We start from the raw sequence: 57,671 nt of genomic DNA on the forward strand, positions 1-57,671 counted from the left end.
TCGACGGCAACGGCAACGGCCAGCACTTCAACCACGCGCGCACGCCCGAGCTGCAGACCTCGACCTGCGTGCTCGCCGCCGAGGACGTCTACATCGGCGCCGACGACAACTTCACGACGCTGAAGAAGAATGCGGCCGGCGAGTTCGAGCGCACCCTGCAGGACGGCACGGTCTACACCTACACCACGCCCACCCAGGACGCCGCCACCGGCAAGACGCAGCCCGGCCACCTCGTCAAGGTGACCGACCGCTACGGCAACGCCACCCAATACGACTACGACAGCCAGGGCAACCTGGTGAAGATCACCGATCCGGTCGGCCTGGCCACCCAGTTCGGCTACAGCGGCAAGCACGTCACCAGCATCACCGACCCCGCCGGCCGCGTGACCAAGCTGATCTACAGCGGCAACGACCTCGTCAAGGTCGTCGACCCCGACGCCTCCTTCAACAGCTACGGCTACGACGCCCAGGGCCACCTGACCACGTCCACCAGCAAGCTGGGGGCGACCGACGTGCACGTCTACGACACGGTCAGCGGCCGCCTCGTGGAGGTGGACCGCGCCGACGGCACGGTCACCCACGTCAAGCCCTGGCAGCTCAACGGCCTGACCGACCCGGCGCTGACGCTGGACAAGGCCCACACCGTGCAGGCCTCGACCGCCAGGATCGAGACCTTCAAGGCCACGCTGGAGATGCCCAACGGCAACGTGCGCACCCAGACCATGGACGAGCACGGCCGGGTGCTGAAGGAAGAGGACTCGCTCGGCGCGCGCGAGACCTTCGTCCGCGACGAGCACGGCAACGTCACCAAGACCATCGACGACGACGGCGGCGAGGTGACCTCGACCTACGACGCCCAGGGCAACCGCCTGACGATGACCGACGCCATCGGCACGACGAGCTTCACCTACGACGGCAAGTTCCACCGGGTGACCAGCACGACCGACGCCCTCGGCCACAGCACCCACTACCAGATCGACGCCAAGGGCAACAACCTCGGCACCACCAACGCCGACGGCACCCAGACCCTCTACGCCTACCTGCCGCAGGGCATGCTGCGCACCTCCACCGATGCGATGGGGCGGCAGACGGCCTACTTCTACGACAACTTCGGCCGCCTGGCCAAGGTGCGCAACCCCGACACCTCCTTCCGCACCTACGAGTACGACCTGGCCGGCAACGTGACGGCCATGACCGACGAGAACGGCCACCGCACCGAGTACAGCTACGACGCGATGAACCGCGTCGTCGCGACCAAGACGGCCGACCCCGACGGCGGCGGGCCGCTGGAAGCCGGCGAGCGCAGCAGCACCTACGACGCGGCGGGCAACATGCTCACGCAGACGGACGAGCTCGGCCAGGTCACGACGATGACCTACGACACGCTCGGCCGGCTGACCAGCACGAAGGACCGCAACGGCAACACCACCAAGCGCGAATACGACGCCAGCGGCAATCTCAAGACCCTGACCGACGGCCGCGGCAACAAGACCGAGTACGAATACGACCTGCGCAACCGCATCGTCAAGCAGACCGACGCGCTCGACGGCGAGAAGACCTACGCCTACGACGACGGCGGCAACCTGCCCAGCGACGTCACCGACGAGGCGGGCCACACCACCCACTTCGAGTACGACGCGCGCGGCCGCCTGCTCAGCCAGACCAACGCCAACGGAGAGACCACCAGCTACACCTACGACGCCGCCAACAACCGCACGAGCATCACCGACGCCAACAACCATGTGACGACGTTCACCTACGACTCGATGAACCGCGTCATCGCCGTCGAGGATGCGCTGCACGGCGTCAGCACGGTGGAGTACGACCCGGTCGGCAACGTCATCGCCCGCACGGACGCCCTGCACCACACCACCAAGACCGAGTTCGACCTGCGCGACCGCCCCGTGCGCCAGACCGACGCCCTCGGCGGCGTGACCCAGTGGGCCTACGACGACGTCGGCAACCTGATCTCGTCGACCGACGCGCTCGGCCGCGTGACGAAGTACGGCTACGACGCGCTCAACCGCCGCGTCAGCATCACCCGGCCCGATCCGGACGGCAACGGGCCGCTGCTGGCCTCCGTCACGACGATGGCCTACGACGCCGCGAACCGCCTGGTCGCGACGACGGATGCCAATGGCCACACGACGACCTATGCCTACGACGCCATGGGCCGCCTCGTCTCGACGACGGACGCGCTCAACCACACGACGACCCGCAGCTACGACGCCAACGGCAACGTCGTGAAGCTCGTCGACGCCCTGGGCGCCACGACGGTCAACGAGTACGACGAACTCAACCGCCTGGTCACGACGACGCTGCCCGACCCGGACGGCACGACCGGCGCCTCCGTGTCGCCGGTGCGGCACTTCAAGTACGACGCCGTCGGCAACCTCATCGAGGTGACTGACGCCAACAGCCACAAGACGACCTACGAGTACGACAAGGTCGGCCGCCAGGTCAAGATGACCGACGCCGAGAACGGCGTGACCCGGCGCGAGTACGACAAGGTCGGCAACCTCAAGGCCATCGTCAACCCGCTGGGCTACCGCACCGAGTACCTCTACGACGCGCTCGACCGGCGCGTCAGCGAGAAGCGGCCCGGCTCGGGCGGCTCGCCCGCCTCGGTGACCGAGACCGGCTACGACGCGGTCGGCAACGTGGTGACCATCGTCGACGCCGAGGGCCACGCCACCGGCTACGGCTATGACGCGCTGAACCGCCAGATCTCCCGCACCGATGCCCTGCACGGCGTGGCCAGCATGGCCTACGACAAGGTCGGCAACCTCATCGCCTCCACCGACGAGGAAGGCCGCACGACCCGCTACGTCTACGACGAGCAGGACCGCCGCGTCCAGGTCATCCAGCCCGACCCCAGCGGTGGCAGCGGCGACGGCCCCAAGACCCACTTCGCCTACGACGCCGGCGGCAACCTGCTGTCCGTCACCGACGCCCTCGGCCACGAGACCCGCTACACCTACGACGCCCTCAACCGCCTCACCAAGACCACCTACGCCGACGACACCAGCACGACGCAGAGCTACGACGAGGTCGGCCGCCTGCTGACGACGACCGACGAGACCGGCGCCACGACGACGCGCGCCTACGACTTCCTCGGCCGCCTGACCCGGCTCACCGAGCCCGACCCCGACGGCGGCGGCCCGCTGACCGCGCCCGTCACGCTGATGAGCTACGACGCCGAGGGCAACCTCGTCCAGGTCAAGGATGCGCGTGGCAACGTCACCAAGTTCACCTACGACGGCCTGAACCGCCGCGTCGACAAGATCGATGCGCTGAACCACACCTCCAGCCTGCACTACGACGCCGCCGGCCACGTCATCGAGACCATCGACGCCACGGGCCGCCGCACGCGCTACGACGTCGACGCCCAGGGCCGCACGCTCAAGATCACCGAGGACGACCCCGACGGCCAGGCCGGCCCGCAGGCCGCACCCGTCACCACCTACACCTACAACGCCCTGGGCCAGGTGCTGACCGTCAAGGACGCCAACGGCCACGTCACCCGGCACGAGTACGACAAGCTCAACCGCGAGGTGAAGCTGGTCGACGCGCTCAACGGCACGTCCACGCTGGAATACGACAAGGTCGGCAACATCGTGGCCTCGACCGACGCCCTGGGCCGCCGCACCGTGACGACCTACGACGCCCTCGACCGCGCCATCCGCGTCGAGCAGCCGGACCCGGACGGCAGCGGCGCCCAGCAGGCGCCCGTCTCGACGATGACCTACGACGACGTCGGCAACCTGCTGACGATGACCGACGCCGTCGGCGCCGTCACGACCTACGCCTACGACGAGCGCAACCGTGCCGTGAAGATGGTCGACGCCCTGAACGGCGTGATGAAGACGGGCTATGACGCCGCCGGCCGCGTGACCTCCGTCACCGACGCCCTCGGCCGCGTGACGACGACGGCCTACGACGCCCTCGGCCGCGTCACCAGCATCACCGCGCCCGACCCCGACGGCGCCGGCAGCCAGGCCGCGTCCGTCACGCGCTTCGACTACGACGCCATGGGCAACCTGCTGCGCCGCACCGATGCCCTCGGCCGCGTGACCCAGTACGGCTACGACGAGCTCAACCGCCGCATCGAGACCATCGACGCGGACGGCCACTCGGCCACCCTGGCCTACGACGAAGTCGGCCGCCTGACCGTCTCGACCGACGTGCTCGGCAACGCCACGCACTACGCCTACGACAGGCTCGGCCGCCTGGTGTCCACCACCCGGCCCGACCCCGACGGCGCCGGCCCGCTGGCCGCACCGGTCACGCGCTACAGCTACGACGCCGTCGGCAACCTGCTGACCGTGACCGATCCAGCCGGCGGCGTGGCCACCTTCGGCTACGACGAACTCAACCGCCGCGTCACCACCAAGGATGCGCTCAACCAGACGAGCAGCGTCGGCTACGACGCCGTGGGCAACATCGTGCGCATCACCGATGCCGCCGGCCAGACGACGCTGCGGGAGTTCGATGCGCTCGACCGCCTGGTCAGCCAGACCGGCCCCGACCCGGACGGCGCCGCCGGCCCGCTCGCCGCGCCGGTGACGCAGTACCGCTACGACGCCAATGGCCGCGAGATCGAGCGCATCGACGCCAACGGCCACGGCACGAAGACGACCTACGACAAGCTCGGCCGCACGCTCACCGTGACCGATGCGCTCGACGGCGTGTCCAGCTTCGCCTACGACGCCGTCGGCAACCTCGTCACGGCCACCGACGCCCTCGGCCGCGCCACGCACTACGCCTACGACGGCATGAACCGCCGCGTCGGCGTGCTGCAGCCCGACCCGGACGGCAACGGCCCCGATGCCGCGCCGGCCACCGCCATGGTGTACGACGCCGTCGGCAACCTGGTCGCCGTCAGCGACCCGCTCGGCCACGTGACCGAGTACGGCTACGACGCCCTCAACCGCAACGTCAGCATGAAGGACGCCCTGGGCCAGACCAGCCGGCGCGTCTACGACGCCGCGGGCAACCTGGTGGCCAGCGTCGACGCGGCCGGCCAGGCGACGACCTACGCCTACGACAACCTCTACCGCCTCACCCGCGTGACCCAGCCCGACCCGGACGGCGCGGCCGGCCCGCAGGCGGCTCCCGTCACCCGCTACGGCTACGACATCAAGGGCAACCGCACGAGCGTCACCGACGCGCTCGGTCGCACGACGCTGACCGAGTACGACGCGCTCGACCGCGTGGTCAAGGTGACCGACGCTCTCAATGGCGTCTCGACCCTCGAGCGCGACGCCTCCGGCAACATCGTCAAGGCCACGGATGCGCTCAACCGCGTCACCCGCTACGGCTACGACAACCTCAACCGCCTCACCAGCGTCACGGACCCGATGGGCTTCGTGACCCGGACCGCCTACGACGCGGTGGGCAACGTGGTGTCCAAGACCGACGCGCTGGGCAAGGAGACCCGCTACGAGCAGGATGCGCTCAACCGCACCGTCAAGGTGACCGACGCCCTCGGCGGCGTCACGCGCATGGCCTACGACGCCGTGGGCAACCTGGTGCAGACGACCGACGCCCTCGGCCACGTGCGCACCGATGCCTACGACGGCCTGAACCGCCGCGTGCAGCACACCGAGCCCGACCCCGACGGCAGCGGCCCGCAGGCGGCCGCCGTGACGCGCTGGAGCTACGACCTCGACGGCAACCTCGTCGCCACGACCGACCCGCTCGGCAAGGTGACGACCCGGACCTACGACGCGCTGAACCGACTGCTGACCAGCACCGACCCGCTCGGCGGCAAGACGCAGTACGGCTACGACGCCCTCGGCAACCTGAAGTTCCTCGTCGATGCCGACGGCTACCGCACCGACTACGCCTACGACACGCTGTCGCGCCGCGTCGCCGAGATGGACCCCTACGGCGCGGTGACGACCTTCGGCTTCGACGCCGTCGGCAACCTGCTGAGCCAGAAGGACCGCCTCGGCCGCACCACCACCTACACCTACGACGCGCTGAACCGCCAGACGCAGGAGCAGTGGCAGGACGCCCAGGGCCAGACGACGCGCACCACCACGCGTGGCTACGACGCCGCCGGCCAGCTGCTGACGGTCACCGACCCCGACGCCAGCTACGCCTACACCTACGACGACGATGGCCGCCTGGTCAGCCAGGACAACGCCGGCAGCCCCGGCCAGCCGCACGAGGTGACGCTGTACGCCTACGACAAGGCGGGCCGCCAGACCAGCGCCACCCAGCAGGTCAACGGCCAGGCCGTGCTCACCACCACGCGCAGCTACGACGCCCTCGGCCGCCTCACCGACGTGGCCCAGGCCGGCAGCGCCGCCGGCGCGGGCGCGCACGTGGCCATGGGCTACGACGCCGTAGGCCAGATACTGAGCATCGACCGCTACACCGCAGGCGGCGCCACCGCGGCCGTGACGACCCGCTACACCTGGGACGACGCCGGCCGGGTGCTGGAGATCAAGCACGCCAACGCCGGCGGCACGGTCAACGACATCGTCCACCAGTGGGACGTGGCCAGCCGCCTGGTGGCCACCACCAGCAGTGACGGCAGCACGGCCTACAGCTACGACGCCCGCGGCCAGCTGACTGGCGTGGACTTCAGCTTCCAGGCCGACGAGTCCTTCGGCTACGACGCCAACGGCAACCCGACCGGCCCGGGCACGACGACGGGCAAGGCCAACCGCGTGCTGAGCGATGCGCGCTACAGCTACACCTACGACGCGGAAGGCAACCTGCTCACGCGCACCGAGACGGCCTCCGGCACCGTCACCCGCTACACCTGGGACCAGCGCAACCGCCTCGTCGCCACGACGATCACCAATGCGCAGGGCCAGCTGACCGACAGCCAGAGCTTCAAGTACGACGCCTTCGGCCGCCGCATCGAGCAGACCGAGGATGCCGACGGCGCCGGCGCGGGGGCGGCCGTCACGCAGCACCTGCTGAACGACGGCGCCCAGATCGCCCTCGCGCTGGACGGCGCGGGCGCGGTGCAGCAATCCTTCATGTACGGCGACCGCGTCGACCAGGTGCTGATGGAGCGCCACGGCGCGAGCCAGACCTGGTCGCTGGCCGACCACCTGGGCACGGTGCGCGACGTCGTCGACGCCAGCGGCAACCTCGTCGACCACCTGCGCTACAACGCCTTCGGCCTCGTCACGGGCCAGACCCAGGCCGCCGCAGCGCCGCGCTTCAGCTACACCGGCCGCGAGTACAACGCCGCCCTCGGCCTGTACGACCTGCGCGCGCGCTGGTACGACCCCGCCTCGGGCCGCTTCATCAGCGAGGACCCGAGCGGCTTTGCCGGCGGCGACGCCAACCTCTACCGCTATGCCGCGAACGACCCCGTCACGCGCATGGACCCGTGGGGCCTGTCCAGCGAATTCTGGGACGGCGCCAAGGGCGTGGGTGGCGCCGTGGTCGACACCGTCGGACAGGGGCTGGTGGGCGGCGGCGTGGCCGTGGGCCACTTCCTGACCTCCTTCGTCACCGGCATCGCCGACCTGGCCTGGGGCGCGGCCGACGTCGCCTACTTCGGCCTCAAGGTGGTGGGCGGCGAGATCAACGCGGGCCTGTACGCCGCCACCGGCAACGAGACCTTCCGGCAGAACGCCGAGCTGCTCTACAACAACTCCATCGGCCCCATCGTCGACAAGTTCAACGACCCCTGCGGCGACTTCCTGCATTCGCTGGCCAGCATCCCCAGCATGATCTCGCCGGACAAGGGCCTGACCACGCGTCTGCACGAATGGGAGGACGGCGTCTTCGACAAGTGGTCGCCGGGCTACCGCGACGCCGCCAAGGCCTCGCGCGACGTGACCGACATCGCCAGCATCTTCCTGGACCCGCTGGCCGCCGAAGGCATCGTCAGCAAGGCCAAGGGCGTGGGCTCGCTGGGATCGAGCATCGAGAAGCTCGGCTCCGCCAGCCGCGCGGAGATGGCCGAGCTGCGCCTGCAGCGCGAGGCGTCCAAGTTCGGCCGCGCCGCGACCGAGGCCGAGCTGGCCGCCGTGCGGGCGGCCGAGCAGTCGGGCCACTCGATGAGCGAGATCGACAAGCTCAGCCACGGCCTGGTGCGCCAGACCCAGGCCGACGCGGCCCTGGGCCGCGCCGAGGCCACGGCCAACAACGCGATCCGTGCGGCCGACGAGGCGGTGCAGTCGGCCAGGCAGGCCGCCACGACGGTCTCGGCCGACCAGGCCCGTGCCCGCGCCCTCATCAACAATCTCCAGGAAACTCGCAAGGCCGCCGAGATGGAGCGGGAGGCCGCCGCGGCGCGCCGCGCAGCCGGCATCGTCGAGAAGGTCGAGAAGGGCAAGGATGACAAGACCTGGATCGACACGACCGTCGCCGCGACCAAGAAGTTCCTGAAGCAGTTCGGCTCGGTCAGCGCCGCCTCCGCCAGCGAGAAGGCCGCCATCGCGGCCGAGATCGAGCGCGCGGCCCGCGACGGCATGTCCATCGCCAACGAGGTGGGCATGGTGCAGGGCAAGCTGCGCGTGGAGGTGCGCTCGGCCGACATCCTCACGGCCGCGGGCAACCGCTTCGGTTTCCGCATGGGCCTCGAGGCCAAGCCCGAGGCGCTGAAGGCCAAGTCCTATTTCGGCCTCGTGCCGATGAAGGACAAGATCGCCAAGGAAGGCGGCTACATCAAGTCCTTCCTCGGCACCGAGGGCGGTTCGCTGGGCGAGAAGTTCCAGAACTGGATGCGCGGCAACTTCTACCGCGGCGACCAGGACATCGCCCGCGCCACGCTGACCTACGTCACGGCGGACAACCGCGTCGTCACCTACACGCTGAACAACAGCGAGATCCTGGCGATGGGCGACCGCATGAACGAGACCCTGGCCCTGCAAGGCCACACGCCCTCCTTCCTGCACGGCGCGCACACGACCATGGATCCCGTCCATGGCGGCTACGTCGACGCGGCGCTCATCACCAAGATCGACGCGCCGGGATCGGTCACGCAGTTCCGCATGGACTACGGCACCGGCGAGCTGCTGCAGCGCGAGCGCAACGCCTCGCAGTACTACCACCTCCTCGACAGCACCAACGGCGCCAGCCTCTGGGACAACACCTGGACCCTCGAGAAGGGCGTCTGGAACCCGCGCAACGAGGCGATGAAGTGGAGCAATGTCTCCTACGACGGCCGCTCGGCGCTGACCTACCGCGACGCCGTGCAGAACCCGCTGACGGCGACGCGCCTGGCCGAGATCGACCAGGTGATGGCGAACGCGGACCGCATGCAGAGCGACCGCTTCTTCAGGGCGCTCGACCGGCAGACCGCCGGCGCGGGCTCGCCCATGCTGGATCGCACGGGTGCCCATTTCTACGACCCCGGCTGGGTGCAGCAGCGCTTCCCCGAGCTGGCCGCCGCCCGCCCCGATCTCGTCACGCCCGCCATGCCGGCCGTGCCGCGCACCGAGGCCCAGATGGACGCCCTCTTCGAGGAATTCCGCCGCGCCGGCGTCGTCACCGACGAGATGATCCGCAAGGGCGTGCCGTTCGTTGGCCTGCAGGGTTCCACGACCCAGCAGTTCGCCGCGCCCGACATGGGCGCCGTGCTCAAGCTGGCCGACGTGGCCCAGTCGCTGTGGCGACTGGCCGGTGCCGGCGCGGGCATGCAGCTGCGCGTGTCGTTCGCCGACCTGCCCACCGGAGAACTGGGCGAGGCCTATGTCACCCAGCTCGACGCCAACGGCCTGCCGTCCGAGGGGCGCATCGTGCTGGACATCGACGCCGACGGCCACGGCTGGTTCGTCGACGCGACGCCGCTGGACGCCAGCGAGTTCAACGGCAGCGCGACCTCCCCGGCCGCCGGCCGCTACGACCTCGTCACGGTGCTGGCCCACGAGATCGGCCACACCCTGGGCTTCCTGCGCGGCTTCTCCGGCTTCGACCGCAGCCTCGTCGCCCAGCCCGACGGCTCCATCCGCCTGCGCACCAACACCTTCAGCGCCGCCCTCAGCGCCGACGGCGAGCACCTCGCCGGCAACGCCACCGCGGGCGACCTGATGAGCGCGGGCCTGGGCCTGGGCCAGCGCCGCCTGCCCTCGGTGCTGGACGCGCAGATCGTCGCCGCCGCCCGCAGCGGCGCCACGGCCCTGGGTTCGGTGCAGCAGGTGAGCCTCGGTGGCTCGCGCGACCTCGCCAACTCGGGCCTGCTGCCCAACGGCGACTTCGGCAACGCGGTCCCCGGCTCGGCCGGCTTCGGCTGGAGCGTCAGCGGCGCGGCCTCGGTGCAGAACGGCCAGGCCGTGCTCGCCGAGACTTCGACCATCGCCTCGCGCTTCACGCAGACCGTCTCGGCCGTGCCTGCCGGCGCCACCGTGCTGACCTTCACCGTCGTGCAGACCCACTTCGACCTGCCGGCCGGCGGCCCGCAGGACGCCTTCGAGGTGGCGCTGATCGACCCGGTCACGCACGCCTCGCTGCAGGGCGGCATCGGCCTGTCCAACACCGACGCGGCCCTCAACCTGCAGGCCGACGGCTCGGTCTACCGCGCCGCCGGCGTGCGCTTCAGCACCCTGGATGGCACCCTGCTGGCCGCGCCGCCGGCCAACGGCCCCTTCCAGGTCAGCATCGCCCTGGGCAATGCCGACCTGTCGCACGGCGTGTCGGTCTATTTCGACCTGCTGGGCTTCGGCGCCCAGGGCAGCCGCGTCGTCGTCGACAACGTGCGCTTCGACGACAAGATGCCGGCGAATGCCGCGCCGGTGGCCCAGGCCGACGCCGTCGTCACCGCCCAGGACACGCCGCTGACCTTCGACCCCCGCGCCAACGACAGCGACGCCAACGGCGACGCCCTCGTCATCGACATCACCGGCCAGCCGGCCCACGGCACGGTGACGCTGCTGCCCGACGGCCGCGTCACCTACACGCCGGCCGCCGGCTTCAGCGGCACCGACGTGTTCGGCTACCGCGTGGGCGACGGCCTGGCCTGGTCCGAGCCCACGACGGTCAGCATCACCGTCACGCCGGCCGGCGGCCCGGCCAACACGGCGCCGGTGGCCAACCCCGACAGCGTCACGACGGGCGCCGGCCAGCCGGTGCAATTCGACGTGCGCGCCAACGACACCGACGCCGAAGGCGACCCGCTGCAGGTGACGGTGCTGACGGCGCCCCGGCACGGCAGCGTGGCCCTGCAGCCGGACGGCACGCTGCGCTACACGCCGGCAGCCGGCTACGCCGGCAGCGACAGCTTCACCTACCAGGTCAACGACGGCCGGGCCAGCTCCCAGCCGGCCCTCGTCAGCATCACGGTGACACCCGCGGCCAACCACGCTCCGCAGGCGGCGGACGACACCGCCACGACGCTGCAGGGACAGCCGGTCGCCATCGACGTGCTGGCCAACGACAGCGACGAAGACGGCAACGCGCTGACGGCCACCGTCGCCACCGGCCCGGCCCACGGGACGGTGACGGTGGGGGCGGACGGCCGCCTGGTCTACACACCCGAGGCGGGCTTTGCCGGCAGCGACAGCTTCACCTACGTCGCCGGCGACGGCCAGGCCGCCTCGGCACCCGCGACGGTGCGCATCACCGTGACGCCCACCACCCCGGCCCCGGCGCCCGCGCCGGTGGCCGTGGACGATACCCTCACGCTGGCCGAGGACGGCAGCCTGCGTTTCGACGTGCGGGCCAACGACCAGGCCGCCCCCGGCCGCAGCCTGAGCGTGGAGGTGCTGACGCCGCCGGCCCACGGCGTGCTGGTGGCCCTGCCCGACGGCAGCTTCAGCTACACCCCGGCGGCCGACTTCTTCGGCAGCGACGGCTTCAGCTACCGCGTCAACGACGGCAGCGCCAACAGCGGCATCGCCCACGTGGCCATCACCGTCACGCCGGTGGACGATGCCCCGGTCGTGCAGCCGGTGGCCGACGTGAGCGTGCTCGAAGGCGGCCAGGTCGTCGTCGACCTGCAGGCCAGCGACATCGACTCCACCGGCCCGCTGACCTACACCCTGCGCGACGCCCCGGCCGGCGCCACCATCGACGCCAACGGCCGCATCCGCTGGCGCGCCGCCGATGGCCCGGCCGACGTGGCCTTCACCGCCGAGGTGTCGGACGCCCAGGGCGCGAAGACCCAGGCCCGCTTCGTCGTGCACGTCGGCAACGTCGTGCCGACCGTGAGCTTCGACGGGGCCGCCACCGTGCAGGCCGGCCAGGCCTACACCCTGGGCTTCACCCTGGCCGATCCCGGCCAGGACACGGTCTCCCAACTGGTGGTGGACTGGGGCGACGGCCAGCTCGAGGCCATCAGCCCGACAGCCACCCAGGCCAGCCACGTCTACCGCACGGCCCAGGCCGGCGTGCAGATCCGCCTGCTCGTCACCGACGAGGACGGCAGTTATGCCTACGCCGCGCCGCTGCTGACGGTGCTGGCCCAGCCGGCGCCCACCCCGACGCCGGCCCCGGCGCCTCAACCCCAGCCCGCCACCGGCGTGCCGGGCGGCGTGGCAGGCGGCGGCACGAGCCGGGCACAGCCGGGCAGCCTCGACGGGCTGCGCGTCGGCCTGCCGCAGGGCGGCACGGCGGCGGCGGACTTCGGCGTGACCAGCTTCGGCCAGTCGGCCCACTGGAACGTGCAGCCGCTGGCGCGGGCCTCGCAGGAGAGCCTGTCGCCGGCGCTGCAGAACCTGCCGCAGCCGCTGACGCCGGAGGCCATCGCCCAGCTGATCGAGAGCCAGCCGACCTCGGCCGGCCAGCGCCCGGCGCTTTACGTGAGCGAGCTCTTCGCCACGGCCGGCGGCATCCACCTGCGCTTCAACAAGGCGCTGGACCTGCGCGCCCTGGCGCACGGCGCCCCGCTGGCGGCCGGCCTCGCCAACCGCGACCTCGTCGTGCTGGTGAACGGCCGCCCCCTGGCCGGCCACCTCGTCGTCGACCTCGACGGCGCGGGCTTCCTCTTCGTGCCCGAGGGCGGCGTGCTGCCGGACGGCGAGTTCGAGATCCTGATCCGCACCGACGGTGGCAGCTTCGTCAGCGTGGACGGCGAGATCCTCGACGGCAACGACGACGGCCAGCCCGGCAGCCCCTTCAAGGCGCGCATGACGGTCAAGCGCCCGGCCCTGCTCGGCCAGGCCGAGGTGGCCACCGAGCCCGACGTGCTGGAGGCCGGCTGGTCCGCCACCGGCGGCCTGGGCGGCGCGGCCGTGCTGGCCTTCGGCCACTGGCGCCGCCGCGCCGAAGACGAGGAGGAAGCCGCGGCCGACGCCATCCGCGTGCGGCTGGAGCGCGGCACGGTCGGCAACGCCGGCCATGCGGCCTCCGGCTGGCTGGCCGGCTGGCTCGACCGTCCGGCCGCCGCCGTCAACCGCTGGCGCATCAAGCCATGACGCCGCTCCACCCCATTCCGACGACAAGAAATCCCGAGGACCCCACCATGTTCATTCCCGCCCTGCCCGCCGCCCGCCACCCGTCGCGCGCCTGCGCCGCCCTGCTGGCCCTGGCCAGCGCCGCGGCTGGCGCAGACACGCTCAGCGAGATCTACCTGCAGGCGCGCGCCAACGACCCCATCTTCGGCGCCGCCACGGCCACGGCCGCGGCGGGCCGCGAGAAGGAGTTCCAGGCACGCGCCGGGCTGCTGCCCACGGTGACCGCCAGCGCCACCATCCAGCGCGACCTGGAGCACTCCAACTACATCGACGGCAAGCGCCGCATCTACAGCAACCGGCCGTGGAACGTGACGCTCAACCAGCCCCTCTTCCGCCTGGCCAACATGCGCGGCTACGAGCAGGGCGTGCTGCAGTCGCAGCTGGCCGACCAGCAACTGCGCCTGGCCGAGCAGGACCTGCTGCTGCGCGTGGCCAAGGCCTATTTCGACGTGCTGCAGGCCCAGGACGCCCTGGCCGCCATGACGGCCCAGCGCGACGCCTTCGCCCAGCAGCTGGCCCAGTCCAAGCGCAGCTTCGACGTCGGCCTGTCCAGCATCACCGACCTGAACGAGGCCCAGGCCCGCAACGACCTCGGCGTGGCCCAGGAGATCGGGGCGCGCAACGACCTGGAGGTCAAGCGCCGCACGCTCGAGAAGCTCATCGGCCGCGAGCTGCCGCCTCTCGCCACCGTCGCCCCCGAGGCCGGCGTCAACGTGCTGACCGCGGAACAGGCCGAACGCCTGGTGGAGCGCGCCCCGAGCGACTCGTTGCAGGTGGCCGCGGGCGAGACCGCCGAGCAGGTCGCCAAGCTGGAAATCGACCGCCAGCACGCCTCGCGCGCGCCCACCATCGACCTCGTGCTCAACGCCAACGAGCGCAATTCGACGGCCTACGTCTCGCCCGGCAACTCGCGCAACTACACGGCGGGGCTGGAGATCCAGATCCCGGTCTTCCAGGGCGGCGCCGTCGACTCGCGCACCCGCGAAGCCGTGGCCAACCTCGAGCGCACCCGCCAGGAGCTGCTCAACGCCCGGGCGCAGGCCCGGCTCGACGCCCGCCAGGCCTACCTCGGCGTGCAGTCGGGCTCGGCCCTGTACACCTCGCTGCGCCAGGCTCTGGTCTCGGGCGAGACCCAGGTCAAGTCGACGACTCGGGGGCTGGAGGTCGGCACGCGCACGCGGGTGGACGTGCTCAATGCCGAGCAGCAGCTCTTCGCCACTCGCAAGGACCTGGCCGCCGCCCGCTACCAGACGCTGATGGCCGGCCTGCAGCTCAAGGCCGCCGCCGGCGCGCTGAGTGAAGAGGACTTCCGCGGCCTGGACGCCCTCATGGTGAACCCCAAGCCCTGACGCCTTCCTCGCGCGCCATCTCGGTTATCCAATCCGCGTTCGCGGCATTCCGCGACTCAACGAATGCGGAAATGGGTGTCACTTCCGCGCCCACCGGGCGAGCCGCTAACGTGCGGGTCGCCCTTTTGCTGATTCCATGTCCACGCTGACCTCCCCGACCGCCACCGAAGCCAGCCCCCCGGCCGGCGCGACGCTCCAGGCGCCCCCCGCGCCGGACACGCCGCTGGACGCCTGGCAGGCGCTGGCCCTCGCCCGCACCGGCGACCAGCTCGCCCAGGCCTGGCTGGGCGTGCTCTGCCATGCGCTGCTGCGGGCGCGTGCCGGCCTGGTGCTGATGGCCCAGCCCGACGGCGCCTTCGCGCCCGTGGCGGCCGTGCCGCCTGGCAAGGAGCTGGGCCACCTGGCCGAGGTCGCCACCGAGGCGCTGCGCCAGCGCGCCGGCGTGCTGCGCCACAACGCCGCCGGCGAGGCCCTGCTGGCCTACCCGCTCAGCCAGGCTGACAGCCTCTCGGGCGTGATCGTCCTCGACCTGGGTCCGGCCGACGCGGCCGACGCCGAGCGCGCCCGCCAGCTGACCCACTGGGGCGCCGGCTGGCTGCTGGACCTGATGCGCCAGCTCGACCAGGCCCGCATCCACGCCGGCGCCCGCCAGGCGCGGGTGCTGCTGGACACCGTGCTGGCCCTGCAGAACGAGCCGGGCCTGCGCGAAGCCGGCATCGCCCTCGTCCACGCCGTGGGCCGCGAGTTCGGCTGCCACCAGGTGCAGCTGGCCCTGGCCGAAGGCCGGACGCTGCGCCGCCAGGCCGTCTCGCATGCCGCCGTGTCCGACGACCGCAGCCAGCAGGCCGCGCTGGCCCTGCAGGCCATGCACGAGGCCTTCGACCAGGAGCAGCGCCTGCTCTGGCCCGAGCCGCCGCCGGCAGAAGGCGAGGTGGCCGTGCGCATCACCGCCGGCCACGCCCGCTATGCCCACGAGGCCGGCGCCAAGGCCCTGTGCAGCCTGCCCCTGGTGGCCGGGCATCAGGCCGTCGGCGTGCTGCTGCTGGAACGCGACACGCCCTTCAGCACCGGCGAGGCCGAGCTGCTCGACGCCCTCGGTCCCGCCGTGGGGCCGCTGCTGGTGCTGCAGCGCGAGGCGGGCCAGGGCGCCGTGGCGCGGCTCGGCCGCTCCCTGCGCTCGGCCCTGGGCGCAGCCACCGACGGCTCGCGGCCGGCCCTCAAGCTGGGCCTCGCCGTGGCGGCCGTCGTGCTGCTGCTGCTCGCGGTGGTGCCGGTGCCGTATCACGTCAGCGCCTCGGCCCTCGTCGAGGGGGCCCAGCAGCGCGCCGCGGTCGCGCCCTTCGAGGGCTATGTGCGCGAGGCGCCGGCCCGCGCCGGCGACGCGGTCAAGACCGGCCAGCTGCTGGCCCGGCTGGAGGACAAGGACCTGCTGCTGGAGAAGACCCGCTGGGAGTCCGAGCTGGACGTGGCCCAGCGCAAGGAGCGCGAGGCCATGGCCCGCGGCAACCGCGTCGACCAGCGCCTGGCCGCCGCCCAGGCCAACCAGGCCCGCGCCCAGCTCGACCTGGCCACGTCCAAGCTGGAGCGGGTGGCCATCACGGCGCCCTTCGACGGCATCGTGGTCAAGGGCGACCTGTCGCAGCAGCTCGGCTCGCCGGTCGAGCAGGGCAAGGTGCTGTTCGAGATCGCGCCCATGAACGCCTGGCGCGTCATCCTGAAGGTCGACGAGCGCGACATCGCCGACGTGCGGCCGGGCGCCGGCGGCAGCCTGGTGCTGGCCAGCCTGCCGGGCCAGAGCTGGCCCTTCACGGTCAAGAAGATCACGCCGGTGTCGGTGCCCGAGGAGGGGCGCAACCAGTTCCGGGTCGAGGCCGAGCTGGCCGGCGCTGCGCCCAAGCTCAGCCCCAACATGGAGGGCGTGGGCAAGATCGACGCCGGCTCGGCCAGCCTGCTGTGGGCGTGGACGCACCCGCTGCTGGACTGGCTGCGCCTGGCCTGGTGGAAGCTGCTGCCGTGAGGGCCCGCCCGTGACCGCCCGCGCCTTGCTGGCCCCGTACTGGTACCGCGTCGCGGCCCTGCGCCCGCGGCTGCGCAGCCATGTGCGCCTGCATCGCCACGAGTACCGCGGCGAGGTCTGGCATGTGTTCGAGGACCGCGCCAGCGGACGCCACCACCGCTTCAACGCCCAGGCCTGGCGCGTCATCGGCCTCTTCGACGGCCGGCGCAGCCTGGAGGAGATCTGGGCCCTGCTCTCGCACGAGGTGACGGACGAGACGCCCACGCAGGCCGACATCGTCAAGCTGCTGGGCCAGCTGCACGCGGCCGACCTGCTGCTGGCCGACGTGACGCCCGACACCGCCGAGCTGTTCGAGCGGCGCGGCAAGCACGAGCGCCGCCAGCGCCTGGGCCGCTTCGCCAACCCGATGTCGATGCGCTTCCCCCTCATCGACCCCGACCGCCTGCTGGCTCGCCTGGCCGCGGCGCTGCGCCCCGCCGGTGGCCGCTGGATGCTGCTGGCCTGGCTGGCCGTCGTGCTGCCGGCCGTGCTGATGCTGCCCTCGCATTGGCGCGAGCTGACGCACAACTTCAGCGACCAGTGGCTGGCCTCGGGCCACCTGCTGATGCTGGCGGTGCTGTTCCCGCTGGTGAAGATCGCCCACGAGCTGGGCCACGGCCTGGCCTGCAAATGGCACGGCGGAGAGGTGCACGAGGCCGGCGTGCTGATGCTGGCCTTCTACCCCGTGCCCTACGTGGACGTGAGCAACTCCTCGGCTTTCGCCGGCAAGTGGCAGCGCGCCCTGGTCGGCGCGGCGGGCATGCTGACCGAGCTCTTCATCGCCGCGCTGGCCTTCTACGCCTGGCTGGCCCTGGAGCCCGGCATGGCGCGCGGCATCGCCCACGGCGTGGCGGTGCTGGCCAGCGTGACGACGCTGTTCTTCAACGCCAACCCGCTGCTGCGCTACGACGGCTACTACATCCTCAGCGACCTGGTCGAGATCCCCAACCTCGGCCCGCGCGCCCAGAAGTACACGCTGGAGCGGCTGGAGCGACGCCTCTTCGGCGTGGTGCCCGACGACCCCATGCCCGTGACGCCCGGCGAGCGGCGCTGGTTCCTGGCCTATGCGCCGCTGGCGGCGGTGTACCGGCTGACGGTGTCGTTCGGCATCGCCCTCTTCGTGGCGCAGCGCTTCTTCTTCATCGGCATCGCCCTGGCGGTGGCCAGCCTGGCGCAGGGCCTGGCCTGGCCGTTCGCCAAGGCCCTGCACGCGCTGCTGACGGCGCCGCGCTTCGCCGCCCGCGGCGCGCGGGTGCGCGGCGTGCTGGCCGGCACGGCGGCCGCGGCCCTGCTGCTGCTCTTCGTGGTGCCCCTGCCCTACCACACCCAGGCCGAGGGCGTGCTCTGGCTGCCCGAGCGCGCCATCGTGCGCGCCTCGACGGCGGGCTTCGTGCAGGGCGTGCTGGCCCAGCCCGGCCAGGTGCTGCTGGCCGGCCAGCCGGTCGTGCAGACGGTGGAGCCGGCGCTGGACGCGCGGCTGCAGGCCCAGGCCGCCAAGGTCGAGGAGGCGCAGGCGCAGGTGGATGCGGCCTGGATGGTCTCGCAGGCCCGCGCCCAGCAGCTGCTCAAGGACCTGGAGCGCGAGCAGGCGGCCCTGTCCCGGCTGCAGGACGAGGCCGACCAGCTGACGCTGCGCGCCGGCACCGCCGGCATCCTGCTGATGGACAAGGCCGCCGACCTGCCCGGCCGCTGGCTGCGCAAGGGCGAGGTGGTGGGCTATCTGCGCACCACCGACAAGCCGCTGGTGCGCGTCGTCGTGCCGCAGTCCGACGTCGACACCGTCAAGCTGGGCCACGAGGCGGTCGAGCTGCGCCTGCCGCAGTACATGGGCGCGGTCTGGCCGGCCACGCTGGTGCGCGGCGTGCCCGCCGCCAGCCGCCAGCTGCCCAGCGCCGTGCTCGGCAGCCACGGCGGCGGTCAGCTCGTCACCGACCCGCAGGACGACCAGGGCCTGCGCACGGTGGAATCGGTGTTCGAGTTCGAGCTGCAGCTGGCCTACGACGTGCCGCACGACTTCCTCGGCAGCCGTGTCTACGTGCGCTTCGAGCACCCGGCCGAGCCCATCGGCCTGCGGGGCTGGCGGGCGCTGCGCCGGGCCTTCCTGTCGACCCTGCATGTCTAGCGCCGCCATGACCAGCCTGCACCTGGCCCGCACGCCCTTCCCCGAACGCGAGGACCGCCCGCCCTCGGCGGCTGACGCCTGGGCGCTGCGGCTGCTGAGCCGGGTGCGGCGCCGCCTCGCGCCGCCGGCCGCCCGCGAGGTGGCGCGGCTGGGCGAGCTGCTGAAGCAGCGCCAGCCCGAGCTGAAGGCGCTGGACGACGCCGGCCTGCTGGCCCACCTGCGCGCCATCGCCCGCCCGGCCGTGCGCGAGCTGCAGGCGGGGCCGCTGCGCGAGGCCCTGGTCGCCACGGCGGAACTGGCCCGCCGCGCCCTGGGCATGACGCCCTACCCGACCCAGCTCTTCGGCGCGATGACGCTGATCCGCGGCCAGCTCGCCGAGATGCAGACTGGCGAGGGCAAGACGCTGACCGCCGGCATCGCCGCCTGCCTGGCCGCCGTGGCGGGGCTGCCGGTGCACGTGGTGACCTGCAACGACTACCTCGCCGGCCGCGATGCGGAGAAGAACCGCGCCCTGTTCCGCGCCGCGGGCCTGTCGGTCGGCGTCGTGGCCCATGGCGTGGAGCGTGACGAGCGCATCCGCGCCTATGCCTGCGACATCGCCTACTGCACGAACAAGGAGCTGGTGTTCGACTACCTGCGCGACCGCGTGGCCCTGGGCGGCCGGGCCAGCGCCGCCCAGGTGCGCTCGCGCCGCCTCGTGGGCGGCCCGCAGGGCGCGCCGGCCGAGCCGGTGCTGCGCGGCCTGCACTTCGCCATCGTCGACGAGGCCGACAGCATCTTCATCGACGAGGCGCGCACGCCGCTGATCCTGGCCGTGCAGGCCGGCGACATCCCGCATGCCGAAGCCCACGTGCAGGCTCTGAGCCTGGTGGCCGGCTTCGAGCGCGACCTGCATTTCCGCATCGACGAGGCGCGCCGCGAGCTGCACCTGACCGACGCCGGCGTGAAGGCGCTGGCCGAGGCCACCGCCGGCCTCGGCGGGCCGTGGACGGCAGCCCACCAGCGCGGCCACCTCGGCACCCAGGCCCTGCGCGCCCTGCACCTCTTCCAGCGCGACGAGCAATACCTCATCGATGCCGAGGGCAAGGTGCAGATCATCGACGAGTACACCGGCCGCGTGCTGCCCGGGCGCACCTGGGAGCAGGGGCTGCACCAGATGATCGAGGCCAAGGAGGGCGTGGAGTTCAGCCCGCAGACGACGACCCAGGCCCGCATCACCTACCAGCGCTTCTTCTGCCGCTACCTGCGCCTGTCGGGCATGAGCGGTACGGCGCGGGAGATGGCCGCGGAGTTCGCCGCCGTCTTCGGCCTGGCCACCGTCACCATCCCCACCCACCGGCCCAGCGCCCGCGTCAGCCTGCCGCCCCGCCTGTGCCGCGACGAGGCGGCCAAGTGGGCGGCCGTGGCCGACTTCGTCGCCGAGCGCCACCGCGCCGGCCAGCCGGTGCTGGTGGGCACGCGCTCGGTGCTGTCCTCCGAGCGCCTCGGCGCCCTGCTGCAGGCGCGCGGGCTGGCGCACCGCGTGCTCAACGCCCGCCAGGACGCCGAGGAGGCCGCCATCGTCGGCGAGGCCGGCCGGCGCGGCGCCATCACCGTGGCCACCAACATGGCCGGCCGGGGCACCGACATCTCGCTGGGCGAAGGCGTGCACGAGCTGGGCGGGCTGTGCGTGGTGCTGACCGAATACCACGAGTCGCCCCGCATCGACCGCCAGCTCGTCGGCCGCAGCGGCCGGCAGGGCGACCCCGGCACGGCCATCGCCATCGTCGCGCTCGACGACGAACTGCTGCGCCAGCACGGCGGCCACGAGGCCCGGCTGCTCGCCTGGGCCCACGCGGCCGGCGCGCCGAGCGTGGGCCGGCTGCTGCAGCGCGCCCGCGTGGCCGCCCAGAACCGCGCCGAGCGCATGCATGAGCGCACCCGCCGCGAAACCATGCGCCAGGATCACCAACTCGACCGAATGACCGCCTTCTCAGGTCCGCAATGAAGCCCCTCGTCCAAGGCGTACCTTGGCCGGTCCCCCGCGGGGACGGCGATGCTTGCGGCATCAAGCCGCAAGCACATCGCCCGCGGGCCGGCTAGGGAGCGGCCCGTCGCTCGGCCCGCGAACCGTCTACGGCCCTGCTCCAGTCACCGAATGAACCCCATGAACGCAAAAATCTTCCTCCCGCCCCTTCTCTGCGCCGCCGCCCTGCCCGCCTCTGCCGCCGACCCCGGCTTCACCTGCCTGATCGAGCCCATGCAGCGTGTCGAGCTGCGCAGCCCCGTCGAAGGCCGCATCGACGCCATCCACGTCGAGCGCGGCATGGAGGTGCGCAAGGGCCAGGTGCTGGTGGAACTGGACACCGCCGTCGAACGCGCGGCCCTGGATGCCGCCAAGTTCCGCTCGGTGATGCAGGGCCAGATCAAGAGCGCCGACAGCCGGCTGGCCGCCGCCAAGGACAAGTTCCAGCGCCGCGACGCCCTCGTCAAGGAGCGCTACATCGCCACCCAGGACCGCGACGACTCCCTGGCCGAGATGCGCGTGGCCGAGGCCAACCTCGTCGAGGCCCAGGACAACCAGCGCCTGGCCGCGCTGGAGCAGCGCCGCCTCAACGAGACCGTGGAGCAGCGCCGCCTGCGCAGCCCCATCACCGGCGTCGTGACCGAGCGGCTGCAGGCCATCGGCGAGGTGGCCCAGGCCGGCGAGAGCGCCAAGCCCGTGCTGCGCCTGGCCCAGACCGACCCGCTGCGCGTGGAGGTGGTGCTGCCGGTGGGCATGTACGGCAAGGTCAGGCGCGGCGACAAGGCGAGCGTCGACGCCGAGGCGCCGCTCACGGGCCGCTACACCGCCACCGTCACCATCGTCGACCGCGTCGTCGACGCCGCCAGCGGCACCTTCGGCGTGCGCCTGGAGCTGCCCAACCCCAAGGGTGAGATCCCGGCGGGGATCAAGTGCCGGGCGAGGTTCTAGCCTCCTCGCTCGGCGAAGCTTCTTGACCGAGCGCAACACCCCGGCCCCGCGCCCGCACTACCCTGGCCGCCACTGTCTTCAGGAGGTTGCCATGGCGATGAACGTCGGAACTGCCGAGCGCACGCTGCGCGTGCTTGTCGGCCTCAGCCTCGTGGCTGCGGCGGTGCTCGGCTTCATCAGCCCGCTGGGCTATGTCGGCCTCGTGCCGCTGGTCACCGGCCTGGCCGGCTTCTGCCCGGTCTACCGGCTGTTCGGCCGCCGCTCCTGAGCCTCCATCCGCCATCAGGGAGCCGCCATGCCCACCATGAAAGCCGCCGTCGTCCGTGCCTACGGAGAGCCGCTCAACCTTGAGGAGGTGCCCATCCCCGAGGTGACTCCGGGGCAGATCCTCGTCAAGGTGGCCGCCTGCGGCGTCTGCCACACCGACCTCCACGCCGCCGACGGCGACTGGCCCGTCAAGCCGCCCCTGCCCTTCATCCCCGGCCACGAGGGCGTCGGCCACGTGGTGGCCGTGGGCGCCGGGGTGAAGGGCATCCGCGAGGGCGACCGCGTCGGCGTGCCCTGGCTGCACACGGCCTGCGGCCATTGCGAGCACTGCATGACCGGCTGGGAGACGCTGTGCGACAGCCAGCAGATGACGGGCTACACCGTCAACGGCGGCTTCGCCGAATACGTGCTGGCCGACCCCGGCTACGTCGGCCACCTGCCCGCCGGCACCTCCTTCGAGGCCATGGCGCCCATCCTGTGTGCCGGCGTGACGGTCTACAAGGGCCTGAAGGTGCTGGACGCCCGCCCCGGCCAGTGGGTCGCCATCGTCGGCGTGGGCGGCCTGGGCCACTTGGCGGTGCAGTACGCCCGGGCCATGGGCTTTCACGTCGCCGCGGTCGACATCGACACGGCCAAGCTGCAGCTGGCACGCCAGCTCGGTGCCGAGCTGTGCGTCAACGCGGCGGACGAGGACCCCGTGGCGGCCCTGCAGCGCGAGCTGCGCGGCGCCCACGGCGTGCTGGTGACGGCGGTGTCGCGGCAGTCCTTCAGCCAGGCCCTGGGCATGCTGCACAAGCGCGGCACGCTGTCCATGGTGGGCCTGCCGCCGGGCGACTTCGCCCTGCCCATCTTCGACGTGGTGCTCAACGCCAAGACGGTGCGCGGCTCCATCGTCGGCACCCGCCAGGACCTGAACGAAGCCCTGCAGTTCGCCGCCGACGGCTGGGTGCACGCCAGCACGACGACGCACCGGCTCGAAGCCATCAACCACATCTTCGACGAGCTGCGCCTGGGCCGCATCGAAGGCCGGGCGGTGCTGAGCTTCGAGTGACGCGCCGGCCCTGGTGCGCGCGTTGACCGCCGTCAAGCCGGGCCCGGCGGCGTGCGGTTAGCTTCGCCTTGATGACCCCACGCCGACTGCCGAATCGACCGATCCGCGCCCTCCTGCTGCTTGCCCTCGCCGCCGGCCTTGCGCCGGCCGCGCGTTGCGAAGCCCTGCCACCCCGCAAGCCGGCGACGCCGCCGGCCAGCTTCGCCCCGGCGGTGCAGCGCGGCTCCGCCTGGGCCGTGGGCATCTACATGTTCGTGCCGGGCGAGGATGAGCCGCGCGTCGGCGCCGGCTTCCTCGTCGACGACAAGGGCGCCATCGCCACCTCGGCTCACCTCGTCGACGGAGCCCGCCAGATCCTCGTCGCCCTGCCGGACAAGCGCCTCGTCGTGGCGACGCTCGAAGGCCTGGACATGGCCTCCGACGTGGCCCTGCTGCGCGTGGACCCGCCGCCGCGCGCCCATCCGGTGTTCGGCCGCCCAGGCCAGCTCCACGTGGGCGACTGGGTGATGGCCGTGGGCGAGCCCTTCGGCCTGGAGCGCTCGGTCTCCGCCGGCATCGTCAGCGGCAAGGACAGGCACTTCGGTGACGACGGCGAGGTGCTCTTCATCCAGAGCGACGTCTCGCTGAACCCCGGCAATTCCGGCGGCCCGCTGCTGGACGCCAGCGGCGCCATCGTCGGCATGAACGCACGCACCATCGTCGGCCCCGTGGGCACGCCCGGGGCCAGCCTGGCCGTGCCCATCGACATCGTGCTGCAGCTCGTGGGCGAACTTCGCAAGGACGCGACCACGCCGCCCCGCCCGCGGCTCGGAGCCCTGTTCGACGACGTGCCGCCCCTGACGGCCTGGGCCGCCGGGCGGCGCGAGGCCAGCGGCGCCATCGTGCTGTCCGTGGCGCGCGGCAGCCTGGCCGAGCAGCTGCGCCTGCGCTCCGGCGACATCGTCACCGCGATGAACGGCCGGCCCATCGCCGGCAGCGCCGACCTCGTCAACGCCCTGCTCGCCTGGCGCCGCGCCACCGACACGCGCATCGCCGTGCGACGCGGCACGGAAGACCTGGTGCTCACCCTCGACCCCGGGGCCGAGACTGCCCAAACCGCACCCGCCAGCGGCGCCGGCCGGTGAAGGTGCTTGACGAAAAGCAAGCGCCGCCGCGGCGCCTGGCCTAGAGTGCATCCATCTTCCCCGTGGAGGCCCGACATGCCGACGACCGACGCGACGCCCCGTACACCCTTCGACCTCACGGCGCCGTTCGAGCCCTGGGTCGATGCCGCCCAGACCTACAACCGCTGGCTGATCGGCCTTCTCGACGTGCAGACGCTGTGGTGGAAGGACGTCGAGCGGCGCGCGGCCGGCCTCATGCAGGGCTGGCTCGGCCCGGTGCTGCCGCCCGCCTCGGCCCAGGGGCTGGCCGGGCCCAACCTCGCCCTGGCCTGGCAGCGCGCCTGGGCGGACGGCTGGCAGGTCTGGGTCAACGCCCTGCAGCACGACGCCACCGAGGCCTGACCCCCTGTTTGCGCGACGGCGGCCGTTCTTGACGACGGTCAAGGGCGCCTTGGCGCGAATTGCCAACATGCGGAACACGGGGCGCGAAGCCCCCAAAGGAGAAACTGCATGGGCATTCGAACCATCCTCGTCCACCTCGACAGCCGCCGGCACACCCCGGCCCGGGTGGAATCCGCGGCGGCGCTGGCGCTGCAGCATGAGGCCCACCTGATCGGCATGGCATCCACCGGCTGGGTTCCCATCCCGGCCGACAGCGCAGGCGCTCTCGGCATCACCGCCTACCAGGAAGCGGCGATGAACCAGCTGCGCGACGAGGCCCAGGCCTGCGTGCAGCGCTTCGAGGAGCAAGTCCGCCGCCTCGGCGTGCTGTCCTTCGAGGGCCGCGTGGACCTGAGCTATGCCGGCGACTCCATGCCGCTGGCGGCGCGCTACTGCGACCTCACCGTCGTCACCCAGACCGACCCCGACGAGCCCCGCGAAGCGCCGTGGCCGCCCATGCAGCAGGAGGTGCTGCTGCAGTCCGGCCGCCCGCTGCTGGTGCTGCCCTATGCCGGCGAATGCATCGTGCCGCCGGCCGCGCGCGTGCTGGTCGGCTGGAACGGCAGCCGCGAAGCCGCTCGCGCCATGCATGACGCCCTGCCGCTGCTCGAGCGCGCCGCCCACGTCGAGGTGGTGGTGTTCGAGCCGCCCGAGAGCGTCGAGCAGAACCACGGCGACCTGCCCGGCGCCGACATCGGCCTGTGGCTGACGCGCCATGGCGTCAACGTGCACGTCAGTTATGTGCCCATCAAGGTCGCCACCGGCGAGGCCCTGCTCTCGCACGCGGCCGACATCGGCGCCCACCTCATCGTCGCGGGCGGCTACGGCCACTCGCGGCTGCGCGAGGCCATCCTCGGCGGCGTCACCCGCACGCTGATGCGCACCTCGCCCGTCCCAGTCCTGCTGTCCCACTGAAGTACAAACCGCCCCCGGCCCAGCCCCGCGCGCTGAACGCGACGCGTGTCTGGTCCGCCCCCCGTGGGGGCGGCGATGCTTGCGGCATCGAGCCGCAAGCACATCGCCAGCGCGGGCCGGCTCGGGAGCGGCCCAGCGCTCGGCCCGCAAATACCCCGTTTCGTCTGGTGCGGTTGCCTGCTGCCTGAGGCGTCAGCGGATCAGCAGCGCCGGCACCTTGGTGCGCGACAGCACGCGGGCCGACACCGAGCCCAGCACGGCGCCGGCGATGGCGCCGTGGCCATGCGAGCCCATCAGCAGCAGCTCGGGCCGCTCCTCGTTGACGATGTCCGCCAGCTTGTCGCCGGGGTGGCCCACCGCATGCCGTTCGCGCAGGGTCCAGCCCTGCATGCGGGCGAACTCGCGGACCGGGTGGAGCACCTTCTCGGCCTCTTCGGCGTAGTACTCGTTCAGCACGTCCTTGGGCAGGTGGCGGGCGGCATGGGGCGGCACCTCGGGCGTCACGTGGACGGCGATGAACTCGTGGCCCCCGCCCACCAGCTCGGGGTGGGCGGCGACATAACCGAGCATGTGGCGGGTATAGGCACTGCCGTCGACGGCGAAGACGATCTTCATGGGTCACCCCTGCTGAGGCCCGAAGCGGACCACGGCCGATGCTGCATGGGGGCGATGGCGGCTTCATTGCGCTGGATCAACCGGCGGGCCGCCGACGCTTCCCAGAATGCCGGCGACTCTCCAGGGGCCGCTTGATGACGACGATGCACGCCATGGTTCTCGAGCGCGCCGGCGCGCCGCTGCGACAGCAGGAGCGGCCGCTGCCCGAGCCCGCCGCCGGCGAGGTGAGGCTGCGCGTGCTGGCCTGCGCCGTCTGCCGCACCGACCTGCACGTGCTGGACGGCGACCTGCCCGAGGCCCGCTATCCCATCGTGCCCGGCCACGAGATCGTCGGCGTCGTGGACGCGCTCGGTGGCCGCGTCGGCGAGCTGCGGCTCGGCGACATGGTGGGCGTGCCCTGGCTGTGGCAGAGCTGCGGGCATTGCCGCTTCTGCCTGTCCAGCAGCGAGAACCTCTGCGACACGCCCGAGTTCACGGGCTGCACCCGCGACGGCGGCTTCGCGACCCACGTGCTGGCGCCGGCGGCCTTCTGCCTGCCGCTGACGGCTTCGCAGGCGGCCGACCCCGAGCACACCGCGCCGCTGCTGTGCGCCGGCCTCATCGGCTGGCGGTCGCTGCGCGCCGCGGGTGACCGTGCCCCGGTGCTCGGCCTGTACGGCTTCGGCGCCGCCGCTCATCTGATCTCCCAGGTCGCGGTCGCCCAGGGGCGCTCGGTGTACGCCTTCACCCGCCCGGGCGACACCGCCGCCCAGCAGTTCGCCCGTTCGCTGGGCGCGGCCTGGGCCGGCAGCTCCGAGGAGATGCCGCCCGAGCCGCTGGACGCGGCCATCCTGTTCGCGCCGGCGGGCGAGCTGGTGCCACAGGCCTTGCGCGCCGTCCGCAAGGGGGGCACGGTGGTCTGCGGCGGCATCCACATGAGCGACATCCCGTCCTTTCCCTACCGCCTGCTGTGGCAGGAGCGGCGCCTGGTGTCGGTGGCCAACCTGACGCGGCAGGACGGCCGCGAGTTCCTGCAGATCGCCAGCGCCCTGCGGCTGCGCGTGTCGACGCGCCGTTATGCGCTGGCCGACGCCAACACCGCCGTGGCCGACCTGCGCGCCGGCCGCGTGAACGGCGCGGCCGTGCTCGTCCCCTGAGCCTGCCACCATGACACAACGCCATCTCGACCGCCTGCTCCACCCCCAGTCCGTCGCCGTGTTCGGCGCCTCGGACAAGCCGGCACGCGTCGGCACCACGGTCTGGCGCAACCTGGTGGCGGGCGGCTTCAAGGGTCAGCTTGCGCCGGTGAACCCGCGCCTGGCGGAGCTCGACGGCGTGCGCTGCCACCGCGACGTGGCGGCCCTGCCCTTCACGCCCGACCTGGCCGTGCTGTGCACGCCGCCGCACACGGTGGCCGCGCTGGTGGACGAGCTGGGCCGGCGCGGCACGCGCGCTGCCGTCATCGTGACGGCCGGCCTCACGCCGCAGCAGAAGCAGGCCACCCTCGCCGCCGCCCGTCCCCACCTGCTGCGCCTGCTCGGGCCCAACTGCATCGGCGTGCTCAGCCCCCATGCCGGGCTGAACGCCAGCTTCACCCAGGCGAATGCCCTGCCCGGCGAGCTGGCGCTGGTGTCGCAGTCCGGCGCCCTGCTCACCGCCCTGCTGGATTGGGCCAACACCGAGCGCATCGGCTTCTCCCACCTCATCTCGCTGGGCGAGCACATGGACGTGGACTTCGGCGACCTGCTCGACCACCTCGCCATGGACCGCCACACCCGGGCCATCCTGCTCTACATCGAGTCGATCACCGCGCCGCGCAAGTTCATGTCGGCGGCGCGGGCGGCGGCACGGGTCAAGCCCGTCATCGTCGTGAAGGCCGGACGGGCGGCGGCGGGCATGAAGGCCGCGGCCTCGCACACCGGGGCCATGGCAGGCGAGGACATGGTCTTCGACGCCGCCATCCGCCGCGCCGGCATGCTGCGGGTGGACACGCTCAAGGAACTCTTCATCGCCGCCCAGACGCTGGCGCGCTTCCGCGACAACCGCAGCGCCGAACTGATGGTGATGACCAACGGCGGCGGGGCCGGCGTGATGGTGGCCGACGCCGCTTCGGCCCTGGGCGTGAAGCTGGCCCGGCCCGGCGACGCGCTGATGCGCCGCCTGAACGCCGTGCTGCCGGCCACCTGGTCGCACGGCAACCCCATCGACATCATCGGCGACGCTCCGGCGCAGCGTTATGTGGATACGCTGAATGCGCTGTTCGACGCGCCGGAGGCCGGCGCCATCCTGTTCGCCCACGCGCCCACCGCCATCGTGTCCAGCCGCGAGATCGCCGAGGCCTGCGCGCCGCTGATCGCCGCCCGGCCGGGGCGGGTGATGAGCTGCTGGATGGGCGGCGACACGGTGGCGCCGGCGCGGCGCTGCTTCGAGGACGCCGGCATCGCCGACTATGAAACCCCCGAAGAGGCCGTCCGCGCCTTCGCGTTGATGCAGACCTATCGCCGCAACCAGGCGGCCCTGCGCCAGACGCCCACGGCCAGCGCCAACGCCGAGCCCGACCTGGCGGGGGCGCGCCGCATCGTCGACGCGGCGCTGGCCGCCGGCCGAGAGTGGCTGGACGAGGTGGACGCCAAGGCCCTGCTCGCCGCCTTCGGCGTGCGGGTGGTCGCGACGCGGCGAGTGCCGCCCACCCCGGGCGCCGCGGTGGCGGCGGCGCGGGAGGTCGGCGGGCCGGTGGTGCTGAAGATCGTGTCGCCCGAGATCCTGCACAAGTCGGACGCCGGCGGCGTGCGGCTGGGCCTGCAGGGCGACGAGGCGGTGCGGCAGGCCGCGCAGGAGATGCTCGATCAGCTGCAGGGCCAGCGGCCCGACGCCCGCATCGAGGGCTTCACCGTCCAGGCCATGGCGCAGCGACCGCATGCGCAGGAGCTGATCGTCGGCGCCCATGTCGATGCCATCTTCGGCCCCGTGCTGCTGTTCGGCCAGGGTGGCACGGCGGTGGAGGTGGTGGGCGACCGCGCCATCGCCCTGCCGCCGCTGAACCGCGCCCTGGCCCGCGACCTCATCGACCGCACCCGCGTGGCCCGGCTGCTGGCCGGCTACCGCGGCCGTCCGCCGGCGCAACTGGACGCCGTCTGCGACGCGCTCATCGCCGTGGCCCGCATGCTGGCCGACCTGCCCGAGCTGGCCGAACTGGACATCAACCCGCTCTGGGCCGACGAGCACAGCGTGCTGGCGCTGGACGCCCGCGTGCGGCTGTCGGCCGCCAGGCCGTCGGGCGTGGCCCACTTCGCCGTGCGGCCCTATCCCAGCGAGCTGGAGCGCCACCTGGTGTGGCGGGGCCGGCGCCTGCTGCTGCGGCCCATCCGGCCCGAGGACGAGGCCCAGCACCGCGCCCTGCTCGACGCCTCCGACCCGGACGACCTGCGCATGCGCTTCTTCCAGGCGCCGCGGCGCATGACGCACGACGAGCTGGCCCGGCTGACCCAGATCGACTACGAGCGCGAGATGGCCCTCGTCGCCGTCGACGAGCACGACCCCACCGGCGTGAGCACCCTGGGCGTCGCCCGGCTGGTGCGCGACCCCGACAACGTCGAGGCCGAGTTCGCCATCCTCGTGCGCAGCGACCTCAAGCGCCTGGGCCTGGGGCGGCTGCTGATGCAGGCCCTGCTGGACTATGCGGCCGGCTGCGGCACCCAGCGCATCATCGGCTACGTGCTGCGCGAGAACCTCGCCATGCTGGCCCTGCTCCGGCAGCTCGGCTTCGACATCCGCCCGGACGAACACCAGCCCTCGGAGATCGTGCGGGTGAGCCGCGAGCTCCGACCGGCGTAGCGGGGCATCGCGGCGCCGCTATCCTCGGGGCGATCAACGCCCAAGGAGCGGCCCAACCATGACCCTCAACTGCGACGTGGCCATCATCGGCGCCGGCACCGCCGGCATGGCGGCCTACCGTGCCGCCCGCGCGCACACCGAGCGCGTGCTGCTCATCGAGGCCGCGCATTACGGCACCACCTGCGCCCGGGTCGGCTGCATGCCGAGCAAGCTGCTCATCGCCGCCGCCGACGCCGCCCAGGCGGTGCGCGAGGCCCACCGCTTCGGCGTGCAGGCCGAGGCACCGCGCATCGACGGCCGCGCCGTGATGGCCCGCGTGCGCAGCGAACGCGACCGCTTCGTGGGCTTCGTGCTCGACACCGTGCACGGCTGGCCGGAGGCGACCCGCCTGCTCGGCCGGGCGCGCTTCGTCGGCGCCCGCACGCTGGACGTGGATGGCCGGCGCATCGAGGCCCGCGCCGTGGTCGTCGCCACCGGCTCGCGCCCGCGCATCCCGCCGGGCTGGCGCGAGCGGCTGGGCGCCAGACTCATCGTCAATGACGACGTGTTCGAGTGGCAGGACCTGCCCGCTTCGCTGGCCGTCGTCGGCGCGGGCGTCATCGGCCTGGAACTGGCGCTGGCCCTGCACCGGCTCGGCGTGAGGGTGCGCCTTTTCGCGCGCGGCAGCCGCGTCGGGCCGCTGACCGACCCCGAGCTGCAGGCCCTCGGCCAGCAGCTGTTCGGCGAGGCCCTGCCACTCACCCTGCATGCCGCCGCCCTGGAGCCGGTGCTCGACGGCGACCAGGTCGTCCTCGGCGGCGAGCGCTTCGACGCCCTGCTCTGCACCACCGGCCGCGAGCCCAACCTGGACGGGCTGGGCCTTGAAGCCCTCGGCCTGCCGCGCGACGACCTGGGCCACCCGCGCCTGTCGCGCCACACCGGGCAATGGGGCGACAGCCCGGTCTTCGTCGCCGGCGACGCGACCCAGGACCGTCCGCTGCTGCACGAGGCGGCCGACGCCGGCCGCATCGCCGGCGACAACGCCGCCCGCTGGCCGCGCGTGCACCAGCGCCCACGCCGGGCGCCGCTGGCCGTCGTCTTCAGCGACCCGCAGATCGCCATCGCCGGTGCCAGCCATGCCGAACTGACGGCGGCGGGCGCGTCCTTCGACACCGGCCGCGTCAGCTTCGCCGACCAGGGCCGCAGCCGCGTCATGCTGGCCAACCGCGGGGCGCTGCACGTCTATGCCGAGCGCGGCACGGGCCGGCTGCTGGGTGCCGAGATGATCGGCCCGGCGGCGGAGCACATCGGCCACCTGCTGGCCTGGAGCGTGCAGCGCGGCGACACGGTCCAGCAGATGCTGGACAGCCCCTTCTACCACCCGGTCGTCGAGGAAGGCCTGCGCACGGCGCTGCGCCAGTTGCACAGCGACCTGCACCTGCCCGAGCCGCCGCTGGAGAATTGCATGGACTGCGACACCTCGGCCGAGGTGGGCGGCTGATCAGGCCACCTCGACGACGACCTTGCCGCGGGCAGCGCCGCTGGCAAGGTGGTCGTGGGCGGCCGCGGCGTTCTGCAGGGTGAAGCGCCGGGCATCCAGCCGCGGCTTGAGCCGGCCGGCGTCGGCCAGCGCCGCCATCTGGCCAAGGATGGCGGCGTGGCGCTCCCGCCCCTGGCCGCTGATCAGGGGCTGCAGCGTGAAGACGCCCGAGTAGGTGGCGCCGCGGAAGGACAGCGGTGCCAGGCTGTGCGTGCCCCAGCCGAGGATGCTGACGACATGGCCGCCGTCGCGCCGCACTGCCGTGAAGGAGGCATCGAGCACCGCGCCGCCCACGGTGTCGAAGACGATGTCGAAGCCGGCACCGCCGGTGTGGCGGGCGATGGCCTCTTCCAGCGGACGGCGGAAGTCGATGGGCGTCGCGCCCCAGCCAGCGACCAGGGCGGAGTCCTCGGCGGCGACGGTGGCGAACACCCGCGCCCCCCGGGCGACCGCGAGCTGCACGGCGACGTGGCCGACACCGCCCGCGCCGCCCTGCACCAGCACCGTCTGGCCGGCGTAGACACGGGCACGGTCGACCAGGCCCTCCCAGGCGGTGATGGCCGCCAGCGGCAGCGCCGCAGCCTCGCGCATCGACAGCAGGCGCGGCCGGCGGGCCAGCAGCCGCGCATCCACCGCCATCCACTCGGCCAGCGAGCCTTGCAGACCGCCGACACCTCCGGCCATGGCATAGACCTCGTCGCCGACCTGCCAGCCGGTGACGCCCGGGCCGACACGGGCGACGACGCCGGCCATGTCGATGCCGGGCACGGCCGGCAGCGGCTGGCGGGCGTGGGCGGCCTGGCCGGCGCGGATCTTGAGGTCCAGGGGGTTCACCCCGCTGGCGAGCACGCGCACCAGCACTTGGCCCTCGGCCAGGGCGGGCATGGGCAGTTCGACGGCGACGAGAGGGCCGCCGGGCTCCTCGACACGCAGGGCATTGAAACGGCTGGGAACCGGGGTGGGGGTGTTCATGAAAGCTCCATCGGGTTGATCGTGAAGCTCAGTTTTGGTCATGCAGGCATGAATGGAAATCCACGTCTTTGCACACCCGAAATGCGTTTTCGTATGCTCTGGCCATGGACTGGGATGACGTCAAGGTCTTTCTCGCCGTGGCGCGGGCAGGCTCGCTCGGCGGCGCGGCGCGCGCCCTCGGGCAGTCGCAGCCGACCATGGGCCGTCGGCTCAAGGCCTTCGAGGCCCGCCTGGGCCAGCCGCTGCTGCAGCGCGGCGCGGAGGGCTTCGTCCCCACCGACCTGGGCGAACGGGTGCTGGCCCATGCGGAGCGCATGGAGGAGGAGGCCCTCGGCTTCGAGCGCCAGCTGGCGGGCGACGGCGAGGCCCTGGAGGGGCTGGTGCGCGTGTCCTCGTCGGACTGGTTCGGCCTGCATGTGCTGGCGCCGGTGCTGGCCAGCTTTCGCCGCCTGCACCCGGGTGTCTGCGTGGAGCTGGTGACGGACGCACGCCTGTTCAACCTGTCGCGGCGCGAGGCGGACCTCGTCTTCCGCATCCGGCCGTTCGAAGGCGCGGACGTAGTCCAGCGCCGGCTGATGAGCCTGGACTACGCCCTCTACGGCCCGCCCGGCCAGCCGGCGCCGACCTGGGGCGACGGAGCCGGCCTGGACCTCGTCACCCTCGACACCGCCTTTGCCGAGATGCCCGACGTGCAATGGCTGGCCCGCGTGCTGCCGCGTGCGCAGGTGGCGATGCGCAGCAACAACCGCGAGGTGCAGGCCGCGCTGTGCGCCGCAGGCTGCGGCTGGGCCGTGCTGCCGCGGCTGCTGGGCGATCGCCACCCGGGCCTGGTGCCTGCCGAGGTGCCGGCAGGCGGCACCGTCGAGCCGCCGCCGGGGCGCGATGTCTTCGTCGGCTACCACCGCGACCTGCGCCGCCTGGGCCGGCTGCAGCGCCTGCTGGCCCACGTCGTCGAGACGCTGGCACCCGTCACAATGCCGGCCGTCACGCCGAGCCGAGAGTCCACATGAAAAAGTTCGCCACCTGGAACGTCAATTCCCTCGCCGTCCGCCTGCCGCAGGTGCTGGACTGGCTGGCCGCCCATCCGGTCGACGCCCTGGTGCTGCAGGAGACCAAGCTCGCCGACGACAAATTCCCGACGGCCGAGATCGGCGCGGCCGGCTGGCAGGTGCAGTGGTTCGGCCAGAAGACCTACAACGGCGTCGCCCTGATCAGCCGCGAGCCGGCGACCGACATCGTCAAGAACATCACCGGCTTCGCCGACGAGCAGGCCCGCGTCATCGCCGGGACGGTGGGCGGGGTGCGCGTCATCGGCGGCTACTTCCCCAATGGCCAGGCGCCGGACAGCGACAAGTTCACCTACAAGATGAACTGGCTCACCGGCCTGCGCGGCTGGCTGGCCCAGGAGCTGGCCCGGCATCCCGAGCTGGTGCTGATGGGCGACTTCAACATCGCCCCGGAGGACCGCGACGTCTACGACCCCGTGGCCTGGGCCGGGCAGATTCACTGCACGCCGCAGGAGCGCGAGCACTTCCAGCAGCTGCTGGGCCTGGGTCTGACCGATGCCTTTCGGCTCTTCGAGCAGCCGCCCAAGAGCTGGAGCTGGTGGGACTACCGCAACCTCGCCTTCCGCAAGAACCAGGGGCTGCGCATCGACCACATCCTCGTCAGCGAGGCGCTCAAGGGCCGCGTGACGGCCTGCGAGATCGACAAGCTGCCGCGCAAGAACGAGCGGCCGAGCGACCACGCGCCGGTCATCGTGACCCTCGACGCCTGAAGCCCGTGAACTAAGTCGCATCTGCGAGACCCCGGGACGAACAAAGGCGGCCGGCTCGGCCGCAGTTCATCGGCGGTTCAGCCAGTTTTCGCATGATGAAGTCCAAAGGACTGCCCCTGCATGCGACAACAATCCGTTACCCAACGCGAACACCCCTTTCCGGCGGGGCGCACCCTCGTCTCCACGACCGACCTCAAGGGCCGCATCCTTCATGCCAATGCGGTCTTCGTCGAGATCAGCGGCTACCGGCTGGAGGAGCTGCTCGGCCAGCCCCACAACCTGCTGCGCCATCCCGACATGCCCGAGGAGGCCTTCCGCGACCTCTGGGCCACCATTGGCTCGGGGCGCCCGTGGTCGGGCCTGGTGAAGAACCGCTGCAAGAACGGCGACCACTACTGGGTGCTGGCCAACGTGACGCCCCTGATGGACGGCGGCAAGCCGGTGGGCTACCTCTCGGTACGCACCGAGCCGGCGCGGGCCCAGGTCGAGCAGGCCGAGCGGCTGTACGCGCTGATGCGCGAGGAAAAGGAGCAAGGGGCGCTGCGCCACCGGCTGGAGGGTGGCGAACTGGTGCGGCCGGGCCTGGCCGGCCTGCGGCGGCGGCTGCATCGCCGCCTGCCCTGGCTCGGCGCGACGCTGGGGCCGCTGGCGACGGCGGGCCTGGCCGTCGCCGCCTTTGCCGGTGCCGGCCCCATGGCGGCCGCGGCCGGCGCCGTGCTCGCGGCCTTTGCCGTGGCGGCCCTGCAGCATGGCCGTCTGAACGCGGCCCTCGACGCCTCCCGCGATTTCGCCAATGCGCTGGCCGCGGGCGACCTGTCGGCGACGCCGAAGCCCGGCGGCACGGCCCTGACCCGCGGGCTGGAGTCGGCCCTGGCCCAGGTGGCCGTGAACCTGCGTGCCATGGTGACGGACACGCGCCACGAGATCGACCGCATCCGCGCCGTCAGCGACGAGATCGCGCGCGGCAACCGCGACCTCGCCCAGCGCACGGAGACCCAGGCGGCCAACCTGCAGCAGACGGCGGCCAGCATGGACGAGATCGCCACCACCGTGCGGCACACCACGGCCGACGCCGACACCGCCAGCGACGTGGCCGGCCAGCTGCACGAGGTCTCGCGCAGCAGCGCCGACGTCGTGCATTCGGTGACCGACACCATGGGCGGCATCGCCGTCGCATCGGGGCGCATCGCCGAGATCGTGCAGCTGATCGACAGCATCGCCTTCCAGACCAACATGCTGGCGCTGAACGCCGCCGTCGAGGCTGCGCGCGCCGGCGAGCATGGCAAGGGGTTCGCGGTCGTGGCCAGCGAGGTGCGCGCCCTGGCGCAGCGCAGCTCGGGCGCGGCGCGGGAGATCAAGTCGCTGATCGACGACTCCACCGAGCGGGTGCGGGCCGGCGAGGCCCAGACTCGCGCCGCCCGCGACAGCATCGATGCGACGCTGGAGCAGGTGCGCGCCTTCACCGCCCTGATCGCCAACATCGACGAAGGCGCCCGCGGCCAGATGCGCGGCGTCACCGAGGTGCACGGCGCCATCCGCCAGCTCGACGGCATCACGCAGCAGAACACGGCGCTGGTGGAGGAGCTGGCCCGCGCGGCCAGCCGCATGCTGAGCGACACCGAGCAGGTGGCCGCGGCGCTGCGGGTGTTCCGCCTCGCCGCGAACGAGACCCGCGCCCTGCCCGACGCCGTCGCCCTGCGCCGCGAGGCCAAGCGGGCCTGAGCGCGGGCCGCACGCCGGCTTCAGATCATGTCGAGATTGGCCTGCAGCCGCTCGAAGAAGCGCCCCACGTGGACGCCGTCGCACAGGGCGTGATGCACGTCCAGAGCCACCGGCATCAGCAGCCGGTCGCCCTGCTCCACGAAGCGGCCGAAGGCCAGCTTGGGCCGGTCGTCGCCCGTGCCGCGGGCATGGGTGAAGGCGGTGAAGGCCAGCCAGGGCAAGGCCGTCATGTGGACGAGGGTCTCCTCCCGCACGTCGCCCGGCTCGTCACCGGCGAAGAGGCTGCCGCTGCCCTGCCGCACGCGCTCGACGCGGGGCCTGGCATGCTCGGCGAAGGCGGCCAGCGAGGGTTCGCGCGGCAGCGTCAGGAAGCCGAAGCTGCCGTCGTCGCGCAGCACCGTGGTGCTGGCGTGGATGACGGCGAACTCGCGCACGCCGCTGCCGTCGGCCTTGAGTGTCTGGTGCATGGCAGCGATGCCGTTGGCCGCCTCCAGCGCGGCGTGGTGGTAGGCCAGCCAAGGGGTGGCGCCGTGGCGGGCGGCGCGGTCGCGCAGGCCGGTCACGTCCACCGGCACGGTGACGCTGAAGGCCGGTTGGGCCATGCGGCGGAAGTGTTCCAGCGCGGCGCGGCGCGGCCAGTGCTCGAGGGGGATGTCGCGGTCTTCGGGCATGCCGGCATGCTCGCACGAGCCGCCTGCAGCCGCGCGCCACGGACCGCCAACAAGCACCGGGCTTTGAAAGAAAAAAGCCCAGGCCGCATCGGCGCCTGGGCTTTCCGGGTTGGCGTCCGGCATCTCATTCGACCGGATCGACGTCCCTGCTCCCTGAGTCTTCCTGCTTGAGCCCGAAGGCATAGAGCGCCCTCAGCAATTCGTCCGCGTGCTGCACGCCGAAGTCGGCCACCAGCCGGTTGGCGGTGGTGCAGCGGATCTGGCCGATCTGGTTGTAGCCCATGGTCCTGGCACGGGCCAGGGTGCGGGGGTCCAGCGGCAGGTTCTCCAGCGGCGCCTGGTCGGCCAGGCTGAGCAGCCTGGCGTAGACGCTCGCCGACACGACGAGTCGGGCTTCGCCCGCGGGCGCCGGGCCGGACGCTGCACGCCGCCCCTGGCCGACAGCCAGGATGCCGGGCAGGACGTCGAGCCGCGGCGGGTCCGTCAAACGAATGGCCGCTGTTCGCATGAAACGCCTGTCAGCCCCCGAGCTTGGGAAGGCCGAGGACGTCCAAAACGAAGTCGATGATGTTCATGGGGGCTCCTGCTGTCCACGCGTTGATTCGCTAGGACGAACTGTCCCTGTTTTTACCCCCCTAGAAACCTAGCAACCCTTCCAGGTTGCGCCCCCGGCGGCGCCCTCAAAGCAGCCCGGCGGCCACGCACTTCAGCACCGCCTGGTGCTTGGAACTCACGCCGAGCTTGCGCATGGCGTTGCCAAGGTGGAAGTTCACGGTCTTCTCACTCATGCCCAGGATGACGCTGACTTCCCAGGCCGTCTTGCCCTGGGACGTCCAGCTCAGCACGTCCAGTTCTCGCCGGGTGAGCTTGGGCAGGTCCTTGTGCTCGATGTGGGGACCCAGCAGGCGGTCCGCGGCCGTCATGGCATGGGCCGCCAGCAGTTGCAGCCCGGCCACCAGTTGCATGAGCTGCGCGCCCGGCGCAGGCAGCGCCTCCTCGCGGTCGACGCCGAGCAGGAAATGCTTGTTGCCCGGCAGGTGCAGCTTGACGGCGATGCCGGTCTTGTAGCCATAGGGCGCCTGGGCCTCCCAGATGTCGCCGGCACCCGCGGCGGCGTAGGTGGCTTGGTCGTAGGTGATGGGCACGGACTGGGTCATCAGCTGTGCCATGACCGGGTCGCGCCGGGCCTCGCCCAGGTCCTTGGCGACGGCCAGGTAGCCCTCCGGCGTGTTGCCGAGCGAGGTGATGCGAACGTCGGGATCGTGCAGCAGGCCGCGCATCAGCACGCCGGAGATGATGGGGAATCCGAGGGCATCGGCCGTCGCGACGAGGCGGCGCTCGAAGCTGTCGAAGTCGTCGCTCAGGCCGACATCGATCAGTTGCTGGTAGATCATTTCGGGCTTGCCCATACCTGCCAAGTCTGCCAGCTTGTTCCATCTCCGCCGTGACCAGAGACTGCGCTCCCGTTCGAATCACACGTCCGAGAGGTGTTGTCCATGCCGAACCCGATCAAGCTGCCCGAAGGCAGCGTCTGCTGGCCCGTCGCGGCGCTGTCCACGGCGGCTCAGAACGTCCACCACGCGCAGACCTGCCTCCACCGCCCGCGTGCCGGGGACAACGTCGTCAGCGGCGTGACGCGCTGGGAACGCTCGTATGCCGACAGCTGCGCCTGGATCGAGTGGGATTGGCTGGAGATGAGCGAAGGCACGGTTGCCCAGGCCGACCCGCTCAACGTGCGCTCCAACGTGCTGCTGCTCGACGAGCGGGGCCGCCCGCTGCTGTCCTCGCGGCGCCGGGCGACGCTGGCGACGCTGGTCTACCTGCTGCCGTGGCAAGGCCCCGTGCTGGACCGCCTGCGCCTGGGCGACGTCGGGCCACGGCGGACCGCCCGGTCCGGACCGGCACGGGCGCGACAGCGCGCCCTGGCCTGATTGCGCAGAATTGGCGGCTTCTCCACTGAAGCCGCCGCCATGCCCCCCTCTGCCCCCTCCGCCGACGACCTTCTCGCCCAATGGCAAGCCGATGAGGCGGCCGTGCGGGCCCGCCAGCGGCCCGACACCGGCCTGGCCCCCCGCGCGCTGTTCGCCGGCAAGACCGGGCTGCAGCAGATGCAGGCCCTGCTCGATGGCGAAGGACCTCCTCCGCCCATCAGCGAAACGCTGGACTTCGTGCTGATCTCGGTGGCCGACGGCGAGGCTGTCTTTCAGGGGCGGCCGCAGTTCAAGCACTACAACCCGCTCGGCACCGTGCACGGCGGCTGGTTCGCCACGCTGCTGGATTCAGCCCTGGGCTGCTCGGTGCACACGACCCTGCCCGTCGGCCGCGGCTACACGACGCTGGAATTCAAGGTCAACCTCGTGCGGGCCCTGACCGACCAGGTGCCCCTGGTGCGGGCCATCGGCAAGGTGGTGCACCGCGGCCGGCAGGTGACGACGGCCGAGGCCGACCTGGTCGGCCACGACGGCAGGCTCTACGCCCACGCCTCGACCACCTGCCTGCTGTTCGACCTACCTCAGCGCTGAGGCCTCGGCCGCGAGCCGGGTGATGCGCGCCCAGTCCTTGGCGTCGACGGCCTCCTGGGGCGTCAGCCACGAGCCGCCGCAGACCTTGACGTTAGGCAGCTTCAGGAACTGCGGCGCCGTCTCCAGCGAGATGCCGCCGGTGGGGCAGAAGGCCACGTCCGGGAAGGGCCCGGCCAGCGCCTTGAGCAGGTTGACGCCACCGACCGCCACGGCCGGGAAGAGCTTGAGGAAGCCGTAGCCCGCAGCATTGGCCTGCATGACTTCGGAGGCCGTGGACACGCCGGGCAGCAGCGGCAGGCCCTGCTGCTGGCAAGCCTGGCCCATGGCCTCGGTGAAGCCGGGGCTGACGCCGAACCTGCAGCCGGCGTTGCGGGCGTTCACCACGTCCTGGGGGCTGCGCAGCGTGCCGGCGCCGACGATGGCGCCGGGCACCTTGGCCATGGCTTCCATGGCCTGCAGAGCGACCGGGGTGCGCAGGGTCACCTCCAGCACCTTGACGCCGCCGGCCACCAGGGCCTCGGCCAGGGGCACGGCGTCTTCCAGGCGCTGGATGACGATGACGGGGATGACGGGGCCGTGGCTGGCCAGGCTGAGGGTGTCGAGCATGAAGTCAGTTCCTGAATCAGTGGGTGCCAGAGCTACTCGCTTCGCTCGGGCGGTCTGGCACTCCAAGTCTTACAACCAGGTGACGGCGCCTTCCTCGGCGCTCAGCACGTTGCGGCGCAGGCCGGCGAAGAGCTCGCGGCCCAGGCCGTGTGCGTTGACCTCGGCTTCGGCCGGGTCGAGCGTGGCGGCCTCGCGGGCGGCCCATTCGGCCTCGTCGACGAGGGCCTGCAGCATGCCCGTGACGGCGCAGACACGCACGAGATCGCCGTCGCGCAGCTTGGCGATGGGGCCGCCGGCCAGGGCCTCGGGGCTCACGTGGATGGCCGCCGGCACCTTGCCGGAGGCGCCGCTCATGCGGCCGTCGGTGACGAGGGCGACGCGATAGCCCTTGCCCTGCAGCACGGCCAGCGGCGGCGTGAGCTTGTGCAGCTCGGGCATGCCGTTGGCATGCGGCCCCTGGAAGCGCACGACGACGACGACGTCGCACTCCAGTTCGCCGGCCTTGAAGGCTTCGAGCATGGCCTCCTGGGTCGTGAAGATGCGGCACGGCGCCTCGATGGTGTGCCGGTCCTCGGGCACGGCCGAGACCTTGATGACGGCGCGGCCAAGGTTGCCGGCCAGCAGCTTGAGGCCGCCGCTGGGGCTGAAGGGCGCGGCGGCGGTGCGCACGACGCCCTCGTCCACGCTCGCGGCGGGCACCGGCACGCGAACCACTTCACCGCGCTGACCGACGGCCTGGGGCACGAAGGCATAGGGCCGCAGGCTGTCGCCGGCGACGCTGAGCACGTCTTCGTGCATGAGGCCGGCGTCGAGCAGCTCGCGGATGACGAAGCCGGGACCGCCGGCCGCCTGGAACTGGTTCACGTCGGCGCTGCCGTTGGGATAGACGCGGGCCAGCAGGGGCACGACGGACGACAGCTCGGAGAAGTCGCTCCAGTCGATCAGGATGCCGGCCGAGCGCGCGACGGCGACCCAGTGGATGAGGTGGTTGGTCGAGCCGCCCGTGGCCAGCAGCGCGGCCATGGCGTTGACGATGCTGCGCTCGTCCACGAGCTGGCCGATGGGCTTGGCCGCCCTGCCCTGCACGCGGCCGCTGATGTCGAGCGCCGTGCCCACCGCCTCGCGCGTGAGTGCGGTGCGCAGCTCGGCGTGCGGGTGGACGAAGGCGCTGCCTGGCACGTGCAGGCCCATGGCCTCGAGCAGCATCTGGTTGCTGTTGGCGGTGCCGTAGAAGGTGCAGGTGCCCGCCCCGTGATAGGCCGCGGATTCGCTCCGCAGCAACTCGTCGCGGCCGACCTTGCCCTGGGCGTAGAGCTCGCGGACCTTGGCCTTGTCGCTGTTGGAGATGCCCGAGCTCATCGGGCCGGCCGGCACGAACACGCAGGGCAGATGGCCGAAGTGCAGCGCGCCGATCAGCAGGCCCGGCACGATCTTGTCGCAGATGCCCAGCAGCAGGGCCGCGTCGAAGACGTCGTGGGTCAGCGCGATGGCGGTGCCCATGGCGATGGTGTCGCGCGAGAACAGGCTGAGCTCCATGCCCGGCAGGCCCTGGGTGACGCCGTCGCACATGGCCGGCACGCCGCCCGCCACCTGGGCGGTGGCGCCCAGGCGGTGGGCCTCGGCGCGGATCAGGTCGGGGTAGTGCTCGTAGGGCTGGTGGGCCGAGAGCATGTCGTTGTAGGCCGTGACGATGCCCAGGTGGGGCGCCTTCTCGGCCACGATGCGCAGCTTGTCGTTGGACGGCAGGGCCGCCACGGCGTGGGCGACGTTGGCGCAGCCCATGCGCTCGAAGCCGCGCTGGCGGCCGCTCATCCTGGCGATGCGGGCGAGGTAGTCGCCGCGCAGCTTGGCGCTGCGCTCGCGGATGCGTTCGGTGACTTGGATCAGGGTGGCGTGCATGCGGGTCTCCGGGACTCGGTCTCGTAACCGATCCTTTGGAATTTAGGTAACCATATTACTTGGCCGCGAGCCCCTTCGGGTTACGTGCTGGGTACCGACGTGACAAGATGAGGCGATGGCGTCACCGGCAATCCACATTCCCCATGGCCCGGCGCGCAGTGCCCATCTGCTGCAGCGCACGACCGCCGAATGGCGCGAGCGGGGCGAGGATCTGCTGCTCTTCGCCTACGGCTCGCTGATCTGGCGGCCGGAGTTCGAGTATGCCGAGGCTCTGCCCGCTCGGGTACTCGGTTACCACCGCGCCCTGCGCATGCGTTCCAGCGTGAACCGCGGCTCCACCCACCAGCCCGGCCTCGTGCTGGCCCTGCTGCCGGGCGGCAGTTGCCGCGGCCTGGTCTACCGCGTCCCGCGGGCCATCGGCGAAGAGGCGCTGCCGCAGCTCTGGGCACGCGAGATGCCCAACGGCGTCTACGACCCCCGCTGGCTGCACTGCGACACGCCGTCAGGCCGGCTGCGTGCGCTGGCCTTCACCCTCTCGCGCCGCAGCCCCAACTGGACGGGGCCGCTGCACGAGCCCGAACTGCTGCACATCTTCCGCCATGCCGAAGGGCGCTACGGCACGACGCTGGACTACCTGCTGCGCACGGTCCAGGGTTTGCGTGAGCACGGCATCAGGGACATGGAACTGGAGCGACAGGCCCACCTCGCCGCACGCCACGGTCTGTGCGCGCCGCCTTGACTCAGCCGGCGAGCCGGGCGAGGTCCTCAGCGGTGTCCACGTCGATGTGCACGCCGGGGTCGTCCACCTCGATGGGCTGGGCGGCATAGCGCGCCACGATGCGGCGCGCGCCCTCGTCTCCCCGCAAGGCCATCAATTCGGAATAGAGCTCGGTCCCGAAGCCCACCGGATGGCCCTGCATGCCGCGGTACTGGGCGTAGCAGACCGGGTAGCGCTCCAGGCCTTGGGCGACCGCCAGGATGGTGGAAGGCTGCACGAGCGGCATGTCGGCGGGCAGGATGAGCCAGCCGTCTGCATCACCCGTCGCGCTGACACCGGCGACGATGGAATGCCCCATGCCGATGGGCTGGGGCCGGCCCTGGGCGTCCTGCTCGGCGAGGACGATGACGTCGCGCGCCGCCACCAGCCGGTGCACGGCCGGCGCCAGGGCCGGCGTCGTCACGACGACGACGCGCAGTTGGGTCTCGATTGCATGGCGCAGGCTGCGCGCCAGCACGGTGTCGCTGCCCTTGGCGCCACCCAGCGGCTGCTCGAGCTTGTGCCCCGAGCCACGGAATCGGGATCCGCGCCCTGCGGCCAGCACGACGACGACGGGACGTCGCTTCATCATCACAGGGGCCTGTTCACCATTTGCTGCGGTGCCGCAAGCATGCCGAGTGAAGGTGCGCTTGAGAAACTGGGACGTTCACTTAAGGGAAGGTCTGCATACTTTGGAGGTCATCGGGCTTGGCGCTGTGCCCTCGCCGGGGCGAGTTGCGGGGTGGGGCAAGGCGCATGCGAGGCGCGTGGCCATCCACGCAACGAGCTTGCAACGCCGCCCCCCTCGCAAATCGCCCCGGCCCTGCGGGTTGGGCCGGCAAGGGGGCTCATTCTTTGTTGCAACTGCTCGCGATGCGCAAGGCATCGCTGCGCGTTGCGCCTAGACTGAGCCCCCTTACCGGCCCAACGAGGGCACAGCGCCAAGCCCGATGACCTCCTGACATGAGCAAGTTGAGTGAATTCCGCAAGAGCTACGAACTAGGGGAGCTGGACGAGGCCGAGGCCGCGGACGGTCCCCTGGCCCTGTTCAACCGCTGGATGGAAGAGGCCATCGCCCACGACGTCTCGGAGCCCACCGCGATGACGGTCGCCACCGTCGGCGCCGATGGCCGCCCGTCGACGCGCGTGGTGCTGCTCAAGGGCTGCGACGCGCGCGGCATGGTGTGGTTCACCAACTACGAAAGCCGTAAAGGCGAAGAGTTAGCACATAACCCCTTCGCGGCCCTGCAGTTCCACTGGGTGGAGATGGAAAGGGTGGTCCGCATCGAGGGCCGGGTCGAGAAGACCTCGGGCGAGGAGTCGGACGCCTACTTCAAGAGCCGCCCTCTCGATTCGCGCCTGGGCGCCTGGGCCTCGCCGCAGAGCCGCGTCATCGGCTCGCGCGCGGTGCTTGTGGCCAATGCGGCCAAGGCCGCGGCCCAGCACGGCCTGAATCCGCCACGCCCGCCGCACTGGGGCGGCTACCGGCTGCTGCCTGACCGCTTCGAGTTCTGGCAGGGGCGCCGCTCGCGGCTGCACGACCGCCTGCGCTTCCGGCTCGACGGCGACCGCTGGGTGCGCGAGCGCCTGGCGCCTTGATCAGTTGACGGCGTTGCCGTCGTCGACGCGGTAGTACAGGCCGTAGGGGTCGTCGGTCAGCACGGCGAGCTGGCCTTCGACGACGACGGGCTCCAGCGTGTAGCGCACGGGCTTCTTCGTGCGCACCTCGACCAGGCCTTCGGGGCCTGCCGGCACGCAGAAGCTGCAGGTGGTGGGCACCGAGGACAGCAGGAAGTGCTGCTGCTTGTCGCCCGCTTCGAGCGGCATCATGAAGCCCTGCACCTTCACCGTCTTGCGGTCCAGGGCCTGCACCGCGGCCGGGAAGGTCGGGATGATCTTCTTCTTCTCTGCCCGGGCGGTGACCTGGGACAGCAGCTTCCAGGACACGATGTCGGCCCGCTCCTCCAGCGGCTTGAAGGGGCTGCGCGGGTCGTGGTAGCCGGGGCCCTGGCCGATGGTGGGGGCCACCTGGGCCAGCGAAGCGGTGGTGGCCAGGCAGAGGGCGAGCAGGAGCTTGAACTTCATGGTGGCGGGATTGTCGAGCTTCAGCGCGGAGCTTGGAGCAGAGTTGTGACATCCAGGCGATAGGCCCGCCAGGCGGGCCAGGCGGCGGCCAGCAGGGCGAGGCTGCCGGCCAGCAGGGGCACCAGCCATTCGGCCTCGCTCCAGCCCAGGGGACCGAGGCGCAGGGACTGCCGCTCGGCGAGCAACCGCTCCAGCAACGCGACGAGGCCATGCCCAAGCAGCAGGCCGAGCACGGCGGCGAGGCCAGCCAGCAGCAGGGCCTCCAGCGCGATCAGCGCTGCCACGCGCGAGGCCGGCGCCCCCAGCATGCGCAGCATGGCGAGGTCGCCTTGGCGGGCCCGCACCGCATGCAGCAGGGCCACCCAGACCGACAGGCCGGCGGCGGCCAGCAGCACGATGCCGAAGCCGCGCAGCACCTCGGTCCCGGCGCCCACCAGCCGCATCAGCCGGGCCGTCTCCAGCGCGGGCGCGGCGGACTGCAGGCCGTCCTGTGCGTTGACCCAGCGCGGCAGCATCACGGCCGCCAGCGGGCTGCGGTAGCGGACCAGGGCGAGGGTGATCTCACGCGGCTCATCGGCCTCGCCGTGCGCGTTGGCGGCGTGATGGTCCTCGTGCACCTCCCAGACCGAGGCGAGGTCGGTAAGCACGAGGCGGTCGAGCACGCTGCCGGATTCGGCCAGCACGCCGACGACCTCGAACTGGTGCTCGCCATGAAGGCCGCCACCTTCGGCCAGGCCATGGCTGCCGGCAAGCCGGTCGCCGACCTTCAGGCCGCTCGCGCGCGCCACCTCGGCGCCGAGCACGGCCTGCATCGAACGGGTCCAGAGGGCCCCTTGCGCCAGCCGGCCGCCGTAGAGATCGAGGTAGTCGGGCGTCGTGCCGACGATGCGGTAGCCCCGGAAGGCGTCGCCCAGCGACAGGGGCACAGCCTGGGCCACCAGGGGCTGTTTCCTGAGCTGCTCCAGCGTCGCCAGCGGAATGTTGCCGGTGGGTGCGTCGAGGTGAAAGACGCCAGCCAGCATGATCTGCATGGGGCTGCCCTTGGCGCCCACGACGAGGTCGATGCCGGCCAGGTCGCGCCGCAGGCCGGACTCGACCTGGGCGCTGGCCCGCAGCACGAAGGTCACGGCCGCGAGGCCCAGGGTGAGCAGCAGCAGGTTCAGCGCCGTCGTCAGCGGGCTGGACCAGAGATAGCGCCAGGCCAGGCGGATCACAGCACCACCTCGGCGACGTCGTCCCTGGAGCCGAGCGCCTCCACGACCCGGGCGTCATGGCTGGCAATGGCCAGGGTGCAGCCCTCGCGCTCGGCCGCGTCCAGCAGCAGGGCGAGAAGGGTGATGGTGTGGTCGTCGTCGAGATTGGCGCTGGGCTCGTCGGCCAGCAGCAAGCGCGGCCGGCGCATCAGGGCGCGGGCCAGGGCGACGCGCTGGGCCTGGCCGACGCTGAGCTGATGGGGGCGGCGGCCGGCAAGGTCTGCCACGTCCAGCGCCTCCAGCAGCTCGGCGGCACGCTCCGGGTCGGCCCCCTGCCCTGCGGCCAGCGCCGGCAGGGCCAGGTTCTCGGCCACGGTCAGGGCTTCGCTCAGGTGCAGGCGCTGGGGCACCACGCCGAGGGTCGCGCCGCGCCAGGCGTCCAGGGCGCGCGGGCTCATGCCGGCGAGCTCGGTGCCGGCGACGGCCAAACGCCCCTGCTGCACGCGCAGCAGGCCGGCCAGCAGGGCCAGCAGCGTCGATTTGCCGGACCCCGAGGCACCGCGCAGCAGCAGGTGCCGGCCCCGCGGCAGGGCGAAGTCGGCATAACGGATGGCCTGCGGGGCGCCCGCGTAGCGGTGGGACAGGCCTTCCCAGGCCAGCATCACTTGACCAGCCGCTTGAAGCTGGACAGGAATTTGTCGACCTTGCCCGCCACGACGAAGGCGCAATAGCCCTGGTCGGGGTTGCGAGCGTAGTAATGCTGGTGATAGGCCTCGGCGGGGTGGTAGTTGGTCTCGGGCTGGAGTTCGGTGACCACGCGCCCGCCATGGGCATCGTTGGCCTCGGCGATGACCTCGGCGGCGAGCTGGCGCTGTGCCTCGGTGTGCCAGTAGATGCCGGAGCGGTACTGGGTGCCGACGTCGGCGCCCTGCCGGTTTAGCGTGGTGGGGTCGTGGATGGTGAAGAAGACTTCCAGCAGTTCGCGCAGCGAGACCTCGGCCGGGTCGAAATCGACGCGAACGACTTCGGCATGGCCGGTCTGGCCGCTGCAGACCTGCTCGTAATTCGGGTGGGCCGCGTGGCCGTTGCTGTAGCCGTTCTCGACGCGGTGCACGCCGCGCACCCGCTCGTAGACGGCCTCCAGGCACCAGAAGCAGCCGCCGGCGAGGGTGATGCGTTCGAGATTCGTCGTGGACATGGCAAGACCTTCAGGACAGGCTCAGTGGGCACCGAGCGAGAGTTCGACATGGGGATGCCAGGCGGCATCGCAAGCCCCGTCGCAGAGCTTGGGCGCCGCCAGGAAGACCCGGGCGTTGGGGGCGCCACGCGCCAGCAGGGCATCGCGCACGGCCACCGCGCGGGCGACGGCGAGCTGGCGCAGGGTCTCGTCGTCGACCGCATCGTTGGCCATCAGCAGGCCGCGCATCTGGGCCGGTGGCAGCTCCTTGGCCAGGCCGAGCAGGTTGCGCGGCTTGTTGGGCAGCTTGGTCGCGGCATACAGACGCTGCAGCGCGGCCTCGGGGGACGCGGCGTTCTCGGACTTGAGCGCCTGGTTCAGGCGCAGCTCGCGCAGGGCCGGCACTTCGCTTTCGGCATCGGCCCAGCCGGTCAGCGTGAGCTGCACGCCGGGCTTGTCGACCAGCAGCTGGGCGATGCGGTCGAGCTTGTCGGTGGCAGCCAGCTCGGCACTGCCGGGCGCGAAGGCGATCTCGGCCTCCTCCGGCGCATCGCTGCCGGTGAACAGGGCAAAGGGCGAGGTCAGGGCCTTGCCGATGAGGTTGAGGATGAGCTTCCAGACGATGCCGCCGACGCTGAACTCCGGGTCGTTCAGCGAGCCGCTGACGGGCAGGTTGACGTCGATGACGCCATTGCGGTCCTTCAGCAGCGCGACGGCGAAGCGCACGGGCAGCGTCGTGGCGGTCGGGCTGTCGACCTTGTCGCCGAAGGTCAGCTGGTTGAGGATGATCTGGTTGCTGGCCACGAGCTGGCCGCCGGGCTGGACCTGGTAGCGCAGCCGAGCGGACAGCTTGCCGCGCTCGATGGCATAACCGGCGTACTTGCCGGCATAGGACGACAGCGGCGCCAGCTCGATGTCGGTGGCATTGGCCGCCACGTCCATGGCCAGGGGAGCGCCGGGCTTGAGCTGTCCTTCGATCTCCAGCAGGCCGGTGCCCGCCACCTTGCCCCGCAAGGTGAGCGGGGCCATCGCCGAGCCGGTGGACGAGAAGGCGCCGAGCGAGCCCTGCAGCTCGGTCAGCCGGGCGCTGTAGTTGGGCTTCACGAAGCGGTCGTTGAAATCGACGATGCCGCGGTTGATGCGGATGCTCTCCACGGCGAACTCGGCGGCGGAGGCCGACGCCGCCGAGTCGGGCGCGGGCGCCGCGGAGGCGGCCGAAGCCGCGGAGGCCGGTTCCGAGGCGCTGCCGGCGGGGCGGAGGTCGCGCAGGTTGAAGCGGCCCTGCTCGTTGACGATGAGGCGGGCATAGGCTTCGTCGAGCACGGCCTCGCGCACGGCGATGCGCGGCGGTGCCTGGGGCGCCACGGCCAGCTTGACGCCGTCGAGCTGCAGCAACTGCCAGCTCAGCAGGTCCTCGCCGACGATGCGCTCGCCGTCCAGGATGCGCGTCTGCAGCAGGGCCAGGGGCCCCAGGCGCAGGTCGCCATCGGCGCGGGCCGTCCAGGCGCCGGCCTTCTGCTGGGCGACGTTGACCTCGGCCTTGAGCCCGAGCTCGGCGCGCTGCAGCTGCAGGCCCCAGGCCGGGTCGAGATAGGCGTTGAAGAGCTGCAGCGGCAGCGCCTTGGCCTGCAGGCTGCCGCTGGCCGACAGCGGCGCAAGGCCGACACGGCCGTTCCACTGCAGGCTGCCGGCGCTGGCTGCCACGGGGCGGCCGTCGGCCCCCAGCGTGGCCAATTGACCCGCGACCCGCAGCGGCACCGGCGCAGCGGCCGGCCAGGCGAAGGCGCCGAGCTGCAGTTGCAGCGGCTCCGCGGCCACGGCCACCGGCGCCAGGCCCTTGGGCACCACCGCGTCGCGCCAGTGGAAGGACCCGGCCTCGATGGTGGCGCCCGCGAGCTGCAGCTTCCAGGCCGGAGTGCCGTGGGCGGCCGGAGCCGAAGCGGCAGCCTCGGGGGGGCGCAGCGGATCGATGTTCAGGCGGCCTTCAGGCCCGCGCGCCAGCCGCGCCTGGGGTGCAGAGAGCTTCAGCAGGCCCAGGCGCACCTGGCGGCTGGCGGGGTCGATCTCGGCATGGTCGAGCCGGGCCGACGAGACGGCCAGCCAGGGCGTGGCGCCGCCCGGCGGGCCCACCCGGGCATGGGCCACTTCGACGTCGTCGAGGGTCAACCGCGCCCGGTCGGCGGCGCCAGCGGCCAGCGGCTCCTTCACCTGCAGGCCGGCCTTGGCCGAGACGCCGGCCGCCACGCGTGCGCCCGCCGGCAGGGGCAGCCAGGCCGCCAGGCGTTCGAGGGCCAGGCCGTCGAGCCGGGCCGTCGCCTCCAGCGCCTCGGCCGAGAGCCGGGCATGGGCGCTGAGGGTGGCCTGCTCCAGGCGCAGGCTGGCGTCGGCCTCGGCCGGGGCCTTCAGCGGCCAGGCGGCGGGGCCGAGCTTGAGCTCGATGGCGTCGAAGCCGAGATCCCGTGCCGTGAAGCGGCCATCGCGCACGGCCAGGCCGGCAAGGCTGAACTGCCAGGGCGCGGCCTGCGATGGGGCGCCGGCCGGGGCGGCGCGGGCGGCGGACGGCGCAGGCAGCCAGCCGGCGGGCGACTCCAGCACGACCTGGCCGAAACCGAGCTGGCGGCGCAGCGGCTGCACGTCCGCCAGCGGCAGGCTCAGGCGCTTCCAGGCCAGCAGCGGCTTGCCGTCGGGCTGGTTCAGCGCCAGGTCGAGCACCTCGACGCCGCCGCTGAGCTTGACGCCGGGCGGCTGCTTGGGCCGCTCGGCGAAGTCGATGGCCAGGTCCAGGTCGAGCCGGCCCGCGCCCAGGCGCACCGGCGCGCTGGCCGGCACATAGGCCGCCAAGGGCGCGAGGTCCAGGCCGGCGAGCTTGAACGACATCCGGGCGCTGGCTTCATCCGCGAAGGGCAGCGCCTCGGCGCTGCTGTCGAAGGCCACGCCGTCAAGCTTGCCGCTCAGGTGGGGCTGCACCTGCACCTTGACGTCGGCCGGCAGCGTCGAGACGAAAGGCAGGGCCAGGCGCAGGGCCGCCAGCTCGTGCTTGCGCTGCACCGGCCGGTCGTCGAACAGCAGGCGGCCGTCGGTCAGCTCGATGTTGTAGATGGCGAATTCGGGGTCCGCGTCGTCGGCAGGCGCGGCGCCGGCGGGCTGAGCGGTGAATCGCTGGATGAGGTCGTCGACGTCGTAGCGCCCTTCGGCGATCCGCGCGAGGCGCAGTTCGGGCCGCGTCAGCGCCACGGATTCGACGACGAGGCGGCCACGCAGCAGCGAACGCAGCGACAGCGCGACATCGAGCTTGGCGAGCGTGAACAGGGGCGCGTCCTTGGCCGTGCGACCGTCGATGCGCAGTCCTTCCAGCACGACGGCCAGCCGCCAAGGTTGGAAATGGGCCTCCTCGACGGTGACCGAGCGTCCGAGGGCCTGGCTGGCCAGGGCCGTGCCGCGTCCGCTGATCCAGCCTGGCAGCGCCAGGGTCGCGATCAGCAGGACCAGGGTGACGAGGGCCGACAACGCGGCCAAGGCCCAGAGGGCGATGCGGAAGGGGGAATGGGGACGGGTCATCACGGGAGGCATTATTGATGTCGGCGATGATGCCGAGCGTGAGCCTGCACCTCGACTACTCCGGCTTCAAGACCCTGCTGCTGGCCCTCGCCCTGCCGCCCGCGCCTCTGCTGCTGCTGGCCGCGTGGGGCGGCTGGCGGCTGCGGCGCGGCCGGCGCGCGGGCGGATGGATCCTGGGCCTGGCCCTGGTGCTGACCTGGCTGTCGGCCACCGAAGCCGCGGGCGAATTGCTCAGCCGGGCGTCAGGGAGCCCGGCCGCGCTGACGCGGGCCCAGGTCGAGGCGCTGAAGGGGCGCAGCGATGGGGCCGTGCTGGTGCTGGGCGGCGGCGTGCACCGCCACCTGCCGGAGTACGACGGCGGCGCGCTCAAGCGTCCGACAGCCGAGCGGCTGGCTTACGGCGTGTGGCTGGCCCGGCGCACCGGCTGGCCGCTGGCCTTCTCCGGAGGCATCGGCTGGACGGCCACGGAGTTGCGCCAGCCCGAGGCCGAGATCGTCGCCCGGGTGGCGGCCGAGGACTACGCCCTGCCGTTGCGCTGGGTGGAGTCCCGCTCGCGGGATACGCGGGAGAACGCCGCGAACTCCCTGCCGCTCCTGGCCCAGGCCGGCGTCAAGGAGGTGTTGCTGGTGACGGACGACGGCCACATGCGGCGGGCGCTGCGGGCCTTCGAGGCTGCGGCGGCGCCGCTGGGCCTGCGCATCGTGCCGGCGCCCATCGGCCTGCGCGACGACGCCCTGGGCGGTTTCGATGACTGGTGTCCGTCCGCGGACGGCTTCTCGCGGATGCGCAACATCGTCTACGAGACCCTGGCCTGGTGGGCCGGCCGCTGAGGCGGCCGCGTGAGAACCCGGCGCCGCAAATAGAAACCCCGCCGGGCTTGCGGGCCGGGCGGGGCGGGTGGCGAGGCCACCACGGGGCTCCACGGCGATTTGCCGCAGGGCTCCTGGCGCGCAACGATTGCGCCAGAGGTTGTGCCTGAAAAGGCATGACAACAGTAGGCGAGCCGCCTCAGCCCTTCAAGAAGAGTTGCCCGAATAGCGCCTCGGCGCGCGCCTTGATCTCGGGCGGCAGGCTGATGCCGCGCCCCCACTCGCGGCTGGTCTCGCCGGGCCATTTGTTCGTGGCGTCCAGCCCCATCTTGCCGCCCAGGCCGCTGACCGGGGAGGCGAAGTCGAGGTAGTCGATGGGCGTGTTCTCGACGAGCGTGGTGTCGCGCACCGGGTCCATGCGGGTGGTGATGGCCCAGATCACTTCCTGCCAGTTGCGGGTGTCGATGTCGTCGTCGACGATGACGATGAACTTGGTGTACATGAACTGGCGCAGGAAGCTCCAGACGCCGAACATCAGCCGCTTGGCATGGCCGGGGTAGGCCTTCTTGATGGACACCACGGCCATGCGGTAGCTGCAGCCCTCGGGCGGCAGGTAGAAGTCGACGATCTCGGGAAACTGCTTCTGCAGGATGGGCACGAACACCTCGTTGAGCGCCACGCCGAGGATGGCCGGCTCGTCCGGTGGCTTGCCGGTGTAGGTGGAGTGGTAGATGGGGTTGCGGCGCTGGGTCTGGCGCACGATCTCGAAGACCGGGAACCAATCCTGTTCGTTGTAGTAGCCGGTGTGGTCGCCGAAGGGGCCCTCCAGGGCGTGCAGGTAGCCGCCCTTCTCCTTCAGCGGCACGCCGTGCGGGCTGACGCCGGTGTAGCCGGGCGCGGCCGGCGGGATGTGCCCCTCCAGCACGATCTCGGCCGAGGCCGGCGCCTGCAGCGGCGCGCCTTCGCGGCCGACCCCGGTGTTGACCAGTTCGGTCCGCGAGCCCCGCAGCAGGCCGGCGAACTGGTACTCCGACAGGCTGTCCGGCACCGGGGTGACGGCGCCCAGGATGGTCGCCGGGTCGGCGCCCAGGGCCACGGCGATGGGAAAGGGCTGGCCAGGGTGGGCGAGGGCGTGGTCGCGGAAGTCCAGCGCCCCGCCGCGATGGGCCAGCCAGCGCATGATGACCTGGCGCGGCCCGATGACCTGCTGGCGGTAGATGCCCAGGTTCTGGCGGCTGCGGGCCGGGCCCCGCGTGATGACCAGACCCCACGTGATCAGGGGGGCGGCGTCGTCCGGCCAGCAGGTCTGGATGGGCAGGCGGCCGAGGTCGACGTCGCCGCCTTCGATCACCTCCTCCTGACAGGCCGCGCGGCGCTGGACGCTGGGTTTCATGTCCCACAAGGCCCGCGCCATCTGCAGCAGCTTGGCCGTGTCCTTCAGCCCCTTGGGCGGCTCCGGCTCCTTGAGGCTGGCGAGCACCCGGCCCACGTCGCGCAATTCGCCCACGTTCTCAGCGCCCATGCCCAGGGCGACGCGCCGCGTTGTCCCGAAAAGATTGGTCAAGGCGGGGGTGGAAAACCCGGTGGGCGCCTCGAACAGCAAGGCCGGCCCGCCAGCCCTCAGGACGCGGTCGCTGAGGGCCGTCATCTCCAGCACCGGAGAGACGCTTTCGCCCACGCGCTTGAGTTCGCCCAGGCGTTCCAGCCCGGCGATGAAGTCCCGGAGGTCGGTGTATTTCATAACTGAAAGTAGTTTAGGAAAGGCCAAACAGCCTTGACGGGTTATCTTCGACCCGTAGAATCCGCCGCTTCGGGTTTGTACTGAAGCCCTCCCGGCCGGGTCCACCGAGCACTGGCGTGCCACAGACCCAGCGATTTCCGGGAAATTATCACCGTCGCCCCGCCCAGACAGCCGCACGTGGCCGCCTGTGGCGGGCTGCGACACAAGGAGTCGCATGACGACACGTCAAGACCTCATCAGCCTGGGCCGCCATGCGCGGCAGTCGGCGTCGCTGTTCGTCCAGGACATCGGCAACGGCCTGCTCGTGGTCAGCCACAACACGCTGGCCCTCGTCGGGCTGGCTGTGGTGGCGGTGCTGCTGGTGTTCTCGAGCCAGGCCGGCCTGCGCGAGCAGGTGGAGTCGGCCACCCTCGGCTGGCTCAGCGCCCGCCAAGAGGCGCGGGCCGAGGCCGAGGGCACGATGCTGCTGGCCGCGGCCGAGCCGGACGCCATCGCCCGCGCCACCGCCACCGACCCGCGCGAACTCAGCCGCCAGCAGGCCGCCGTGGCCCACTGGCTGGCGCGCCGCTACCACGTCGCCCCCGAGCCGGTCAGCCGCCTGGTGCAGGAAGCCTGGGCGGTGGGCAACCGCGCCAAGGTCGAGCCCACGCTCATCCTCGCCATCATCGCCATCGAGTCCGGCTTCAACCCCTTCGCTCAGAGCACCGTCGGCGCCCAGGGCCTGATGCAGGTCATGACCCGCGTCCACGACGACAAGTACGAGGCCTTCGGCGGCACCCTCGCCGCCTTCGACCCCGTGACCAACCTGCGCGTGGGCGTGCAGGTGCTCAAGGAATGCATCCAGCGCGCCGGCAGCCTCGAAGAGGGCCTGCGCCACTACGTGGGCGCCGCCAACCTCGCCGAGGACACCGGCTACGCCGCCCGCGTGCTGGCCGAGCACGACCTGCTCAAGTCCGTGGCCGCCGGCCGCGCCATCCCGGCGGCGGCGGTCCGGCCGCTGCGCGAGGCGGCCTCCGCCCCCGCTGGCGGCGATTCGGCCCAGGTCGCGCTGCTGCGCTGACCCGGCCGCCCTGCACTACACTGGCCGCTCACGCGACTGGCGATCAGGGTCACGAGCTGACCCGAGGTGGGCCACCACCGGGGAGCGTGAGGCGGCTGCCCAAGTCGCTTTCAGCCGTTCGCCTGGGCAGTCTCCGCTTCGCATCCGCCGTGAACGCCGGGGACCCACCGCCTGACCTTCGGAACACCTGCCATGTTTGACCGCAACACCTCCACCCTCGCCCTGGTCGACCCCGAACTCTGGACGGCCGTCCAGAACGAGAACCGCCGCCAGGAAGACCACATCGAGCTGATCGCCAGCGAGAACTACACCTCGCCGGCCGTCATGCAGGCCCAGGGCAGCCAGCTCACCAACAAGTACGCCGAGGGCTACCCCGGCAAGCGCTACTACGGTGGTTGCGAGTACGTGGACGTGGTCGAGCAGCTCGCCATCGACCGCGTCAAGCAGCTCTTCGGCGCCGAGTTCGCCAACGTGCAACCCAATTCGGGCTCCCAGGCCAACCAGGGCGTGTTCTTCGCGTTGCTGCAGCCCGGCGACACCATCATGGGCATGAGCCTGGCCGAAGGCGGCCACCTGACCCACGGCATGGCGCTGAACATGAGCGGCAAGTGGTTCAACGTCATCAGCTACGGCCTGGACGCGAGCGAGGCCATCGACTACGACGCCATGGAAGCCCTGGCGCGCGAGAAGAAGCCCAAGCTCATCATCGCAGGCGCATCGGCCTATTCGCTGCGCATCGACTTCGAGCGCTTCGGCAAGATCGCCAAGGAGATCGGCGCCTACTTCATGGTGGACATGGCCCACTACGCCGGCCTGATCGCCGCGGGCGTCTATCCCAACCCGCTGCCCCACGCCGACGTCGTCACGTCCACCACGCACAAGAGCCTGCGCGGCCCGCGCGGCGGCATCATCCTGACGAACAAGGAAGACATCGCCAAGAAGATCAACTCGGCCATCTTCCCCGGCATCCAGGGCGGCCCGCTGATGCACGTCATCGCCGGCAAGGCCGTGGCCTTCAAGGAGGCGCTGGCGCCCGAGTTCAAGGCCTACCAGGAGCAGGTCGTCAAGAACGCCAAGGTGCTGGCCGAGACCCTGATCGAGCGCGGCCTGCGCATCGTCTCGGGTGGCACCGAGAGCCACGTCATGCTCGTGGACCTGCGCCCCAAGAACCTGACCGGCAAGGAAGCCGAGGCCATCCTGGGCGCTGCCCACATGACCTGCAACAAGAACGGCATCCCCAACGATCCGCAAAAGCCCATGGTCACCAGCGGCATCCGCCTGGGCACCCCGGCCATGACGACGCGCGGCTTCAAGGAGGAGCAGGTCCGCCAGACCGCCCACCTGATCGCCGACGTGCTGGACAAGCCCCACGACGAAGCCAACCTCGCGGCCGTGCGCGAGAAGGTGGCCGCACTGACGGCCGCCTTCCCCGTGTACCGCGGCTGAGCTGACGCCCGATGCGCTGCCCGTTCTGCTCTCACACCGAGACCCAGGTCGCCGAGACCCGGGAGTCGGACGAGGGCGACGTCGTCCGGCGGCGCCGCCGCTGCCTGTCCTGCGACAAGCGCTTCACGACCTATGAACGGGCCGACATCGCCCTGCCCTCGGTCGTCAAGAAGGACGGGCGGCGCGCCGACTTCGACCTGGCCAAGCTGCGCGCCTCCATGCAGCTGGCCCTGCGCAAGCGCCCGGTGAGCGTGGAGCAGATCGACGCGGCCATCAACCGCATCGAGGAGAAGCTGCTCGCCAGCGGCGCCCGGGAGATTGCCTCCACCCGGCTGGGAGAGCTCGTCATGCGCGAGCTCAAGCGCATCGACAAGGTGGCCTATGTCCGCTTCGCCTCGGTCTATCGCAGCTTCGAGGACGTCGACGAGTTCAGGCAGCTGATCCGGGAAATCTGATCGGGGTTTTCGAGACCCCTCGATCAAGGGGTGGAGAGATTGACATCGGGATCAGCCCGCGTCAATTGGCACTAGCTGGGAAAGACGCCCCGAGCGGCGCGCCCTAGAGTTCGTTCAAAACAAAAAAGAACGATCTCAGGGAGACTTCATGAATCGCATCGCGCGCGGCGGGAGCCGCGGCGTGTCCCTCGTCGAACTTTGCGTCGGCGCGGGGGTGCTTGCCCTCCTGGCAGGGGCGGCCATTCCGGCCTTGACCCAATTCCGACGCGAGCAGGCCTTGCGCGCCGCCGCCGACGCCCTGGCCAGCGACCTTCGACTCGCCCGCAGCGAGGCCGCCCGGACGGGGGACTCCGTCTACTTTCGCGTCAGCGGCAAAGGCAGCCAGAGCTGCTACCTGCTCCACACCGGCACGGGCAACGGCTGCGACTGCAGCGCAAGCGGCCAAGCTTCATGCACGACGCCCGGCAGCGCCATCATCAAGGCCGAATGGCTGCCTCGCGCCAGCCTGCTCCTGCGCAGCAACGCCGAGACCTTCGAATTCCAGTTCCGCCAGGGCCTGGTCACGCAGACCGGCAGCATCGACCTCAGCCTCGTCAACGGCCCCGGTATCCGCCAAGTCGTCGCCATCATCGGCCGCGTGCGCAGCTGCTACATCGGAGCCAAGCTGTCCGGCCTGCCCAAATGCGCTTGAAGCGGCTCCCCCTCGTTCAGGGGAGCGGCGACCAACGGTCGCTCATCGGCGACGAGCGGCGCAAACGTAACGATTTGTCTGTACGCCGCTACCGAGAATCCAGGCCATGTCCATTGCGCCCGTCCGACGCATCCGCGGCTTCACGCTCATCGAACTGATGGTGGCCGTCGTGGTGGCAGGCATCCTGGCCGCCGTCGCCTATCCGGTCTACACCTCGGCGCTCCAGCGCAGCCGCCGCGCCGACGCCATGGCCGTGCTGACCGCCATCGTGCAGGCCCAGGAACGCTACCGCTCCAACCACAGCAGCTATGCCGAGCAGGTGGGCGACGACGGCCTGGGTATCGACGTGTCCAAGATTGCGAAGTACTACACCGTCAGCCTCGCCGGCGCGGGCAGCACGCCGAGCTTCGTGACGGGCTACGTCGTCACTGCGTCCGCCATCGCCAGCGGGCCGCAAAGCCGCGACACGCAGTGCGCCAAGCTCCGCATCCAATTGCTGGGCGCCCGCTTCTCCTACCTGTCGGCGGACGCCAACGACACCGACACCACCGAAACGGCCAGCCCGCGCTGCTGGGCTCGTTGAGCATGAAGCGCCCTCTCCTTCCATCATCGAGCCCAGGCTTCACGCTCATCGAGCTGATGGTCGGCGTGGTCATCCTCGGCGTGCTGCTTGCGGTGGCCGCGCCGTCGTTGACCGGGCTGATCGAACGTCGGCGCGTGATCGCGGCGGCGGACGAGGTGGCCGGCCTGTTCACCTATGCCCGGTCCGAAGCCAATGTGTTGACCGAGACGGTGAACCTGCACCTCGAGCCGGTGCCGTCCAGCGTGGGCGCCTTCAGCTGCGTCCGCGTCAGCGCCGCGGCGACCACCGACCTGTGCAAGTGCAGCCTCGCAGCCGACCAGGTCTGCAGATTGGGCGGAGGCAAATTGCTGCGCGAGTACCTGCTCCCTCGCAGCAC

General features: G+C 71.8%; 42 protein-coding genes and 1 riboswitch (2 of these 43 running past the window's edge). Of the genes, 28 read left to right on the forward strand and 14 right to left on the reverse strand.

What is annotated here, in order from left to right; translation table 11 throughout:
- From LXT12_RS21090 to LXT12_RS21140, 11 genes are all read left to right on the forward strand, one after another.
- On the forward strand, positions 1-13,328 hold the final stretch of the coding sequence (locus tag LXT12_RS21090) for an Ig-like domain-containing protein (protein WP_233394268.1). It extends 28,969 nt beyond the left edge of the window; 13,328 of the gene's 42,297 nt are visible here — the last part of the coding sequence; its start codon lies off the left edge, out of view; it ends in the stop codon at positions 13,326-13,328.
- A gap of 47 nt (positions 13,329-13,375) precedes the next feature.
- Positions 13,376-14,716: a TolC family outer membrane protein gene (locus LXT12_RS21095; RefSeq protein WP_233394269.1), complete on the forward strand. Its 1,341-nt coding sequence runs from the start codon at positions 13,376-13,378 to the stop codon at positions 14,714-14,716.
- Positions 14,717-14,852: 136 nt separating this feature from the next.
- Positions 14,853-16,733 (forward strand): efflux RND transporter periplasmic adaptor subunit, encoded by a 1,881-nt coding sequence (locus LXT12_RS21100; protein ID WP_233394270.1) that lies wholly within the window; start codon positions 14,853-14,855, stop codon positions 16,731-16,733.
- Positions 16,734-16,743: 10 nt separating this feature from the next.
- The gene (locus LXT12_RS21105) at positions 16,744-18,894 is read left to right on the forward strand and encodes a PqqD family peptide modification chaperone (protein ID WP_233394271.1); all 2,151 of its coding nucleotides are present in this window, start codon (positions 16,744-16,746) and stop codon (positions 18,892-18,894) included.
- 7 nt (positions 18,895-18,901) lie between these two features.
- Positions 18,902-20,881 (forward strand): preprotein translocase subunit SecA, encoded by a 1,980-nt coding sequence (locus tag LXT12_RS21110; RefSeq protein ID WP_233394272.1) that lies wholly within the window; start codon positions 18,902-18,904, stop codon positions 20,879-20,881.
- A 159-nt stretch (positions 20,882-21,040) separates the two neighbouring features.
- Positions 21,041-21,847 (forward strand): efflux RND transporter periplasmic adaptor subunit, encoded by an 807-nt coding sequence (locus tag LXT12_RS21115; protein WP_233394273.1) that lies wholly within the window; start codon positions 21,041-21,043, stop codon positions 21,845-21,847.
- 91 nt (positions 21,848-21,938) lie between these two features.
- The gene (locus tag LXT12_RS21120; RefSeq protein WP_233394274.1) at positions 21,939-22,115 is read left to right on the forward strand and encodes a YgaP family membrane protein; all 177 of its coding nucleotides are present in this window, start codon (positions 21,939-21,941) and stop codon (positions 22,113-22,115) included.
- A gap of 27 nt (positions 22,116-22,142) precedes the next feature.
- Entirely contained in the window at positions 22,143-23,165 is a 1,023-nt protein-coding gene (gene adhP / locus LXT12_RS21125; RefSeq protein WP_233394275.1) for an alcohol dehydrogenase AdhP, read from the forward strand.
- 71 nt (positions 23,166-23,236) lie between these two features.
- On the forward strand, positions 23,237-24,289 hold the full coding sequence (locus tag LXT12_RS21130) for a S1C family serine protease (protein ID WP_233394276.1): 1,053 nt from the start codon (positions 23,237-23,239) through the stop codon (positions 24,287-24,289).
- Between the two features lie 75 nt (positions 24,290-24,364).
- Positions 24,365-24,670, forward strand: a complete 306-nt coding sequence (locus LXT12_RS21135) for a hypothetical protein (RefSeq protein WP_233394277.1) — start codon at positions 24,365-24,367, stop codon at positions 24,668-24,670.
- A gap of 108 nt (positions 24,671-24,778) precedes the next feature.
- Entirely contained in the window at positions 24,779-25,624 is an 846-nt protein-coding gene (locus LXT12_RS21140) for a universal stress protein (protein ID WP_233394278.1), read from the forward strand.
- 192 nt (positions 25,625-25,816) lie between these two features.
- Here LXT12_RS21140 and LXT12_RS21145 read toward each other — a convergent pair whose 3' ends face one another.
- The gene (locus LXT12_RS21145) at positions 25,817-26,239 is read right to left on the reverse strand and encodes a universal stress protein (protein WP_233394279.1); all 423 of its coding nucleotides are present in this window, start codon (positions 26,237-26,239) and stop codon (positions 25,817-25,819) included.
- Between the two features lie 131 nt (positions 26,240-26,370).
- Between LXT12_RS21145 and LXT12_RS21150 the strand changes: the two genes are divergently transcribed.
- From LXT12_RS21150 to LXT12_RS21160, 3 genes are read left to right on the forward strand one after another with little or no spacing between them, the layout of a single operon-like run.
- A complete protein-coding gene (locus LXT12_RS21150) occupies positions 26,371-27,375 on the forward strand; it encodes a zinc-dependent alcohol dehydrogenase family protein (RefSeq protein WP_349255043.1) in 1,005 nt (334 codons plus the stop codon).
- A 10-nt stretch (positions 27,376-27,385) separates the two neighbouring features.
- Entirely contained in the window at positions 27,386-30,052 is a 2,667-nt protein-coding gene (locus LXT12_RS21155) for a bifunctional acetate--CoA ligase family protein/GNAT family N-acetyltransferase (protein ID WP_233394280.1), read from the forward strand.
- Positions 30,053-30,110: 58 nt separating this feature from the next.
- Positions 30,111-31,532: a dihydrolipoyl dehydrogenase gene (locus LXT12_RS21160; protein ID WP_233394281.1), complete on the forward strand. Its 1,422-nt coding sequence runs from the start codon at positions 30,111-30,113 to the stop codon at positions 31,530-31,532.
- On the opposite strand, the gene LXT12_RS21165 is transcribed toward LXT12_RS21160, so the two are convergent.
- Positions 31,533-32,543, reverse strand: coding sequence for a zinc-dependent alcohol dehydrogenase family protein (locus LXT12_RS21165; protein ID WP_233394282.1), 1,011 nt, complete (start codon positions 32,541-32,543; stop codon positions 31,533-31,535). It lies immediately after the preceding gene.
- Positions 32,544-32,647: 104 nt separating this feature from the next.
- Between LXT12_RS21165 and LXT12_RS21170 the strand changes: the two genes are divergently transcribed.
- The 3 genes from LXT12_RS21170 to LXT12_RS21180 all read left to right on the forward strand — a co-directional run bounded on the left by LXT12_RS21170 (position 32,648) and on the right by LXT12_RS21180 (position 36,042).
- The gene (locus tag LXT12_RS21170) at positions 32,648-33,553 is read left to right on the forward strand and encodes a LysR family transcriptional regulator (protein ID WP_233394283.1); all 906 of its coding nucleotides are present in this window, start codon (positions 32,648-32,650) and stop codon (positions 33,551-33,553) included.
- Positions 33,550-34,320: an exodeoxyribonuclease III gene (xth, locus tag LXT12_RS21175; protein ID WP_233394284.1), complete on the forward strand. Its 771-nt coding sequence runs from the start codon at positions 33,550-33,552 to the stop codon at positions 34,318-34,320. Before LXT12_RS21170 ends, xth begins: the two co-directional genes overlap by 4 nt.
- Positions 34,321-34,440: 120 nt before the next feature.
- A complete protein-coding gene (locus LXT12_RS21180) occupies positions 34,441-36,042 on the forward strand; it encodes a methyl-accepting chemotaxis protein (protein ID WP_233394285.1) in 1,602 nt (533 codons plus the stop codon).
- Between the two features lie 20 nt (positions 36,043-36,062).
- On the opposite strand, the gene LXT12_RS21185 is transcribed toward LXT12_RS21180, so the two are convergent.
- The 3 genes from LXT12_RS21185 to LXT12_RS26970 form a co-directional block, all read right to left on the reverse strand.
- Positions 36,063-36,713, reverse strand: a complete 651-nt coding sequence (locus LXT12_RS21185) for a CatA-like O-acetyltransferase (protein WP_233394286.1) — start codon at positions 36,711-36,713, stop codon at positions 36,063-36,065.
- Between the two features lie 124 nt (positions 36,714-36,837).
- Entirely contained in the window at positions 36,838-37,221 is a 384-nt protein-coding gene (locus LXT12_RS21190) for a hypothetical protein (RefSeq protein WP_233394287.1), read from the reverse strand.
- A gap of 172 nt (positions 37,222-37,393) precedes the next feature.
- The gene (locus LXT12_RS26970; RefSeq protein ID WP_304622781.1) at positions 37,394-38,122 is read right to left on the reverse strand and encodes a helix-turn-helix transcriptional regulator; all 729 of its coding nucleotides are present in this window, start codon (positions 38,120-38,122) and stop codon (positions 37,394-37,396) included.
- A gap of 87 nt (positions 38,123-38,209) precedes the next feature.
- On the opposite strand from LXT12_RS26970, the gene LXT12_RS21205 reads away from it, so the two are divergent.
- Together LXT12_RS21205 and LXT12_RS21210 are read left to right on the forward strand one after the other, a co-directional pair.
- Positions 38,210-38,644 carry a DUF4902 domain-containing protein gene (locus LXT12_RS21205; protein WP_233394288.1) on the forward strand — a complete coding sequence of 145 codons (435 nt, stop codon included), beginning with the start codon at positions 38,210-38,212 and terminating at the stop codon, positions 38,642-38,644.
- Positions 38,645-38,683: 39 nt separating this feature from the next.
- Entirely contained in the window at positions 38,684-39,235 is a 552-nt protein-coding gene (locus LXT12_RS21210) for a PaaI family thioesterase (protein WP_233394289.1), read from the forward strand.
- On the opposite strand, the gene eda is transcribed toward LXT12_RS21210, so the two are convergent.
- Entirely contained in the window at positions 39,221-39,841 is a 621-nt protein-coding gene (gene eda / locus LXT12_RS21215) for a bifunctional 4-hydroxy-2-oxoglutarate aldolase/2-dehydro-3-deoxy-phosphogluconate aldolase (RefSeq protein WP_233394290.1), read from the reverse strand. The genes LXT12_RS21210 and eda overlap by 15 nt on opposite strands.
- Before the next feature lie 69 nt (positions 39,842-39,910).
- Entirely contained in the window at positions 39,911-41,740 is a 1,830-nt protein-coding gene (gene edd / locus LXT12_RS21220; protein ID WP_233394291.1) for a phosphogluconate dehydratase, read from the reverse strand.
- 115 nt (positions 41,741-41,855) lie between these two features.
- Here edd and LXT12_RS21225 point away from each other — a divergent pair, with 115 nt between their 5' ends.
- A complete protein-coding gene (locus LXT12_RS21225) occupies positions 41,856-42,479 on the forward strand; it encodes a gamma-glutamylcyclotransferase (protein WP_233394292.1) in 624 nt (207 codons plus the stop codon).
- Between the two features lies 1 nt (position 42,480).
- On the opposite strand, the gene LXT12_RS21230 is transcribed toward LXT12_RS21225, so the two are convergent.
- Entirely contained in the window at positions 42,481-43,086 is a 606-nt protein-coding gene (locus LXT12_RS21230) for a nucleotidyltransferase family protein (protein ID WP_233394293.1), read from the reverse strand.
- A 374-nt stretch (positions 43,087-43,460) separates the two neighbouring features.
- Here LXT12_RS21230 and pdxH point away from each other — a divergent pair, with 374 nt between their 5' ends.
- On the forward strand, positions 43,461-44,096 hold the full coding sequence (gene pdxH, locus LXT12_RS21235) for a pyridoxamine 5'-phosphate oxidase (protein WP_233394294.1): 636 nt from the start codon (positions 43,461-43,463) through the stop codon (positions 44,094-44,096).
- On the opposite strand, the gene LXT12_RS21240 is transcribed toward pdxH, so the two are convergent.
- Genes LXT12_RS21240 through LXT12_RS21260 form a run of 5 tightly spaced genes read right to left on the reverse strand, consistent with a single transcriptional unit; the run spans position 44,097 to position 50,510 of the window.
- Positions 44,097-44,582 (reverse strand): DUF3299 domain-containing protein, encoded by a 486-nt coding sequence (locus LXT12_RS21240; protein ID WP_233394295.1) that lies wholly within the window; start codon positions 44,580-44,582, stop codon positions 44,097-44,099. It abuts the gene before it with no gap.
- Positions 44,583-44,602: 20 nt separating this feature from the next.
- Positions 44,603-45,796 (reverse strand): ABC transporter permease, encoded by a 1,194-nt coding sequence (locus LXT12_RS21245; RefSeq protein ID WP_233394296.1) that lies wholly within the window; start codon positions 45,794-45,796, stop codon positions 44,603-44,605.
- Positions 45,793-46,437: an ABC transporter ATP-binding protein gene (locus tag LXT12_RS21250; protein WP_233394297.1), complete on the reverse strand. Its 645-nt coding sequence runs from the start codon at positions 46,435-46,437 to the stop codon at positions 45,793-45,795. Before LXT12_RS21250 ends, LXT12_RS21245 begins: the two co-directional genes overlap by 4 nt.
- Positions 46,437-46,973: a peptide-methionine (S)-S-oxide reductase MsrA gene (gene msrA / locus LXT12_RS21255; RefSeq protein WP_233394298.1), complete on the reverse strand. Its 537-nt coding sequence runs from the start codon at positions 46,971-46,973 to the stop codon at positions 46,437-46,439. Before msrA ends, LXT12_RS21250 begins: the two co-directional genes overlap by 1 nt.
- Before the next feature lie 21 nt (positions 46,974-46,994).
- A complete protein-coding gene (locus LXT12_RS21260) occupies positions 46,995-50,510 on the reverse strand; it encodes a DUF748 domain-containing protein (protein WP_233394299.1) in 3,516 nt (1,171 codons plus the stop codon).
- A gap of 38 nt (positions 50,511-50,548) precedes the next feature.
- Here LXT12_RS21260 and LXT12_RS21265 point away from each other — a divergent pair, with 38 nt between their 5' ends.
- Positions 50,549-51,340: a YdcF family protein gene (locus tag LXT12_RS21265; RefSeq protein ID WP_233394300.1), complete on the forward strand. Its 792-nt coding sequence runs from the start codon at positions 50,549-50,551 to the stop codon at positions 51,338-51,340.
- Positions 51,341-51,518: 178 nt separating this feature from the next.
- Here the strand turns inward: LXT12_RS21265 and ubiD are convergent, their stop codons facing one another.
- A complete protein-coding gene (gene ubiD, locus LXT12_RS21270) occupies positions 51,519-53,060 on the reverse strand; it encodes a 4-hydroxy-3-polyprenylbenzoate decarboxylase (RefSeq protein WP_233394301.1) in 1,542 nt (513 codons plus the stop codon).
- Between the two features lie 214 nt (positions 53,061-53,274).
- Here ubiD and LXT12_RS21275 point away from each other — a divergent pair, with 214 nt between their 5' ends.
- The 6 genes from LXT12_RS21275 to LXT12_RS21300 all read left to right on the forward strand — a co-directional run.
- On the forward strand, positions 53,275-54,120 hold the full coding sequence (locus tag LXT12_RS21275; RefSeq protein WP_233394302.1) for a lytic transglycosylase domain-containing protein: 846 nt from the start codon (positions 53,275-53,277) through the stop codon (positions 54,118-54,120).
- 22 nt (positions 54,121-54,142) lie between these two features.
- Positions 54,143-54,255: riboswitch (ZMP/ZTP riboswitch) on the forward strand.
- Positions 54,256-54,312: 57 nt separating this feature from the next.
- Positions 54,313-55,566 (forward strand): serine hydroxymethyltransferase, encoded by a 1,254-nt coding sequence (gene glyA, locus LXT12_RS21280; RefSeq protein ID WP_233394303.1) that lies wholly within the window; start codon positions 54,313-54,315, stop codon positions 55,564-55,566.
- 11 nt (positions 55,567-55,577) lie between these two features.
- Positions 55,578-56,021: a transcriptional regulator NrdR gene (gene nrdR / locus LXT12_RS21285; protein WP_233394304.1), complete on the forward strand. Its 444-nt coding sequence runs from the start codon at positions 55,578-55,580 to the stop codon at positions 56,019-56,021.
- A 148-nt stretch (positions 56,022-56,169) separates the two neighbouring features.
- On the forward strand, positions 56,170-56,712 hold the full coding sequence (locus LXT12_RS21290; RefSeq protein ID WP_233394305.1) for a pilus assembly FimT family protein: 543 nt from the start codon (positions 56,170-56,172) through the stop codon (positions 56,710-56,712).
- Between the two features lie 106 nt (positions 56,713-56,818).
- Complete coding sequence (locus tag LXT12_RS21295; protein WP_233394306.1) at positions 56,819-57,295, forward strand: type IV pilin protein; 477 nt, start codon at positions 56,819-56,821, stop codon at positions 57,293-57,295.
- A gap of 2 nt (positions 57,296-57,297) precedes the next feature.
- Positions 57,298-57,671: the 5' portion of a prepilin-type N-terminal cleavage/methylation domain-containing protein gene (locus LXT12_RS21300; protein ID WP_233394307.1), read on the forward strand. Its footprint extends 211 nt past the window's final position; the window shows 374 of its 585 coding nt (coding positions 1-374); its start codon is at positions 57,298-57,300; its stop codon lies beyond the right edge, outside the window.

Origin of the sequence: Pelomonas caseinilytica (assembly GCF_021353235.1) — a bacterium.
In the GTDB taxonomy this organism is placed as follows: Bacteria; Pseudomonadota; Gammaproteobacteria; order Burkholderiales; family Burkholderiaceae_C; genus Pelomonas; species Pelomonas caseinilytica.

Coding starts and splice junctions, on each gene's coding strand:
- ubiD (WP_233394301.1), bottom strand. CDS start 53,060: ATGAAATACACCGACCTCCGGGACTTCATCGCCGGGCTGGAACGCCTG.
- LXT12_RS21170 (WP_233394283.1), top strand. CDS start 32,648: ATGGACTGGGATGACGTCAAGGTCTTTCTCGCCGTGGCGCGGGCAGGC.
- LXT12_RS21225 (WP_233394292.1), top strand. CDS start 41,856: ATGGCGTCACCGGCAATCCACATTCCCCATGGCCCGGCGCGCAGTGCC.
- LXT12_RS21110 (WP_233394272.1), top strand. CDS start 18,902: ATGACCAGCCTGCACCTGGCCCGCACGCCCTTCCCCGAACGCGAGGAC.
- LXT12_RS21210 (WP_233394289.1), top strand. CDS start 38,684: ATGCCCCCCTCTGCCCCCTCCGCCGACGACCTTCTCGCCCAATGGCAA.
- LXT12_RS21240 (WP_233394295.1), bottom strand. CDS start 44,582: ATGAAGTTCAAGCTCCTGCTCGCCCTCTGCCTGGCCACCACCGCTTCG.
- LXT12_RS21115 (WP_233394273.1), top strand. CDS start 21,041: ATGAACGCAAAAATCTTCCTCCCGCCCCTTCTCTGCGCCGCCGCCCTG.
- LXT12_RS21260 (WP_233394299.1), bottom strand. CDS start 50,510: ATGACCCGTCCCCATTCCCCCTTCCGCATCGCCCTCTGGGCCTTGGCC.
- nrdR (WP_233394304.1), top strand. CDS start 55,578: ATGCGCTGCCCGTTCTGCTCTCACACCGAGACCCAGGTCGCCGAGACC.
- edd (WP_233394291.1), bottom strand. CDS start 41,740: ATGCACGCCACCCTGATCCAAGTCACCGAACGCATCCGCGAGCGCAGC.
- LXT12_RS21100 (WP_233394270.1), top strand. CDS start 14,853: ATGTCCACGCTGACCTCCCCGACCGCCACCGAAGCCAGCCCCCCGGCC.
- LXT12_RS21275 (WP_233394302.1), top strand. CDS start 53,275: ATGACGACACGTCAAGACCTCATCAGCCTGGGCCGCCATGCGCGGCAG.
- LXT12_RS21160 (WP_233394281.1), top strand. CDS start 30,111: ATGACCCTCAACTGCGACGTGGCCATCATCGGCGCCGGCACCGCCGGC.
- msrA (WP_233394298.1), bottom strand. CDS start 46,973: ATGTCCACGACGAATCTCGAACGCATCACCCTCGCCGGCGGCTGCTTC.
- LXT12_RS21145 (WP_233394279.1), bottom strand. CDS start 26,239: ATGAAGATCGTCTTCGCCGTCGACGGCAGTGCCTATACCCGCCACATG.
- glyA (WP_233394303.1), top strand. CDS start 54,313: ATGTTTGACCGCAACACCTCCACCCTCGCCCTGGTCGACCCCGAACTC.
- LXT12_RS21155 (WP_233394280.1), top strand. CDS start 27,386: ATGACACAACGCCATCTCGACCGCCTGCTCCACCCCCAGTCCGTCGCC.
- LXT12_RS21250 (WP_233394297.1), bottom strand. CDS start 46,437: ATGCTGGCCTGGGAAGGCCTGTCCCACCGCTACGCGGGCGCCCCGCAG.
- LXT12_RS21095 (WP_233394269.1), top strand. CDS start 13,376: ATGTTCATTCCCGCCCTGCCCGCCGCCCGCCACCCGTCGCGCGCCTGC.
- LXT12_RS21185 (WP_233394286.1), bottom strand. CDS start 36,713: ATGCCCGAAGACCGCGACATCCCCCTCGAGCACTGGCCGCGCCGCGCC.
- LXT12_RS21190 (WP_233394287.1), bottom strand. CDS start 37,221: ATGCGAACAGCGGCCATTCGTTTGACGGACCCGCCGCGGCTCGACGTC.
- eda (WP_233394290.1), bottom strand. CDS start 39,841: ATGCTCGACACCCTCAGCCTGGCCAGCCACGGCCCCGTCATCCCCGTC.
- adhP (WP_233394275.1), top strand. CDS start 22,143: ATGCCCACCATGAAAGCCGCCGTCGTCCGTGCCTACGGAGAGCCGCTC.
- xth (WP_233394284.1), top strand. CDS start 33,550: ATGAAAAAGTTCGCCACCTGGAACGTCAATTCCCTCGCCGTCCGCCTG.
- LXT12_RS21165 (WP_233394282.1), bottom strand. CDS start 32,543: ATGAACACCCCCACCCCGGTTCCCAGCCGTTTCAATGCCCTGCGTGTC.
- pdxH (WP_233394294.1), top strand. CDS start 43,461: ATGAGCAAGTTGAGTGAATTCCGCAAGAGCTACGAACTAGGGGAGCTG.
- LXT12_RS21295 (WP_233394306.1), top strand. CDS start 56,819: ATGTCCATTGCGCCCGTCCGACGCATCCGCGGCTTCACGCTCATCGAA.
- LXT12_RS21140 (WP_233394278.1), top strand. CDS start 24,779: ATGGGCATTCGAACCATCCTCGTCCACCTCGACAGCCGCCGGCACACC.
- LXT12_RS21130 (WP_233394276.1), top strand. CDS start 23,237: ATGACCCCACGCCGACTGCCGAATCGACCGATCCGCGCCCTCCTGCTG.
- LXT12_RS21135 (WP_233394277.1), top strand. CDS start 24,365: ATGCCGACGACCGACGCGACGCCCCGTACACCCTTCGACCTCACGGCG.
- LXT12_RS21205 (WP_233394288.1), top strand. CDS start 38,210: ATGCCGAACCCGATCAAGCTGCCCGAAGGCAGCGTCTGCTGGCCCGTC.
- LXT12_RS21120 (WP_233394274.1), top strand. CDS start 21,939: ATGGCGATGAACGTCGGAACTGCCGAGCGCACGCTGCGCGTGCTTGTC.
- LXT12_RS21180 (WP_233394285.1), top strand. CDS start 34,441: ATGCGACAACAATCCGTTACCCAACGCGAACACCCCTTTCCGGCGGGG.
- LXT12_RS21230 (WP_233394293.1), bottom strand. CDS start 43,086: ATGAAGCGACGTCCCGTCGTCGTCGTGCTGGCCGCAGGGCGCGGATCC.
- LXT12_RS21290 (WP_233394305.1), top strand. CDS start 56,170: ATGAATCGCATCGCGCGCGGCGGGAGCCGCGGCGTGTCCCTCGTCGAA.
- LXT12_RS26970 (WP_304622781.1), bottom strand. CDS start 38,122: ATGGGCAAGCCCGAAATGATCTACCAGCAACTGATCGATGTCGGCCTG.